Annotated in this window: 57 protein-coding genes, 3 pseudogenes and 1 riboswitch (1 of these 61 running past the window's edge); of the genes and pseudogenes, 6 read left to right on the top strand and 54 right to left on the bottom strand. The window is 41.1% G+C overall.

All coding sequences use genetic code 11. From position 1 onward, the window contains the following. Positions 1-150 carry the start of a zinc dependent phospholipase C family protein gene (locus WMO37_RS12865; RefSeq protein ID WP_022432543.1) on the bottom strand. 447 nt of this gene lie to the left of the window's left edge, so only the first 150 of its 597 coding nucleotides appear in the window; its start codon is at positions 148-150; the stop codon falls past the left edge of the window. A 147-nt stretch (positions 151-297) separates the two neighbouring features. On the opposite strand from WMO37_RS12865, the gene WMO37_RS12860 reads away from it, so the two are divergent. Beyond that, positions 298-1,140 (top strand): PHP domain-containing protein, encoded by an 843-nt coding sequence (locus tag WMO37_RS12860; RefSeq protein WP_022432544.1) that lies wholly within the window; start codon positions 298-300, stop codon positions 1,138-1,140. 94 nt (positions 1,141-1,234) lie between these two features. Here the strand turns inward: WMO37_RS12860 and WMO37_RS12855 are convergent, their stop codons facing one another. The 9 genes from WMO37_RS12855 to pheA all read right to left on the bottom strand — a co-directional run bounded on the left by WMO37_RS12855 (position 1,235) and on the right by pheA (position 9,031). Further along, positions 1,235-2,068, bottom strand: a complete 834-nt coding sequence (locus WMO37_RS12855) for a Cof-type HAD-IIB family hydrolase (RefSeq protein WP_349155206.1) — start codon at positions 2,066-2,068, stop codon at positions 1,235-1,237. Between the two features lie 43 nt (positions 2,069-2,111). Continuing rightward, positions 2,112-3,293, bottom strand: a complete 1,182-nt coding sequence (locus WMO37_RS12850) for a phosphoribosylaminoimidazolecarboxamide formyltransferase (protein WP_349155205.1) — start codon at positions 3,291-3,293, stop codon at positions 2,112-2,114. A 33-nt stretch (positions 3,294-3,326) separates the two neighbouring features. Beyond that, the gene (locus WMO37_RS12845; RefSeq protein ID WP_022432547.1) at positions 3,327-4,040 is read right to left on the bottom strand and encodes an IMP cyclohydrolase; all 714 of its coding nucleotides are present in this window, start codon (positions 4,038-4,040) and stop codon (positions 3,327-3,329) included. 118 nt (positions 4,041-4,158) lie between these two features. After that, positions 4,159-4,276: riboswitch (ZMP/ZTP riboswitch) on the bottom strand. 65 nt (positions 4,277-4,341) lie between these two features. Beyond that, positions 4,342-4,734 (bottom strand): hypothetical protein, encoded by a 393-nt coding sequence (locus WMO37_RS12840; protein ID WP_349155204.1) that lies wholly within the window; start codon positions 4,732-4,734, stop codon positions 4,342-4,344. 230 nt (positions 4,735-4,964) lie between these two features. Next, positions 4,965-5,408 (bottom strand): hypothetical protein, encoded by a 444-nt coding sequence (locus tag WMO37_RS12835; protein ID WP_227089173.1) that lies wholly within the window; start codon positions 5,406-5,408, stop codon positions 4,965-4,967. 103 nt (positions 5,409-5,511) lie between these two features. Further along, positions 5,512-5,760: a hypothetical protein gene (locus WMO37_RS12830; RefSeq protein WP_349155203.1), complete on the bottom strand. Its 249-nt coding sequence runs from the start codon at positions 5,758-5,760 to the stop codon at positions 5,512-5,514. Between the two features lie 127 nt (positions 5,761-5,887). Further along, complete coding sequence (locus WMO37_RS12825; protein ID WP_022432465.1) at positions 5,888-7,144, bottom strand: ATP-binding protein; 1,257 nt, start codon at positions 7,142-7,144, stop codon at positions 5,888-5,890. Then, positions 7,141-7,848 (bottom strand): LytR/AlgR family response regulator transcription factor, encoded by a 708-nt coding sequence (locus WMO37_RS12820; protein ID WP_227089170.1) that lies wholly within the window; start codon positions 7,846-7,848, stop codon positions 7,141-7,143. Before WMO37_RS12820 ends, WMO37_RS12825 begins: the two co-directional genes overlap by 4 nt. Positions 7,849-7,900: 52 nt before the next feature. Further along, positions 7,901-9,031 (bottom strand): prephenate dehydratase, encoded by a 1,131-nt coding sequence (gene pheA, locus WMO37_RS12815; protein WP_349155202.1) that lies wholly within the window; start codon positions 9,029-9,031, stop codon positions 7,901-7,903. 258 nt (positions 9,032-9,289) lie between these two features. Between pheA and WMO37_RS12810 the strand changes: the two genes are divergently transcribed. Then, entirely contained in the window at positions 9,290-10,324 is a 1,035-nt protein-coding gene (locus WMO37_RS12810; protein ID WP_349155201.1) for a DUF5050 domain-containing protein, read from the top strand. 137 nt (positions 10,325-10,461) lie between these two features. On the opposite strand, the gene WMO37_RS12805 is transcribed toward WMO37_RS12810, so the two are convergent. The 8 genes from WMO37_RS12805 to argC all read right to left on the bottom strand — a co-directional run bounded on the left by WMO37_RS12805 (position 10,462) and on the right by argC (position 18,727). Beyond that, the gene (locus WMO37_RS12805) at positions 10,462-10,782 is read right to left on the bottom strand and encodes a hypothetical protein (protein ID WP_349155200.1); all 321 of its coding nucleotides are present in this window, start codon (positions 10,780-10,782) and stop codon (positions 10,462-10,464) included. Between the two features lie 58 nt (positions 10,783-10,840). Beyond that, the gene (locus WMO37_RS12800) at positions 10,841-12,058 is read right to left on the bottom strand and encodes a class I SAM-dependent rRNA methyltransferase (protein ID WP_349155199.1); all 1,218 of its coding nucleotides are present in this window, start codon (positions 12,056-12,058) and stop codon (positions 10,841-10,843) included. A 94-nt stretch (positions 12,059-12,152) separates the two neighbouring features. Further along, the gene (locus tag WMO37_RS12795; protein WP_022431849.1) at positions 12,153-12,596 is read right to left on the bottom strand and encodes a DMT family transporter; all 444 of its coding nucleotides are present in this window, start codon (positions 12,594-12,596) and stop codon (positions 12,153-12,155) included. Positions 12,597-12,664: 68 nt separating this feature from the next. Continuing rightward, positions 12,665-13,882: a sugar ABC transporter substrate-binding protein gene (locus WMO37_RS12790; protein ID WP_349155198.1), complete on the bottom strand. Its 1,218-nt coding sequence runs from the start codon at positions 13,880-13,882 to the stop codon at positions 12,665-12,667. A 122-nt stretch (positions 13,883-14,004) separates the two neighbouring features. Further along, on the bottom strand, positions 14,005-15,198 hold the full coding sequence (locus WMO37_RS12785) for an aspartate aminotransferase family protein (RefSeq protein WP_349155197.1): 1,194 nt from the start codon (positions 15,196-15,198) through the stop codon (positions 14,005-14,007). A 20-nt stretch (positions 15,199-15,218) separates the two neighbouring features. Further along, a complete protein-coding gene (gene argB / locus WMO37_RS12780) occupies positions 15,219-16,115 on the bottom strand; it encodes an acetylglutamate kinase (protein ID WP_022431852.1) in 897 nt (298 codons plus the stop codon). Positions 16,116-16,210: 95 nt separating this feature from the next. Further along, positions 16,211-17,434, bottom strand: a complete 1,224-nt coding sequence (argJ, locus tag WMO37_RS12775; protein ID WP_349155196.1) for a bifunctional ornithine acetyltransferase/N-acetylglutamate synthase — start codon at positions 17,432-17,434, stop codon at positions 16,211-16,213. Positions 17,435-17,680: 246 nt separating this feature from the next. Further along, positions 17,681-18,727, bottom strand: coding sequence for an N-acetyl-gamma-glutamyl-phosphate reductase (argC, locus tag WMO37_RS12770; RefSeq protein WP_349155195.1), 1,047 nt, complete (start codon positions 18,725-18,727; stop codon positions 17,681-17,683). Between the two features lie 226 nt (positions 18,728-18,953). On the opposite strand from argC, the gene WMO37_RS12765 reads away from it, so the two are divergent. Continuing rightward, positions 18,954-20,180, top strand: a complete 1,227-nt coding sequence (locus WMO37_RS12765; protein WP_022431855.1) for an argininosuccinate synthase — start codon at positions 18,954-18,956, stop codon at positions 20,178-20,180. 67 nt (positions 20,181-20,247) lie between these two features. Here WMO37_RS12765 and WMO37_RS12760 read toward each other — a convergent pair whose 3' ends face one another. From WMO37_RS12760 to WMO37_RS12650, 23 genes are all read right to left on the bottom strand, one after another. Further along, positions 20,248-20,916 carry an ABC-2 transporter permease gene (locus WMO37_RS12760; protein ID WP_349155194.1) on the bottom strand — a complete coding sequence of 223 codons (669 nt, stop codon included), beginning with the start codon at positions 20,914-20,916 and terminating at the stop codon, positions 20,248-20,250. Continuing rightward, positions 20,910-21,764, bottom strand: a complete 855-nt coding sequence (locus WMO37_RS12755) for an ABC transporter ATP-binding protein (protein WP_349155193.1) — start codon at positions 21,762-21,764, stop codon at positions 20,910-20,912. The genes WMO37_RS12760 and WMO37_RS12755 overlap by 7 nt, the downstream gene beginning before the upstream one ends. A gap of 3 nt (positions 21,765-21,767) precedes the next feature. Beyond that, a complete protein-coding gene (locus WMO37_RS12750; protein ID WP_022431858.1) occupies positions 21,768-22,139 on the bottom strand; it encodes a GntR family transcriptional regulator in 372 nt (123 codons plus the stop codon). A 207-nt stretch (positions 22,140-22,346) separates the two neighbouring features. Next, positions 22,347-22,679: a type II toxin-antitoxin system RelE/ParE family toxin gene (locus WMO37_RS12745; protein WP_349155192.1), complete on the bottom strand. Its 333-nt coding sequence runs from the start codon at positions 22,677-22,679 to the stop codon at positions 22,347-22,349. 3 nt (positions 22,680-22,682) lie between these two features. Then, positions 22,683-22,982, bottom strand: coding sequence for a type II toxin-antitoxin system RelB/DinJ family antitoxin (locus WMO37_RS12740; RefSeq protein WP_349155191.1), 300 nt, complete (start codon positions 22,980-22,982; stop codon positions 22,683-22,685). A 207-nt stretch (positions 22,983-23,189) separates the two neighbouring features. Then, the gene (locus WMO37_RS12735; protein ID WP_349155190.1) at positions 23,190-24,071 is read right to left on the bottom strand and encodes an AAA family ATPase; all 882 of its coding nucleotides are present in this window, start codon (positions 24,069-24,071) and stop codon (positions 23,190-23,192) included. Between the two features lie 21 nt (positions 24,072-24,092). Continuing rightward, a complete protein-coding gene (locus WMO37_RS12730; RefSeq protein WP_022431862.1) occupies positions 24,093-24,221 on the bottom strand; it encodes a P-loop NTPase family protein in 129 nt (42 codons plus the stop codon). Between the two features lie 273 nt (positions 24,222-24,494). Beyond that, entirely contained in the window at positions 24,495-26,234 is a 1,740-nt protein-coding gene (locus WMO37_RS12725; RefSeq protein ID WP_349155189.1) for an acetyl-CoA carboxylase carboxyltransferase subunit alpha, read from the bottom strand. A 38-nt stretch (positions 26,235-26,272) separates the two neighbouring features. After that, complete coding sequence (locus tag WMO37_RS12720) at positions 26,273-27,622, bottom strand: acetyl-CoA carboxylase biotin carboxylase subunit (protein WP_349155188.1); 1,350 nt, start codon at positions 27,620-27,622, stop codon at positions 26,273-26,275. Between the two features lie 34 nt (positions 27,623-27,656). Next, positions 27,657-28,079 (bottom strand): 3-hydroxyacyl-ACP dehydratase FabZ, encoded by a 423-nt coding sequence (gene fabZ, locus WMO37_RS12715; RefSeq protein ID WP_022431865.1) that lies wholly within the window; start codon positions 28,077-28,079, stop codon positions 27,657-27,659. A 189-nt stretch (positions 28,080-28,268) separates the two neighbouring features. After that, entirely contained in the window at positions 28,269-28,826 is a 558-nt protein-coding gene (gene accB, locus WMO37_RS12710) for an acetyl-CoA carboxylase biotin carboxyl carrier protein (RefSeq protein WP_349155187.1), read from the bottom strand. A 16-nt stretch (positions 28,827-28,842) separates the two neighbouring features. Further along, entirely contained in the window at positions 28,843-30,102 is a 1,260-nt protein-coding gene (gene fabF / locus WMO37_RS12705) for a beta-ketoacyl-ACP synthase II (RefSeq protein WP_022431867.1), read from the bottom strand. Positions 30,103-30,146: 44 nt separating this feature from the next. After that, a complete protein-coding gene (gene fabG / locus WMO37_RS12700; protein WP_349155186.1) occupies positions 30,147-30,890 on the bottom strand; it encodes a 3-oxoacyl-[acyl-carrier-protein] reductase in 744 nt (247 codons plus the stop codon). A 13-nt stretch (positions 30,891-30,903) separates the two neighbouring features. Continuing rightward, positions 30,904-31,842: an ACP S-malonyltransferase gene (gene fabD / locus WMO37_RS12695; protein ID WP_349155185.1), complete on the bottom strand. Its 939-nt coding sequence runs from the start codon at positions 31,840-31,842 to the stop codon at positions 30,904-30,906. Next, complete coding sequence (gene fabK / locus WMO37_RS12690) at positions 31,835-32,806, bottom strand: enoyl-[acyl-carrier-protein] reductase FabK (RefSeq protein ID WP_349155184.1); 972 nt, start codon at positions 32,804-32,806, stop codon at positions 31,835-31,837. Before fabK ends, fabD begins: the two co-directional genes overlap by 8 nt. 58 nt (positions 32,807-32,864) lie before the next feature. Continuing rightward, positions 32,865-33,113, bottom strand: a complete 249-nt coding sequence (acpP, locus tag WMO37_RS12685) for an acyl carrier protein (RefSeq protein ID WP_264473889.1) — start codon at positions 33,111-33,113, stop codon at positions 32,865-32,867. Positions 33,114-33,166: 53 nt separating this feature from the next. Beyond that, positions 33,167-34,099: a beta-ketoacyl-ACP synthase III gene (locus WMO37_RS12680; protein ID WP_349155183.1), complete on the bottom strand. Its 933-nt coding sequence runs from the start codon at positions 34,097-34,099 to the stop codon at positions 33,167-33,169. Positions 34,100-34,353: 254 nt separating this feature from the next. Further along, positions 34,354-35,340: a coiled-coil domain-containing protein gene (locus tag WMO37_RS12675; protein WP_349155182.1), complete on the bottom strand. Its 987-nt coding sequence runs from the start codon at positions 35,338-35,340 to the stop codon at positions 34,354-34,356. A gap of 42 nt (positions 35,341-35,382) precedes the next feature. Then, complete coding sequence (locus WMO37_RS12670) at positions 35,383-36,243, bottom strand: hypothetical protein (protein WP_349155181.1); 861 nt, start codon at positions 36,241-36,243, stop codon at positions 35,383-35,385. A 9-nt stretch (positions 36,244-36,252) separates the two neighbouring features. Next, positions 36,253-37,038 (bottom strand): DUF6033 family protein, encoded by a 786-nt coding sequence (locus WMO37_RS12665; RefSeq protein WP_349155180.1) that lies wholly within the window; start codon positions 37,036-37,038, stop codon positions 36,253-36,255. 205 nt (positions 37,039-37,243) lie between these two features. Beyond that, entirely contained in the window at positions 37,244-38,497 is a 1,254-nt protein-coding gene (locus WMO37_RS12660; RefSeq protein ID WP_349155179.1) for a hypothetical protein, read from the bottom strand. Next, positions 38,490-38,921 (bottom strand): hypothetical protein, encoded by a 432-nt coding sequence (locus tag WMO37_RS12655; RefSeq protein ID WP_349155178.1) that lies wholly within the window; start codon positions 38,919-38,921, stop codon positions 38,490-38,492. The genes WMO37_RS12660 and WMO37_RS12655 overlap by 8 nt, the downstream gene beginning before the upstream one ends. Positions 38,922-39,004: 83 nt before the next feature. Then, positions 39,005-42,427: a carboxypeptidase regulatory-like domain-containing protein gene (locus WMO37_RS12650; RefSeq protein WP_349155177.1), complete on the bottom strand. Its 3,423-nt coding sequence runs from the start codon at positions 42,425-42,427 to the stop codon at positions 39,005-39,007. 186 nt (positions 42,428-42,613) lie between these two features. Here WMO37_RS12650 and WMO37_RS12645 point away from each other — a divergent pair, with 186 nt between their 5' ends. Both WMO37_RS12645 and WMO37_RS12640 read left to right on the top strand, forming a co-directional pair. Then, positions 42,614-42,799, top strand: coding sequence for a hypothetical protein (locus WMO37_RS12645; RefSeq protein ID WP_014080774.1), 186 nt, complete (start codon positions 42,614-42,616; stop codon positions 42,797-42,799). A gap of 105 nt (positions 42,800-42,904) precedes the next feature. Then, a pseudogene (locus tag WMO37_RS12640) lies at positions 42,905-43,144 on the top strand (tetratricopeptide repeat protein); the annotation flags it as partial. A gap of 23 nt (positions 43,145-43,167) precedes the next feature. Here the strand turns inward: WMO37_RS12640 and WMO37_RS12635 are convergent. The 5 genes and pseudogenes from WMO37_RS12635 to WMO37_RS12615 form a co-directional block, all read right to left on the bottom strand. Further along, positions 43,168-45,168 (bottom strand): annotated as a pseudogene (locus WMO37_RS12635) (ABC transporter permease); the annotation flags it as partial. Between the two features lie 167 nt (positions 45,169-45,335). Beyond that, on the bottom strand, positions 45,336-46,499 hold the full coding sequence (locus WMO37_RS12630; RefSeq protein WP_004844107.1) for a tyrosine-type recombinase/integrase: 1,164 nt from the start codon (positions 46,497-46,499) through the stop codon (positions 45,336-45,338). Positions 46,500-46,608: 109 nt separating this feature from the next. After that, complete coding sequence (locus WMO37_RS12625; RefSeq protein WP_154268922.1) at positions 46,609-46,842, bottom strand: helix-turn-helix domain-containing protein; 234 nt, start codon at positions 46,840-46,842, stop codon at positions 46,609-46,611. Further along, complete coding sequence (locus tag WMO37_RS12620; RefSeq protein ID WP_021865325.1) at positions 46,787-47,920, bottom strand: replication initiation factor domain-containing protein; 1,134 nt, start codon at positions 47,918-47,920, stop codon at positions 46,787-46,789. The genes WMO37_RS12625 and WMO37_RS12620 overlap by 56 nt, the downstream gene beginning before the upstream one ends. Before the next feature lie 117 nt (positions 47,921-48,037). Further along, positions 48,038-48,370 carry a hypothetical protein gene (locus tag WMO37_RS12615; protein WP_009244196.1) on the bottom strand — a complete coding sequence of 111 codons (333 nt, stop codon included), beginning with the start codon at positions 48,368-48,370 and terminating at the stop codon, positions 48,038-48,040. Between the two features lie 283 nt (positions 48,371-48,653). Here WMO37_RS12615 and WMO37_RS12610 point away from each other — a divergent pair, with 283 nt between their 5' ends. Then, positions 48,654-49,493, top strand: coding sequence for a helix-turn-helix domain-containing protein (locus WMO37_RS12610; protein WP_005333717.1), 840 nt, complete (start codon positions 48,654-48,656; stop codon positions 49,491-49,493). Between the two features lie 170 nt (positions 49,494-49,663). On the opposite strand, the gene WMO37_RS12605 is transcribed toward WMO37_RS12610, so the two are convergent. From WMO37_RS12605 to WMO37_RS12570, 8 genes and pseudogenes are all read right to left on the bottom strand, one after another. Then, a complete protein-coding gene (locus WMO37_RS12605) occupies positions 49,664-50,032 on the bottom strand; it encodes a hypothetical protein (protein ID WP_004844112.1) in 369 nt (122 codons plus the stop codon). After that, positions 50,025-51,158, bottom strand: coding sequence for a hypothetical protein (locus WMO37_RS12600; protein WP_004844113.1), 1,134 nt, complete (start codon positions 51,156-51,158; stop codon positions 50,025-50,027). Before WMO37_RS12600 ends, WMO37_RS12605 begins: the two co-directional genes overlap by 8 nt. 227 nt (positions 51,159-51,385) lie before the next feature. After that, positions 51,386-51,877 (bottom strand): annotated as a pseudogene (locus tag WMO37_RS12595) (ABC transporter permease); the annotation flags it as partial. Further along, complete coding sequence (locus WMO37_RS12590; RefSeq protein ID WP_015520995.1) at positions 51,874-52,548, bottom strand: ABC transporter ATP-binding protein; 675 nt, start codon at positions 52,546-52,548, stop codon at positions 51,874-51,876. The pseudogene WMO37_RS12595 and the gene WMO37_RS12590, both read right to left, overlap by 4 nt. Before the next feature lie 136 nt (positions 52,549-52,684). Next, positions 52,685-53,950: a sensor histidine kinase gene (locus tag WMO37_RS12585; RefSeq protein WP_349155176.1), complete on the bottom strand. Its 1,266-nt coding sequence runs from the start codon at positions 53,948-53,950 to the stop codon at positions 52,685-52,687. Continuing rightward, on the bottom strand, positions 53,926-54,615 hold the full coding sequence (locus tag WMO37_RS12580) for a response regulator transcription factor (RefSeq protein ID WP_008120506.1): 690 nt from the start codon (positions 54,613-54,615) through the stop codon (positions 53,926-53,928). The genes WMO37_RS12585 and WMO37_RS12580 overlap by 25 nt, the downstream gene beginning before the upstream one ends. A gap of 407 nt (positions 54,616-55,022) precedes the next feature. Continuing rightward, on the bottom strand, positions 55,023-55,718 hold the full coding sequence (locus tag WMO37_RS12575; protein ID WP_227089135.1) for an L-ribulose-5-phosphate 4-epimerase: 696 nt from the start codon (positions 55,716-55,718) through the stop codon (positions 55,023-55,025). Positions 55,719-55,818: 100 nt separating this feature from the next. Continuing rightward, entirely contained in the window at positions 55,819-57,408 is a 1,590-nt protein-coding gene (locus WMO37_RS12570) for a xylulokinase (protein ID WP_022431225.1), read from the bottom strand. Between the last annotated feature and the right edge of the window lie 263 nt (positions 57,409-57,671).

The following is a 57,671-nucleotide window of genomic DNA, read 5'->3' as shown; positions in this document are numbered from 1 at the left end:
TTCCATATTATGTTTCGTAGTTACAAACGAAGGCTTGCAGTCCGGAAGCACGCTTCCGACAATAAATGCCTTTCTGTGATTTTCAAGTAACTCGCTGTCAATATGATCTAATAAATATCTTGACAGTGAAACATGGGATTTCTTTCTCATTTTGCCTCGCATTCCGCTGGATAAAACAGCTTTTTAAATTACATTAAATTTTTTTCTGCAATTAATTTACATTTTAAACTAAAAATAATATAATTACAATGAAAAAATTATAAAATTGTGCAAAATTGCACTTAAGGGAGGACTTTTATGGACGCGATAGATTTACATGTACACTCAACCTTTTCGGACGGAACGCTGACACCTTCTGAGCTTATCAGCCGTGCAAAGCAGTTTCACCTTGCCGCCATGGCGCTGACCGACCACGATACCATTGAAGGGATTCCCGAAGCCGTACAGGCTGCCAGCGAACAAAACCTAGAGCTTGTTCCCGGTGTTGAATTAAGTACGTTCTGGGACGAAAAGGAAATCCACATTGTCGGCCTTTTTATTGATTATACGGACAAAACCTTCCAAAAAGAACTGGAAAGTCTGCGTGATGTCCGCCGTAACCGCAACATTGCCATGTGTGAAAAATTTACACAGCTTGGCATTCCGATTGATTACAGTGATATGGAAAAGGAATATGCCGATGCCGTCATTACGCGGGCGCATTTTGCGGATTACCTGCTTAAAAAAGGCTATATAAAAAGCCGTAACGAAGCCTTTGACCGTTATATCGGTTCAAACGGTCCGTGCTATGTGCCGCGTAAAAAAATGCCCTGCGCCGAAGCTATCCGCCTGATAAAAAATGCGGGCGGCGTTCCAATCCTTGCACATCCTGTTTTATACCACCTCGGAAAAGAACCGATGAATAAGCTTATGGACTACCTCTGCGATTCGGGCATTGTCGGACTGGAAGCCATCTATTCCACCTATACTGCCGGTGAGGAAATCCAGATGAAAAAACTTGCCGGTGAGCGCGGACTGATTCTTTCCGGTGGTTCGGACTATCACGGTGCCAACAAACCGCACATTGAACTGGGTATCGGCAGGGGACATTTATTCGTGCCATACTCTTTATTGGATGAAATCAAAAAGCACCGCAGATAACACTTTTTTAATTCAAAAACAGCACCGGAAACTCCTTAGCGCATATCTGCATCTGCCACTTTTCTCTCCGGTGCTGTTCTTTTATCCCTTATCTTTAATCTATACACTTCAAAATATTTTTCAAAGCATAGGCAACGCCGTCCCTGTCATGGTGCAGTGTCACCGCGTCTGCCACCGCAAGCAGTCCATTGGACGCATTTTCCATAGCAATGCCGCAGCCTGCATATTCCAGCATATCAATATCATTGTCTGCATCGCCGAATGCCGCAACCTGCTTTGGATTTAATCCCAGATATTCTGTGATAAATTTCACACCGGAACGTTTTCCTGCGTCCTTATATGAAATTTCCACAAGCTGGCTGATTGAACTGGTGATATAAATATCCTCCACCTCTGCCTTTAAAACTTCGATGACCTTTTGCTTCTGTGCTTCATCTTTTACCACAATGTCCATGCTGTCAAGTTCATCATCATGCTGCTTTAAAAATGAAACAATATCGTCCTGCAAATGTCTGGTAGACTGCACATATGCCACGGCATGCTCTGTTGCTCCGAATTTTACCGGGTCTTCAATATATTCTTTTGCCGCATATGCCGTGCCACGGATAAATCCCTCATACGTAACAGGAAAATCCTTTGTCAGTTCCAGAATCTTTTTTACAGACTGCTCCGTCAGCACATAGGAACGCAGACACTGCTTGTCCTGTATTCTATATACAGCAGCTCCGTTACTCGTTATCGCATATTCAATGCCCGGAATGGAAACAACGTCCTGCGGCAGTGTGTCAAATGCCCTTCCGCTGGCAATACACACATGAATTCCCTTTGCAACCGCCTTACGGATTGCTTCTTCATTTGCCTTTGAAAGTTTCCCTTGTGCATTTAACGTTGTCCTGTCGAGGTCTAATGCTATACATTTAATATCCATTTTCCGTTCATCTCCATTCCACTGCCCTTTCCGGGTGCTGTTCTTAGTGATGGAATAATCTCATGCCTGTAAAGCACATTGCAATGTTGTGCTTGTTGCAGGCTTCAATTACATTGTCATCACGGATTGAACCGCCCGGCTGTGCAATATATTTTACACCGCTCTTGTATGCTCTTTCAATGTTATCGCCAAATGGGAAGAATGCATCTGAGCCTAATGCCACATCTGTATTCTTATCAAGCCATGCACGCTTTTCTTCCTTTGTAAATACTTCCGGCTTTTCTGTAAATACTCTTTCCCATTCGCCATCTGCCAAAATATCCATGTAATCTTCGCCAATATATAAATCAATCGCATTATCTCTGTCGGCACGTCCTACATTTTCCTTAAACGGAAGGTTTAATACCTTTGGATTCTGACGTAAGAACCAGTTGTCTGCCTTAGAGCCTGCAAGACGTGTACAATGGATTCTGGACTGCTGTCCCGCACCGATACCGATTGCCTGTCCGCCTTTTGCATAGCATACAGAATTGGACTGTGTATACTTTAACGTGATAAGTGCAATCATCAGATCAATCTTTGCGGATTCAGGAATTTCCTTATTGTCTGTTACAATATTTTCAAGCAGTTCCTTGTTAATCTTAAATTCATTTCTGCCCTGTTCAAATGTAACACCGAATACCTGCTTTCTCTCGATTGGTTCCGGCTTGTAATCCGCATTAATCTTGATAATGTTATAGTTGCCCTTTTTCTTTGCCTTTAAAATCGCCAGTGCTTCTTCATCATAACCCGGTGCGATGATACCGTCTGAAACTTCGTGCTGAATCAGCTTCGCGGTTGTCACGTCACACACGTCTGAAAGAGAAATGAAATCGCCGAAAGAGGACATTCTGTCTGCACCTCTTGCTCTTGCATATGCGCATGCAAGCGGTGAAAGTTCTCCAATTGTTTCATCTACCCAGTAAATCTTCTTTTCAACTTCTGTTAAAGCAATGCCTACTGCCGCACCAGCCGGAGATACATGCTTAAAAGAGGTTGCCGCAGGCAGTCCTGTTGCTTCTTTTAATTCCTTTACAAGCTGCCAGCCGTTGAAAGCATCTAAGAAATTGATATATCCCGGTCTGCCGTTTAAGATTTCTACCGGAAGTTCACTGCCGTCTGCCATAAAGATTCTGGACGGCTTCTGATTTGGGTTACAGCCGTATTTTAACTGAAATTCGTTCATTTTTTCCTCCTTGCCGCTTCTGCGGAATCTGACTTATTTATTTTTATTGATAATTCTTGTTTCGTACTTTCCGGTTTCAATGTCGATGAAACGGACGAATAAAGATACCTTGTTGTCTTCATTTAAGTTGTTCCAGATCATATTTGTAAATGTGTCAATATCACCTGAAATCCGAACCCATGTCGGCTCGCCTTCAAAACTCGGAAGCGGATTGGCATCTTTCATATAAGTATGGATAAAACGTCCTTCACCCGCTACAGGATTTCTGTAATCAAATGTATAGCGGTTGCAGGCTGCCGGATTGCCGTTGTTGCTCTTTAAAATCGACATTGCATAGTCAAATGTGCCGTTTTCAATGTGCATAATGCCTGAAATTCTCGGTGTGTAGTTTGGTCCGTCCGGTTCAAATTCTCTTGTTCTTAAAGATTCTTCAAATGTCTTTCCCTGGCTCATTAAATCATAAACCGTATCTGTCTGGTCGCCGTTTGTTACAATCGTATCATTTCCTAAAACACGTACCGGCGCGTAGATAATCAGACTTGGGTCACTTAATTTTGACGGGTCAAATGCCTGTGTGCGGATTCCTTCACCGTCTTCTACAAATACACGGTTGCGGCTGTTTTCGCTTCTGCCCATGATAAAGTAAGCTGTTACCGCTTTCTTTCCGTCCTCTGACTTACCAATCACAATTCCTCTGCCCGGATAATCACAGCCTGACAGTTCCTTTTCCAACATCTGCATTTCCATACAATCCTCTCTTTCCACTGCCTATGCAGCACTGTAGTTTTTCGATTGAAGATTTGCACCTCTATGGCATAAATCTTCGTAAAAATAATATAAGCCGGCCCCTGAGTAACCAAGCTTTAATGGTCGCCCAGGCGGTCGGCTTATCTACAAAATCTGTACTCCCTGTGGGTAATCCCACATACAGGAGAATGGTTCTTTACATCTTCCTGCATTTTCCGCCAGTCGTACAGCAGCTACTATTAAGATACACTATTTTTTTCGGAAATGCAATGTTTTTTATTTTATACTTTGTCTTATATTTTTACAAACCTGCTATAAATTCATTCAAATCCGAATATTGCAGTGCATACTTTTCTTTGTCAATGCTGCTGTTCGTGCCTGCGAAAATAACCTTTACCGATGTACCGTCCGTTCCCGTGATTTCAAATGCATAACTCCAGCCGCTCGCAGATGCCGGTGAACTTTTCGTACACATCACATTCTGCATATACGCCGTAATCTTATCAATATCATCGGCTTCTTTATAACTTTTTATTTCACCGGTGTTCCCGCTGATAATATTCACAACTGCAATATCCTGCACTTTTTCACTGACAATATCCGAAAGTTTTCTCGTGCCTTCCGGCTTACTGCACCCGGCGACTGTACACAGAAGCAATATTACCGTAACGATGATGCAACTGATTTTTTTCATACTCCTCCTATTCCGAACAACTTGTTGCGATGAGGCGATGAGAAATTCGCGCAGGCGATTTCTCATCTGCCATCATAGATGTTTGCTTTCGCCCGGAAGCAAACATCTGTGTGAAAAATCAGCACATCAGTGTGATTTTTCACACTCCCCTTTTCCGTAGGCACTTTGCCGGAGGAATCGCGAGCCAAATGTCAGATTTGGCTCTGCGATAAAAAGTGGCTTTGTGACGCCTAAAACGGATTATAGTGCTGCATTTTACTGTTGATATAAAAATTGGCAAACTCCGAAATCGCTCTTAACTGCTCTTTTACTTCCTCTTTATTCTCAATGTCTTCGACAACTTCTACCTGCCAGCAGTGCCATGCATACCATGTTAATACTTTATATTTACTGCTAAATTGAGGTAAGCCCCTTACATTTTCCATATAATCCAGTCCCAAAGCATAATCCTTTTTGAACTGTTTCATGGCTTTTGACGGATTTTTGAATACCGGACGTCCATATGAATTTGCACCGATTTCATATGCGGTATTTTCTCCAAATTCGATTTTGCTTCCGTCTGTGTGAAATGCTTCGCTTTTTACCGGAACATATGCCCGAAACCACACCACAAACAATATGACTGCTGCCAAAATGAGTATGGTGAACGGAATGATTCGTTTCATCGTTTTCATAGTATTCCCTCCATTCTTTTCACTTTATAGACTTTGGTATCTACCTTAACCCGGTTGGTATCTATACAGGTAATGAATATTTGTTTATTTTCCCATTCAAATTTTATCCCGTAACTCCAGCCTGTTTTGAATCACTATAAAAATAATCCGGTTGTAATTTGCACTCCCCAAAATATTGTGCAAGCTTTTCTATATCCTCCGTATTTTTAACTACAACAATATCTCCCGTTCCGCCGGATACAATACTCACTTGCTCAATATCCGAAATATTTCCTGCATACAGCGAATCCAGTTTCCTAGATTTAAAATAAAACAGTATTATTACAATAATAACAACAATTACTATAACCATAATTTTTTCTTCATGTCTTGCTCCTATTATTAATCAAATACTTCTTGTCAATCATACATAATCTAAATATGTATTACAATCCCCTCTGTCGTAAACGGTCGTTATTTTGACGTAAACGGTCATTTTTTTACAATATAATCTCACAATAAAAAAAACTGTCTTTTTCATAAAAATCTAGTGTTCCATCCAGCTGCTGTACCGTTTCCTTTATAATTTTTATGCCATATCCGTGCCTACTGCTTTTTTTACTTGTGTATTCCAATCCCTGATGTTGCAGGACTGATTCTGCAATCGCATTTTTAATCACGATATCCAGTACATCTTCATCACTTTGAATGCTGATTCCAATAATCCTGTCATTTACAGGAAGTTTAAGCTGCGCTTCTATAGCGTTGTCCAGTGCATTTCCCAATATACTACACATATCTACTTCGGATATCTGTTTTAACTTCCGGCATACATATACCTCTGTCTGTATTCCTTTTTCCCTGCAAAACATCAATTTTGCATTTAGAATAGTATTGACAACAATACTATCTGTATAAACCATATCTCCCAATATAAGTGTTCTTTGCGTATATTCTGCTAAATAACGACGCATTCCCTCAATATCCGGTATTTCACTGTAAAGATACCCATTCAGGCTCTGCAAGTGCTTTTTTAAATCATGCCTTGTTTTTTTTATCTGCTCATCAATTTCATGAATACCGCGCATATATAATTCCTGCTGCTGCCGTTTTCGTTCCTGCTGCATATAGTATTGTTCTCTTTGTTGTTCTTCTTTTGTCCGCAAAAAAAGATAAATTAGTATACTATCAATTAATACAATGCCTACTACACTATACATTCTGCTTGCTGTCGTAAACAGCAGCAAATACACTATTCCTACTGATATAATGACAACAACTACAAGCAATACCTTCTCTGCTGTATTAGATAATCCGGATATTTTTTTTATTCCCCACATACTTAACAATGCTACAAAAAAATATATAACTGACAAATTCACCATATATATTTTTATTAATATCGTAGATACTATTCCATTTGTTAATATAACGGCAATACTAAAAAACGTTATTACAACTGTCGCTTTGCTAACTGCCACATACCCTTTTGCTTTTTCTCCAATAATTCCATATATACTTAACATAACCCATTGTGCCGGAATATTCCACCACACAGAATACTCATTTATCCATAAAAACTGCATAAATACCGTAATTCCTATCACAGCAACCCCCATTGCTATATATCTGTTTTCTCTGTCTTTTTGTGACGGAACTGCTAAAAGTGTATGCATCTGTTCTAACATTAACAAACTGATAAAAATACTTCCTAGTCCATTTACTAAAAATTTATCACTTCCATATCCCCATATCATACCTTCACCATCGTTCTTTTATATTCCTTATATTTTTTCAATACATTAGTCTTATTCCTTCTGCTAATTTCCAATTCTACTCCATTATCTAAAAGTATTTTTTCTTCCGCTATATGAATTCTTTTTATATACTTTAAGTTTACAATATATTTTTTATGTATTTTTACAAAATCATATGACAAAAGCTGTTTTTCCATTTGGGACAGCGTATTTCTGATTTCATAATCATATTTGTTTGTGTGGATTATAATATAGTGATTATCGCTTTGAATATATATGATACTGGAAACTGCTATACTTTCACTACTGCCATATATATCAAATTGTACGATTCCATTTTGTTTTAATTTTCCTTTTAATTTACTGATTACCTTCGGAAGTACCTGTTGATACTGTGCCTTCCTTAAAAAATAGAACGGCTGATATTCAAAGCTGTCATATACCATTAAATCATTTGAGGTAAGAAAAATAATATTCGTTTCCTTTCCACAATGAGCCAGCTTTTCTGCTGTTTCAAATCCCGTCATTCCACCCATATACAAATCCAGAAAAACGGCATCATAATTACATTTTTTACAGCCTGCAAGAAACATTTCCCCACTATAATAAATATCAATAATATCGTTATATTGAAGACAGTCTGTCAACTGTCGCTTTAATGTGGTGCAAAATTCTATATCATCATCACATATAGCTATATTCATAGACTTTCCCCCTCTTTAAAATCACATTCTATACGGATATCCCGCCGGGAAATTAGTAATTTCCCAGCAGCTTTATCTTTTTGGATTCTTCCTCAATGCCACGCAATGCGTTAATAACCCGCGGGTCATCAATATTGCCTTCAAAGTCTACGAAAAAGCGGAACTCCCACTCTCTGCCTTCAATCGGGCGTGATTCAATTTTGTTCATGTTAAGTCCGTTGTAAATGATGTGGCTTAACAGGTTGTAGAGTGTTCCGGCTTCGTTTGCCGTTTCAAATACAATGCTCATCTTCTTCGCATTTTTTACAAATTTTCTTGTATTCGTAACAATGACAAAACGGGTCGTATTGTTGTCCAAATCATTAATTTTATGCTTTAACACTTCCAGTCCGTATACCTGTGCCGCTTCTTCACTTGCAATGGCAACATGGGACGGATTCTTTTCCAAAAGCACCTTCTGGGCGCTCTGCGCTGTATTTGCCTGACTAATCTGATTCCAGTCCTTGTGCTGTTCCAAAAATCCTTCACACTGCATTAAGCCCTGCGGGTGGGAATAAACAGTTGTTACTTTGTCCAAATCCGTACCCGGAAGACCAAGCAGTGCATGTTCTACCTTGATATAAGTTTCTGCAATAATATAGTTATTATATTCCTGCAATAAATCATAAACACCTGCCACAATCCCGGCTGTTGAATTTTCAATCGGAAGCACCGCATAATCTGCCTTGCCCATTTTGACCGCTTCCATGGCATCCCGCCATGTCGGCACATGAAAATTTTCTACATTTTCGCCAAAGTAACGCTTCATGGCAATATAGCTGTATGCCCCCGGAACACCCTGATAAACGACCTTGCAGTTGGTCTTGTCCACTTCGTTCACAGCTTCATACGGCTCTCGTAATGTCTGACCATTTTCTTCCAATAAGCGGTACTGCATTTTTCTGGAATTTGCCATAATCTGTGAAAATAAGTCATTGATTGCATGGACATTTTCCGGGTTCTGAACCATTTTTGTAATTGCCGCCAGTTTTGCATTTTCTCTTTCCGTATCCAACACTTTCTTGCCGGTAGAAATTTTATATTCCGCTACTGAATGACAAAGTGCCATTCGTTCTTCAAATAATGATACAAGCTGTTTATCAATTCCGTCTATTTTTTCCCTGATTTCACCTAAATCTAACATTTTAATCCTCATTTCCGCTTCGCTCTGGCACTTTTCGCCGTGCATGTGAGTGAAAGCCGAAGGCTTTCACTCACTGTCGGGCATTCGCCCTATCAGCCGCAATCGTCTAAAAGAGCTTTGTGCTAGCACAGCTCTTTTTTCCTCTTTCGTCTGGCACGGCTCATTGCTTACGCACATTATACCATATTTTTTTTTGTATCGCACTATGATTTGTGATATAATTCTTTATAATTATGATTTTAGGAAATGAGGCTTTTTATGAAACTGAAACGTAGTGTAAAATTTATCATTCTGGCTGTTGTCGTTGTTTTGATTGTTGTGGCGGTGGTTGTTCATGCCCTGCCGAAGAAAAAGCAGACGAACAGCGCCGATGCCGCCGGAAATACTGCCGGAAATTTAATGAACGGCGGATTATTTTGCGAGTACAACAATAAAATTTATTTTGCCAATCCATACGACCACAATTATCTCTACGTTATGGATTCTGATTGCAGTAATGCCCGTATGCTCAACTCCGACAGCGTGGCATCGTTAAACATTTACAATGATAAAATTTATTATGTAAAGAACAATTTTTCCAAAGAAATGATTGGTACGATTCTGCGCGGTCAGTTATTCGGCATTTATCAGACGGATTTGGAAGGACAGAATTCGACAATGCTTTACAATCATCTGACCGGCTCTGTCAGTCTATGCGGCAATTATCTGTATTACCAGCACTATGAAAGCGATGTCGGCATTACTTTACACCGCATGGACATTGACGGTGAAAATGATAAGTTGGTTTCAAACACGCCTTACAATCCGTCCTGTGTCAGTGAGGGTAAAATTTATTTTTCCAATACGGATAAGAAAAATGTTATCAGCACACTCGACCCGAAGGACGATTCCATTTCCCTGTATTACGATGCGAATTCATATTTACCGGATTCCGAGGGGAATTATATTTATTATATTGATATTTCCAAGGGATATTCACTGGTGCGCGTCAATAAGAATACAAAGACGGTTGAACTGCTTTACGGAAAAGATAACTGCAAGGTGATTAATTACAATCTGTACGGCAGTAAAATTTTCTTCCAGCTGGAGGGCGATGATAATCCGGGTCTATACCGCATGAATGCCGACGGTACGCAGGTGGAATATATTGCGAACGGCGATTTGACCAATATCCACTGCACCTCACAGTATACGTTTTTCCAGTATTTTGACAATCAGGGAGTTTTATACCGCGTGCCGACCATGGGCGCGATTAGCTACCCGGAAGAAATCCGGATTCAGAAGGAAAGTTAATTTCAAAAAAGATTGACAAATATCTTTATTAATCGTATATGATTTGTAACAGAACCCGCCAAGCCTAGTCTTACTTTTGTAAGAATGCGCAACCCGGCGGGTCCTTTTGTCTTCTATCATTTTTATCTGCCGTATAATCAACCTTCTACAGTCTGTGCCAGTTCCGTAACCGTTTCTTCGGATAGTTCCGTTAGTTCTGCTACATCTGAAATACTTTTTCCCATTCGCAAAAGTTTCGCCGCACGCTGCATCCGGGCAATTCCTTCTGCTTCGCCCTCTGCACGTCCACGATTTAAAATATCTTTTGCTTCATAATTTAATACTTTTCCACCCATTTGTCTGCACACTTCCTTCGCAACATTTTCATATTTTACGGCAAGATTTTCTATGACTTTACGTGACATATCAAGAAATCCCGGCAGTCTGTTAAACTTTCCGGGATTTTTCTTTATGTTCAATTTTTACCAGCATAATTTTATTCATTTATATGCCGTGACATTTACATTAATACTATTCCTACAATTCATCACACACCTGAAAAATATAAAACTTCAGATACAGCGACTCCTCATCTCTCGACCATAAAATCGGGTGGTCCGGGGACTGGGTTTTATATTCAATCTGGCGCAGGCGCTTATGCACATTGGCGGCAGCTTCGCCAATCGTCTTTGAAAACAGCTCCGGATTCATAAAATGTGAGCAGGAGCATGTTGCAAGATAGCCGCCGTTTTTAACAAGCTTCATTGCACGCAGATTAATTTCTCTATATCCTTTTACTGCATTTTTAATAGAATTACGCGACTTCGTGAATGCCGGCGGGTCTAAGATGACCACATCAAACAATTCACCCTCTTTTTCCAGTCTTGGAAGCAGTTCAAATACATCTTCACAGATAAAGGATACGCGGTCTGACAGTCCGTTTAATGCGGCATTTTCCGTTGCCTGTGCAACGCCGAGTTCCGATGCGTCCACACCCAGCACGCTCTTTGCGCCCGCCATGCCCGCATTTAATGCAAATGAACCGGTATGCGTAAAACAGTCTAACACCTTTGCATCTTTACACATCGGACGGATTGCGGCACGGTTGTATTTCTGGTCTAAGAAAAATCCTGTCTTCTGACCGTCCTTTACATCAACCATATATTTCACGCCGTTTTCCACGATAGATACCTTGGTATCAAATTCTTCTCCGATAAAGCCCTTGAAACGCTCCATACCCTCCTGCAGACGCACCTTGGCATCGCTTCTTTCATAAACACCGCGGATTGGCATGCCTTCTTCTTTTAAAACCTGCTTTAACAGTTCTACAATCAGCGGCTTAAAACGGTCAATTCCGAGTGCCAGCGATTCGACAACCAGCACATCAGAAAATTTATCAATCACAATGCCCGGCAGGAAATCCGCTTCGCCGAATATCAGACGGCAGGAAGACATATCCACCGTATGTTTTCTATAATCCACACAGGCGCGCACGCGCTGTTCAATAAATGCCCTGTCAATCTCCCTCGTTCTGCGGCTCATCATTCTGACCGTAATTTTAGAGCGGCGGTTGATATATCCGATACCCATAAAATAGCCGTCAAAATCATGTACTTCTACGAGTCCGCCGTCAACGATTTCTCCCATAGTGCTTGCGATTTCATTGTCGTAAACCCACATTCCTCCGGCTTTTAACGTTCTTCCCTCGCCTTTTTTCAAATTTACAATTCCGTGTATTTTAAATAAATCTTCCACAAAGTACCTCCGTGCTTTCTCTCCTAATTTCTAAAAACCTGCGCCTATTATACCATTCCCGCACACAGATTTCCACTTGTTGTTTTTTACGGGGCTATTCCTGATTCCCACAGACATTAAACAGCACCACACCGCCGATTGCCAGTGCCAGCCCCAAAAGCTTTAACCACGAAAAATCTGCCCGCTTACTGCCAAACATGCCGAATAATTCAATGATATATGCCACGGCAATCTGCGAAATGACAATCGTAATCTCCGCCTTTGCCGTTCCGAGGCTTCCCATTGCCCGCACAACCGTATACGTAATAAATGCACCGATAACACCGCCAAGCAGTGCGTATTTCGGCTGTACCTGAAACAGCCCGCTAACCGGCGGACGTCCGTCATAAAACCACATCAGCACGCATGTTGCAAATGCCGTAATCTGCACAAAAGATGCCGCCACCCAGATACTGCTGCTCTTTGTCGCCGTTGTATTAAATACCCCCTGGACACTCATAAGCGCCCCCGAAATAATTGCAATCAAAAAACCTGCCATTTCTTCCTCCATATTGATAAAATTTCTCTATCTAATATGAGTAAATGACAGGTTTTCTATTCATCTTTTTAACGGCTGACTGCCTTTATAAAAGCATCTACCGACTCATTTAAATCTTCGCCTTTCCAGATATTGTGCAGTAAAATGGAATATCTGACATAAAATTCATCTGCCCCGATATACTTTGCATAGCTGTCGGACTGTGCATATACTTCATACAACGGCTGGTACAGCACCTTTTTATTCTTGTCCGCCACATCGGTTCTCGCGCTGATATAACCGGTATCCTTTTCAAGCAAATCCGCATAATCGTAACTGATTGCCTGCGCTACTGCCTTGGCAGTGTCCGTGTTTTCCGAATACGGATTGACCATGGCAAGTATCGTATCCGAAAGGCTCTGCGTACCAAATCCCGTCTTTGCCCCCGGCACGGCACAGATGCCGTAATCCACACCGCAAGCATTTAAGTCCGCTAACTGCGTTGAATCCAGTATCGTATAAATAAGCTGATTGTTCATAAACATCTGCTTATATTCTTCCTGTGTTTTATCAACAATTCCAAAAGTATTCTGAAGCGCCGCATACTCTGTCATCGCCGCCTTTAACGCTTCTGTCTGGACATCGCTTTCAGCCTCCTCACCCTGCGCGCCGCCGTTATCCACATAGCTTCCGCCAAATGCGTAATTTGTCCACAAATCCTGTGTATCCCAGCCCACAATCATGTTGACATCTTTATTTTCATCTGTGACCTGATATGAATTTAAAAATGCTTCAATCTGCTCAAAATTTTCCGGCGCTGTGGTATATTTTTTATTATACACCATGACTGCCGTATGAAATGTGACCGGATAGCCGTAAAGTTTTCCTTCATAGCACGCCGCATTAACTGCCGTCACCGGAAAATGCTTCTGTGAATAGTACTGTGTATACGCATCATTTTCCGCCGTCAGCCCCATTAAATATGCGCGTTGCATATCCGATGCTTCCATAAGATATACATCTGCCACATTATTCTGCGCAATGCTGCCGTTATAAACGGCATCCAGCAGGTTATTTTCCTCTACTTTCACCGGATTGACCGTAATAAATTCATTTGCCTTATGAAACTGCTGTGCGATATAGTCCAGATACGATGTATATGCATCGTCCTGATACCAGATATTAATCGAAACGGCTGTATCTATATTCAGCTTTTTTGCATGTTCACTGCGTCCGCCGCATGCCGTAAACGAAACGGCAACAACTGCTGTGAGCAAAACTGCTGTTACTCTTTTTAAAATCTTCATACCAATTAATTTACCTTTCCATGATTTCACGGGGTTTATAAGCAAATATTAAGACCTGCACCGCGGGTACAAGTCTTAATATAACAATTAATTATAGCATGTATTTTCTCTTTTAAAAAGTCTTATCTGCAAGAATCCAAAGATTTTTTCAGTCTGACAATCATCTCGTCCACATCTGCCTTTGTAATAACAAGCGGCGGTACAAAACGAATGACATTTGTTCCGGCTGAGAATAAAATCAGTCCGTTATCGAGTGCATTTGCAATCACGTCTTTTGGATTGACACTAAGCTGTAAGCCCTGAATCAGACCCATTCCCCTGCGCTCTGTCGCAATATCGTATTCAGCCACAATTTTATCCAGCTCGGAAGCTAAATATGCGCCGACTTCTTTTACATTGTCTAACACCTTTAAGCTGTCAAACAGTTCAAATACCTTGACTGCCGCCGCACAAGCCAGCGGATTTCCGCCGTAGGTAGTGCCGTGATCGCCGGGAACCAGGGCTTTTGCTACTTCATCCTTTGCCGCAAATGCTCCAACCGGCACACCACAGCCTAAAGCTTTGGCAACCGTTACAATATCCGGCTTCACACCGTACTGCTGATAAGCAAACATCGAACCGGTTCTGCCCATGCCGCACTGAATTTCATCTAAAATTAAAAGGATACCCTTTTCGTCACAAAGCTTTCTGACACCTTCGATAAATTCCTTCTTTGCCGGATAAACGCCGCCCTCTCCCTGAACGGTTTCAAAAATAATCGCGCAGGTCTTTTCATTTACAAGTTCCTTTACGCTTTCCAGATTGTTGTATTGTGCAAAACGGATTCCCGGAATCATCGGTCCAAAGGCTTCCTGATAGTGCTTGTTGCCTGTTACGGCAAGCGCACCCATGCTTCTGCCGTGGAAAGAATGTTCCATTGCAATAATTTCATGGTCGGTTGAGCCATCCTTTAAATACGCATATTTCTTTGCAAGCTTAATCGCACCTTCAACAGCTTCCGTACCGCTGTTGGTAAAAAATACTCTGTCCATTCCGGTCGCTTTGGTCAGCATTTTTGCCGCCTTTGCCGCCGGTTCGTTGTAAAAGTAGTTCGATGTATGTACCAGCTTGTCAATCTGTGTCTTTAAGGCATCATTATATTCTTTATTGTTATATCCTAATGCAAATACGGCAATACCGGCACCGAAATCCAGATATTCCTTGCCGTCTGTGTCGTATAAATGCACACCGTCCCCTTTATCCAGTACAATCTGGTAACGGTTGTAGGTATGAATCAAATGCTCCTCGGCTGTTTCAATAATTGTCTTTGTATCCATTTTTTCCTCCGAAATTTTCGTTAAATGTTTGTATCATAAAAACGTTCTGCTTCGTTGCTTAAAATCGCTGTACCGATACCTTTGTTTGTAAAGATTTCAAGTAACAGACAGTGCGGAATTCTGCCGTCTAAGATATGGACACGGGATACGCCGTGTTCAATCGCATCAATGCAGTTGTTCAGCTTCGGAAGCATTCCGCCGCCGATTGTACCGCCCGCAAGCAGTTCTCTGGCTTCATCTGTTGAAAGCTCTGAAATCAGGGAAGACTTGTCGTTGTAATCTCTGTAAACGCCCTCAATATCCGTAAGGAATGCCAGCTTTTCTGCGTTAACTGCTCTTGCAATGGCACATGCCGCATCATCGGCATTAATATTGTAAGCATGGAAATTATCATCATATCCAATCGGGCAGATAACCGGAAGGAAATCGTCCTTTAACAGTGTATGAAGCAGTGTTGTATCCACTTCCTTGACTTCACCTACATAGCCGATGTCTTCGCCGCCGGAAAGCTTTTTATCCACCTTTAACATGCCACCGTCTTTACCACTGATACCGCATGCCTTGACGCCGAGTTCTTCAATCATGGATACAAGGCTTTTATTGACCTTATTTAAAACCATTTCGGCGATTTCCATTGTCGGCTCATCGGTTACGCGCAGTCCGTTTAAGAAATGTGGTTCCATGCCGGATTTTTCAACCCATTTGCTGATTTCCTTGCCACCGCCGTGTACGATAATCGGCTTAAAGCCTACCAGCTTTAACAGTACAACGTCCTGAATGACTTTTCTTTTTAATTCTTCGTCAACCATTGCACTGCCGCCGTATTTGACAACGATAATCTTTCTGTTAAATTTCTGGATATATGGAAGCGCTTCCACCAGAACCTGCGCTTTTTTCAATTCTTCATTCATTTCCATGTCTGTTCTCTCCATTTTTAATATACACTTTTAACAGTATTTTTACCTGCCGCCGCAAAATATTTCCGTTGCCGTATCTTTAATACGAAACTTCATTATGAGCGGTAATCCGCGTTAATTTTTACATAGTCAAATGTCAAATCACAGCCCCATGCGGTTGCTTCTTCATTTCCCATTTTTACATCTGCAATAGCAATAACCGGATTCTTTGATAAGATTTCTGTTGCTTTTTCTTCACTGTAATCGGTTGCTTTTCCGTTTTCTACAATTTTTAACTTTCCGGCTTCACTTTCAAAGTAAATATCTACTTTTTCCGGTTCTAAGTCCGCACCGGAATAGCCCATTGCACAGAGGATTCTGCCCCAGTTCGCATCGTGACCGAAAATTGCCGCTTTTGTAAGACTTGAAGTAACAATCGACTTTGCAAGCACCTTTGCCTGTTCTTTTGCTGCCGCATTTTTTACCTGCACTTCAAACAGACAGGTACAGCCCTCACCGTCACCTGCAATCTTTTTAGAAAGCTCACGCAGTACATAAAACAGTGCATCATAAAATGTTTGATAATCCTTGCTGTCTTCGGTAATAATATCATTTTCCGCCATGCCGTTTGCAAGCACCAGAACGGTATCATTTGTTGAAGTATCGCCGTCCACGGAAATCATATTAAAAGTATCGCTGACAATCGCTTTTGTCATTTTCTGCAAAGCATCTTTTTTAATGCACGCATCGGTTGTCACAAAACACAGCATGGTTGCCATGTTCGGATGAATCATGCCGGCTCCCTTACACATACCGCCGACTGTAACCGTCTTTCCGCCAACCTCAATCTGTACGGCAACCTGCTTATCCACGGTATCTGTCGTCATAATGGCTTCTGCCGCCAGTGTGCCATGCTCTAATGAACTGCCAAGCTTCTTTGGAAGTTCTTTAATTCCTGCACAGATTTTATCCATTGGAAGCTGTGCGCCGATAACACCGGTAGAGGCAACCAATACCGCACTTTCCGGAACCTGTAATGCTTCGGATACAGCCTTTGCTTCTGCCGCACACGCATCATCGCCCTCTTTTCCGGTACAGGCATTAGCAACACCGCTGTTGACAACAACTGCCTGTGCAAATGGTGAATTTGCCACAATGTCCTTATCCCACTTTACCGGTGCTGCAAAAACCTTATTTGTTGTAAATGTTCCTGCTGTTACACATGGCTTTTCACTGTAAACCATCGCCATATCTTTTTTTTCGTTATTTTTTATTCCTGCGTTTAAACCTGCCGCACAAAATCCCTTTGCCGCAGTCACGCCGCCTTTAATGATTTCCATATTACACTCCATTCCGCAGGCATTCTAATGCCGGAGGAATCGCGAACTGAATTAATTCAGTTCTGCGATAAGAGCAGCTTTGTGACGCCTGCGGCACAAAGTGCTATGCGAAAATCTTCAATTTAAGGATTTTCGCATTTCTCCTCATTCTGCAAATATTGTAACCTGATTCCGTTACAGGGAAATAAGCCGAAGTTAAGTAACACGTTGAGGCGTTTTCCCTGTAATGGAATCTTGTTCACACTTCTACGGGAACATCGGTGCTGCCATAAGCCCTTCTGTTTCCGGTAATCCAAATAATAAGTTCATATTCTGTACAGCCTGACCTGCCGCACCCTTTACAAGGTTATCAAGTGCCCCCATCATAATCAGACGGTGGGTTCTCGGCTCAATCTTAAATCCGATGTCCACAAAGTTACTGCCTTCTACCCAGCGTGTTTCCGGGCAGACGTCCCTTTCCAGCACTCTGACAAATGTTTCTTCCTTATAATATTTATCATAAACTGCTTTTACTTCTTCGTATGTAACGTCCTTTGCCAGATTTGCATATGCCGTTACTAAAATACCGCGGTTCATCGGAACAAGGTGTGGTGTGAAAATGAGTTTCAAATCATTTCTGCCGCAGGCATAACCTAACTGTTCTTCAATCTCCGGTGTATGTCTGTGTGTGCCGACACCGTATGCTTTCATGCTTTCATTGACTTCGCAGAAAAGATTGGCAACCTTTGCGCCGCGTCCTGCGCCTGATGTACCGCTCTTTGCATCAATAATAATGGTATCCGGGTCAATCAGCCCTTCTTTTACCATTGGATATAAGGTAAGAATCGAGGTTGTTGTATAGCAGCCGGGATTTGCTACAATTCTTGTTTTTTTGGTAATCTGGTTTCTGTTGATTTCGCATAAGCCGTAAACCGCTTCATCAATGTACTGCGGTGCTTTATGCTCCAGCTTATACCACTGTTCATAAATACTCACATCTTTTAAACGGAAATCCGCACTCAGATCAACAATCTTTGTATTGGATAAAATTTCTTCATTTACTAAAGAAGCACATAAGCCCTGCGGTGTCGCTGTGAAAATGACATCAACCTGCTTTGCAAGTTCGTCCATGTTATCATCCATGCAGACCGCATCAACAAGCTGAAACATATTTCTGTATACATCTGCATATTTCTGGTCAATATAGCTTCTTGAACCATACCACACAATTTCTGCATCCTTATGTCCCAGTAACAGTCTTACCAGCTCATTTCCGGCATATCCTGTTGCACCAATAATTCCTACCTTAATCATATCTTTTACCTCGCTGTAAAATATTCGTTATGTTTCATTATAGCAATTTTTTTTGTCCTGTAAAGTGTTAATTTGAATTTTTTTATAAATATACATGATTTTTGTATATTTTTGCATATTATTCATTTTTACCTATTGCATTTTTACCTTATGTGGTTTATCATAAGACACAAGTTCGTTGCCAATTGCAACCATACAAATTCAATCAATTCGGAGGATATCAATTATGAAAGAAAAAGTAATTCTTGCCTACTCAGGCGGACTTGATACCACAGCTATTATCCCGTGGTTAAAGGAGAATTTTGACTATGAAGTAATCTGTGTATGCGCAGACTGCGGACAGGGCGAGGAGTTAGACGGTTTACAGGAAAGAGCGCTCTCATGCGGTGCTTCTAAATTATATATTGAAGATTTAACAGATGAATTCTGTGACGATTACATCGTACCTTGTGTACAGGCTCACGCCGTATATGAAAATAAGTATCTTTTAGGTACTTCCATGGCAAGACCTGTTATCGCAAAAAGACTGGTTGAAATTGCAAGAAAAGAAGGCGCTACAGCAATCTGCCACGGTGCTACCGGTAAAGGTAATGACCAGATTCGTTTTGAACTGGCAATCAAGGCTTTAGCTCCGGACATCAACATCATTGCTCCTTGGAGAAATGAAAAATGGACACTGGATTCAAGAGAAGCAGAAATCGAATACTGCAAACAGCACGGTATCCATCTTCCATTCTCTGCAGATACCAGCTACAGCCGTGACCGTAACTTATGGCACATCAGCCATGAAGGCCTTGAGCTGGAAGACCCTGCAAATGAACCGAACTACAAGCATCTGCTTGTTTTAGGAAACTCTCCGGAAGAAGCTCCTGAAGAAGGTGAATATGTAACTATGACATTTGAACATGGTGTACCAAAGTCTGTAAACGGTAAGGAAATGAAGGTTTCTGATATCATCCGCGAATTAAACAGATTAGGCGGCAAGCATGGTATCGGTATCGTTGATATCGTTGAAAACCGCGTTGTCGGCATGAAGTCCCGTGGTGTTTATGAAACTCCTGGCGGAACCATTCTCTACGAAGCACATCAGCAGTTAGAGGAACTGATTCTTGACCGTGATACAACAACAGTTAAAATGAATATGGCAAATAAGTTTGCCCAGATTATTTACGAAGGAAAATGGTTTACACCGCTTCGTGAAGCTGTTCAGGCATTTATTGAAAAGACACAGGAAAATGTAACAGGCGAAGTTAAGTTTAAGCTGTACAAAGGCAACATCATCAAAGCCGGTACAACTTCTCCATATTCACTCTACAACGAATCTATCGCTTCCTTTAAGACCGGCGACCTTTATGACCACCATGATGCAGACGGTTTCATTAATCTGTTTGGTCTTTCATTAAAGGTTCGTGCAATGAAGGAACAGGAATTAAGCAAGAAGAATAATAAGTAATTTATATAACATAAAAAAAGGGACAGCCGGTAAAACATTTAAACCGGACTGTCCCATTTTTATGCCATCAGTCAATTTCCTTTTTATTTAAAATCCGTACACTGGCAAAGTAAGATACCAGCATAACTGCCAGCGCTGCTACGACTGCCACTATCGTCCATGTACCCTGCGAATACCGCCCTATTTTCTGTCCAATCCACGACAAATCCACATTCCACTTTTCTGTGAAATTTTTAAGAATATACAATCCGCCAAATACTGCGCCATAAGCTCCCAGCAGCATCATTCTGCCCTTTTCTGCGCCAAACCGTAACTGAAACGGCACCATTAAAGAAAATAAAATAAGTGCCAGCGGCATCATAATGAGAATGATAAAAAGCTGCTCTGCCATAAGCTGACTGCCTCTTACAACACTTACAAGATAGACAAGTACCGTTACGACACATACTGCTGCTGCACTTCCTGCCACTGCCAGACCATATTTTTCCAAAACATATTCCTTTCTGCTGACCGGCAGTGTAAATAAGAATACCGTTCCATGGTCTGCTTCATCACAACCGATAGTGCTTGTTGCCGCCATTGTTACAACAAATACCATATATCCTGCCATAAATCCAATCATTTCTGTACCGTCCTGTATATTAAACAGTACAACTGCTGTCACTATACCAACAAGCATAAACATCTTCTTCTGTGCTTTTAACAGCTTTAAATCTTTAATAAAAAGTCCTAACATTGTTCATCACCTCCGCTAAGCATTGTCACAATCTCATCAATCGCAGCTTTTTCTATGATTATCTGCGGATAATTTTCTATATAAAACGCATTTTCATTTGTAAGACATGCATATCCGTAATTTTCTTTCTGCACTTTTAATATAAAACTTTTATCCAGCTTCTCATACTGTGCTTCATCTACTTTTAAAACAACATATTGGTCAAGCAGGACATCTGTTTCTTCATGAAAAATGATTTTTCCGTCCTTTAACATATAAAAATCATCACACAATGATTCTAAATCACTTGAAATATGAGAACTGATAAGTACAGCACGTTCTTCATCTTCTGTCATATAATCCCGTATTAAATCCAGTACCTCATTTCTTGCAACCACGTCCAGCCCGGCTGTCGGTTCGTCAAGCAGCAACAGTTTTGCCTGATGTGAAATTGCAATCAAAACCTTTAATTTCGCTTTCATGCCTGTTGAAAAATCCTTCAATTTCTTTTTATAAGGCAGACCGAAAATTTCCACCTGTTTCATAAAAAAATCCTTATTAAAATCATCATACAGTTTTTCCAGCACAGGAATAATATCCTGAATCGTCAGATTTCCACTAAAACCGGAATCGGATAATACAACCCCCAGTTTTTGTTTATCCTTCGCTGTTATTTCCTGACTGTCTTTTCCTAATAGAGTAATTTTCCCGCTATCCGGTCTAAGCAGTCCCAGTACTGCATGAAATGTTGTACTTTTACCTGCTCCGTTTTTCCCCACAAGCCCTGTAATCTGTCCCGGCAGAACTTCCAACGAACAATCAAGGGAAAATGTATTATAATTTTTCACTAGATGGTCAATTTTTAACATCGGCTATCCCTCCAATATTAATTCTAATAAATTCTTTAGTTCTTCATCACTGATGCCGCATCTTCTGGCTTTTAAAACTGCTTTTTCTAAATCCGCTTCAATTTCTTTTTTCTGTTCTTCAAGCAAAAGCTCTGTATTTGCAGCCGTGATGTATGTCCCTTTTCCATGTATTGTAATTGCAAATCCTTCTTCTTCCAGAGCATCATATGCTTTTTTTACCGTCAACGCACTGATTTTAAGGTCTTTTGCCAGCATACGCACAGAAGGAAGATTCTCATCTTCTTTAAGTTCTCCTTTGCGAATCTGTGTCTTAACCGCATCTACAATTTGCTCATAAATCGGCACCATAGATGAATGATTGATAATAATATTCAATCTCACTTCCTCCTTTCTGTATAAACAGTGTATAACAGTATACAACTGTTGTCAAGTGTTATATACTGTTTATTCCTATTTTTCTTTAAATGAATTGGCAATTTCCTATAACGCAAAAAAATCTCCTAAATGCCAAGACACATTTTGCCCTGCCTTTAGGAGATTTATTTTTATATTCAACGTTTTTTCTGACCAGACCCGCTGTCGCTACTCCATATCCATATTGGCAAGCTGCCGGATTTGATCACGCCTGCCATAGATAACCGCTGTCACCTGAACTCTGCTGTTATCATCATCTACCCAATAATAAATCAGGAATTTCTGAACTACCATCTTGCGTATTCCTTCAGTTCTCCAAGGTTCTTCCTCTATCCGCGCATACTTCTTCGGTAAACTTGACAGTTTCAAAATCTCTGCTTTAAACTTATCAAGCAGATTATCCGCTGCAGCCGGTGACATCAAATCATATGAAATATAATGCACAATCTCTTTCATTTGCTCTAACGCCTGTCTTGTTACCCTTACCTCATACTCGTCCATACCTTACATCTCCGCTTTTAATTGCTCGAAAGCCTCATCGACAGATACAGAATCATTTCTTTTTGCCTGCGAAAGTCCCGTCTGCATCATGATATCAAATTCAGCTTTTGTTATAGAATCTCTTGTAGCAAGCTTATCGGGAATATCTAATGAAAATGGTACACCGTCACGCATAATAACCTGTCTGTAAGTCATATCTATAAATACAGATACAGGAATTCCAAGTCTGTCAAGAATAGCTTCTGCCTGCTCTTTTATATTCGGTTGAATACGTGCTGTTACATTTGCTGTTTTTACTGCCATAATATGCACCTCCTTGTTTCTTATAGCGTACCACCATGTATAGCTTTTTGCAACACAAATATATTTCTATTCCAAAAAGCTATTAATAAGGTTAAGGGAAAAGTACCTAAAATTTATAAAAGCTCATTTTCAATATTGGTCAATTAATTTTTATTGTATGGGAATATTTTTCACTTTAAAATATTTCCATAACTTTCTTCAACTTCGCTATAACTCTTTACTCATCCTTGTTACAATTGTTTCAACATTATCAATACAATTCTGTCTATATTCTTCTCTTACCGTAACTCTCTTTCCCATTAATTCCAAACGTCCTGATTTCAATTTTCGTAAAGGACAACCTCTTGCAGCCGAAACAACTCCCGTTGTCTGAAAGTCTCTTACATCAATAATTCCCATATCTAATGTTTTAAATGCAAACATATCTGGATACGTCTTCAATAGAGATAAAACATCTTTATCAATTTCCTGTAACACTGTCGCATATGCAGAAGCCGCTCCCATATATTGAGTTAATCTATTCTTTAATATCATATAAACTTTTGGTAATGGCATATCTACTTCTTTTAATTTTTCCGCAAAAGCATATTTACTATATATTTCAGAAGGTAATTTTAATCCATAAACCAACGAAAAAGCATTTTGAATGGCTCTACGTGATGAATCATCAGCCATCACTGGTAACACCATTTTTGTTGAAGTCGCAATTGCTATTTGCGTATACATTGAAAAACTTGGATTTGCGTCTAAAAATACCATATCGTAATCTTTCTCGATTGGCTGTATGAAATCGTTTAACCAATTTATAATTGCAACCCATGTATTAGTTCCTGGTATTTGATTATTCGCTAATGTGGAAATAGCATTTGATTGTAATTCCAACATAGCATCTCCACAAAGCAAATCGATATTATCTTGTATATACTGATTATATTCATGCGGTTTTGTTAAATAATCTCTAGGATTAAACAAAGGCACACTATAAGGAGATGGCAAACGCAATTGAAAATATCCACCAATTGTTGCTCTTTGGATTGTACCTTGCCTCATTAATAAAACTTCACTACCTCCTTGATTTAACCCTCCCAATAAAAGTTCAGATAAATTTGCTTAAGGACAAACATCTATAGCTAATATTTTCTTTTCAGGATTTTGAAAAGCATATTCATTAATTATCTGAAATGTTAATGTAGTTTTGCCAGTTCCGCCTTTATTATTCCAAAATATAACTCTTTCCATTTTCAACCTCCAAATAGCATTTATAAATTTACTCAAATTATAAGTTACGTACTTTTATACTTTTGTCAAGTACTGTTTGTACTTTTATTATGTACTTTTTGTACTTATATCATATTTATTATTATTATAAAATAACCATATATCCATAATAATAGCCAATATGCATCTTAAATTAATTCTCACCTCATATATCTACTTTTGCAATAAAAAAGCTACCCTCCTCAAATCCACTTTAAGGAAGATAGCTAATACCTTTTATAAATTTCTTTCCTGTTACATTCCCCGGAAGCGCTGATACCGCTGTTGTGCCAGTTCTTCACCGCCCATCTGCTGATATTTCACCAGAAATCCTGCAATTTTACGTTTCATATATAAAGTAACACGATTCATATTGTCACTGCTGACAACCGGAAATTCCGGCAGAATCTGTTCGATAATGCCCAGTTCCTTTAAATCCTGTGCTGTCAGTTTCATTACCTGCGCCGCTTTTTCTGCTTTGGATGCGTCCTTCCACAAAATTGATGCAAAGCCCTCCGGTGAGAGAATTGAATACACCGAATTTTCCAGCATCCAGACTTCATTTCCCGCCGCAAGTGCCAGCGCACCGCCGCTTCCGCCTTCTCCAATGACAATCGAAAGCACAGGCACTTTTAAATCCGCCATTTCAAACAGATTTTTTGCAATCGCTTCTCCCTGTCCGCGTTCCTCTGCACCAATGCCGCAGTATGCCCCCGGTGTATCCACAAGGCACAATACCGGACGATGAAACTTTTCTGCCTGTTTCATCAGGCGCAGTGCTTTACGGTATCCTTCCGGGTACGGCATTCCGAAATTACGCACAATATTCTCTTTTGTCGTTGCACCTTTCTGCTGTCCGATTACAGTCACCGGCTGTTTCCCAAAAAATGCGATACCGCCCACGATTGCACCGTCATCACGGTACGCCCTGTCACCATGCAATTCATAAAAATCTTTGGTGAGATATCCGATATAGTCAAGCGCCGACGGACGTTTGCTGCTTCTTGCAATCTGCACCTTTTCCCATGCCGACAACTGCTTCTTTTCATTTTTTGCCGCCAACAGTGCTTCTTCTTTTTTAATATCAATTTTTTTTGCATATATGTCATCTAAATACTGCTGATAGCGGCTCATTGTTTCTGCCTGTGGCTTTTTATGCAGCCGCAGCAGTGTCGATAAGGTCTGCTTTAAAAATCTGCGTTCCACGATATTATCAATCAATCCATGTTCCAGTAAAAATTCCGTCCGCTGAAATCCTTCCGGCAGTTCTTCCCCTATGGTCTGTCTGATAACACGCGGTCCAGCAAATCCGACCAGCGCCTGCGGTTCTGCAAGAATAATATCACCCAGCATGGCAAAGCTTGCCGTCACGCCGCCGGTTGTCGGATTGGTAAGCACGGTAATATAAAGTCCGCCTGCCGCATCAAATTTTTTCAGCGCCGCCGCCGTCTTTTCCATTTGCATGAGTGATACAATGCCCTCCTGCATTCTCGCGCCCCCGGAACAGGTAAATATTATCAGCGGAAGCTTTTCTACCGTTGCCCGCTCAATCGCCCTTGTCAGCTTCTCACCCACGACATATCCCATGCTTCCCATAAGAAATCGTGTATCGCACACTCCGACTGCCGCTTCCATGCCGTCTATTTTTCCTTTTCCGGTAATCACTGCTTCATTTAAACCGGTGTCTCTCTGTAAATCCCCAAGTTTTTCTTCATATCCTTTAAAATGACAGGGATTGCCGCCGGTAAATTCTTCGTCCCATTCTTCAAATGTCTGTGCATCAAACACCATTTTTATCCGCTCATACGCGCCTATTTTCATATAATGTCCGCATTTCGGGCAGACATAAGCATTCTGCGTAAAATCTTCCGTCAGAATCATTTCATGACAGCTTTCGCATTTTGTATACAATCCGTCCGGGACATTCGGCGCTTCCGCCTGATTCTGATGCCGCACCGGCTGATTTTCCTTTTTAAATAATCCTTTTAAATGCACACTCTATCCCTGCCTTTTATTTTAAAATTAATCCCGTTTTAAGCGGTTTCTTCAAAATTTTTCTCAATAAAATCTGTATGAACCGCACCGCTTTCAAATTCCTTATTTTTTAAAATCTCATACTGAAAGTCCAGATTGGTCGTTACACCTTCAATAATAACTTCCCCTAAAGTACTTCTCATCTTTTTCAATGCTGATTCACGGTCTTTGTCATATACCATTACTTTCATAATCATTGAATCATAATATGGTGGTATTATATAGCCCGGATAAACTGCCGTATCAATCCGCACACCGTTTCCGCCGGGAATATGCAGTTCCTGAATCGTGCCCGGACACGGCGCAAAATTTTTATCCGGATTTTCGGCATTAATACGCACTTCCATCGCATGACCCGTCAGATGAATATCACTCTGGCGCAGTCCGAGTTTCTCTCCCGCAGCAATGCGAATCTGCTCTTTTACAAGATCAATGCCTGTGACAAGCTCTGTCACCCCATGCTCCACCTGAATTCGCGTGTTGATTTCCATAAAATAAAACTGTCTGTGGCTGTCTAAAAGAAATTCCACCGTCCCGGCATTGCGGTATCCGACTGCTTTTGCCGCCCGAACCGCCATTGCTCCCATTTGTTCCCGCAAATCCTCGTCCAGCGCTGTACACGGTGATTCCTCAATCATTTTCTGATGTCTGCGCTGTACCGAACAGTCGCGTTCACCCAAATGAATCGTATTGCCCTCATTATCCGCCAGTATCTGAAACTCGATATGTTTTGGATGTTCAATATATTTTTCAATATACATGGAATTGTCGCCAAAACCATTTTCGGCTTCACGCTGTGCATTTTGAAAATTTTTCTCAAAATCTGTACTGTTTTGCACCACACGCATACCTTTTCCACCACCGCCAAGTGCCGCTTTTATCATGACCGGATAACCGATTTCATCTGCAAATTTCCTGCCTGCTTCCGCCGTAAAAATGGGTTCTTTCGTACCCGGAATGACTGGAACACCCGCCCGCACCATTGCATTTCTGGCTTCCGATTTATTTCCGGTTTCTTCGATTGTCCTTGCAGACGGACCGATAAATGCAATGTTACATTTTTCACAAAGTGCAGCAAATTTGCTGTTTTCAGATAAAAACCCAAAACCCGGATGAATGGCATCAGCCCCCGATGCAATCGTTGCGCTTAAAATGCGTTCCATATTCAGATAACTGTCCTTTGCTTCTGCCTTTCCGATACAAATGCTTTCATCGGCAAGCTGGGTATGCAGTGCGTCGGCATCCGCCTGTGAATACACGGCAACCGTTTTGATGCCCATTTCACGGCATGCCCGGATAATGCGCACCGCAATCTCCCCTCTGTTTGCAATCAATAACTTCTGAAACATTTCTTCTTTCCTTTCCGCAGACATTTTTACATGTTTAGCCAATCATAAAGGTCAATTCCGCGGTAAGTGCAGTTTCTCCATCTACGCTTGCCGTCACTTTTCCGATTCCGACAGGACCTTTGCTTTTAATAATTTCACATTCCATTTTCAGCTTGTCGCCCGGCACAACCTTTCTTTTAAAACGTGCGTTATTTACTGCGCCAAAGTATGCTGTCTTTCCTTTATTCTTTTCCAGTGACAGAATTGCCACCGCTCCGACCTGTGCGCAGGCTTCTATCTGTAAGACACCGGGCATCACCGGTTCTCCCGGAAAATGTCCCGCAAAATACGGTTCATCGTATGTCACACACTTATATCCGACTGCCCGCTGTCCCGGCTCACACTCCGTCACCGTATCCACCAGCAGAAACGGATGTCTGTGTGGAATAATCTCCATAATTTCCTTTGTTGTAAGCATATTTTTCTCCATTCCACAGATGATTTCTCATCTACTATTCGGGTTGTTTGCTTTCACCCGGAAGCAAACAACCATGTGAAAATACTTTAATTTATGGCATTTTCACATTCCACAGATGATTTCTCAGGGCATCTTTGTGATGTCTGCATCACAAAGTGCCGTGTGAAAATGCTTTGATTTATGGCATTTTCACACTCCTACAATAAACAGCGGCTGTCCAAACTCGACCATTTCACCGTTTTCAACCAGCACTTCTTTGACAATTCCGTCACACTCGCTTTCAATTTCATTCATCAGCTTCATTGCTTCGATAACACCGAGTGTCTGTCCTTTTTTTACGGTATCGCCCACTGTAACAAATGGTTCGTCTTCCGGGGACGGCGCACTGTAGAAAATGCCGACCAGCGGCGAAGCAACAACTGTACCCTCTGCCTGCTTTTCATTTTTTTGCGTATCGGTCTGATATTCACCGCCCGCCGCCGTAAAGCTGTATCCGTCCATGGCTGCCGGATTTCCTGTCGTCATGCTCTGCGTTCTTTCCTCGGAAACACCGGACCGGTTTCCTGCCTGTGATGCCTGCATACAGCCGGACTGTATACCCGGCTCGCCTGTCTGCTGTACCTGATTGAATTCTTTTACGCGTTCTGCGGTAAGCGTAAGCTTCGTTTCTCCTTCTTCCAGTGAAAAACCTGTCAGCGCGCTTTTCGACACGGCATCTATCAGTTTTAAAATCTGCTCTAATTCCATAACTGCCTCATTTCTTTTATGAAAACTTTTTCACAAGAAGCGTTGCATTGTGTCCGCCAAATCCAAGGGAATTGGACAGCACCGTCTTCACCTCTGTTTCAATGCCTTTTCCTTTAATATACTGCAAATCCATTTCGTCTTCTGTTTCCGTAAGCCCCACGTTCGGATGCAGATACCCATCTGTTACCGACTTGATACAGGCAATCAGCTCTACCGCACCTGCCGCACCCAGAAGGTGTCCGACCATGGATTTGGTGGAGCTGACCGGTACATTTTCTGCCGCTTCGCCAAATGCCAGCTTAATTGCCCTCGTTTCAAACAAATCGTTGTGATGTGTACCGGTTCCGTGTGCATTGATATAATCCACTTCCTGCGGTAATACGCCTGCTTCCTGCATGGCATTTGTCATGGCACGTGCCGCGCCGCTTCCGTCTTCCGCCGGAGAGGTGATATGATACGCATCACTTGAACAGCCGTATCCGGCAATTTCCGCATATATATGCGCGCCGCGCTTCTTGGCATGTTCTAAGGATTCCAGTACCAGAACACCCGCACCTTCTCCCATAACAAATCCGTTTCTGTTCTTATCAAACGGCAGAGATGCCCTAAGCGGGTCTGTGCTTGTAGAAAGTGCCGTAAGTGCCGTAAATCCTCCGATTCCAATCGGTGTAATACTGCTTTCCGTACCACCGCAGACCATAACATCTGCATCACCGCACTGGATAGAGCGGTATGCCTCCCCGATAGAATTTGTTCCTGTCGCACAGGCCGTTACCACATTGATGTTTTTTCCTTTTAATCCGTATGCAATGGATACATTTCCTGCCGCCATATTGGTAATCATAAGCGGAACTAACAGTGGATTAATCCTTCCCGGTCCACGCTCCAGCAGCTTTTTATGCTCACGCTCCATGGCATCTAAGCTGCCGATTCCGGAACCGATAGACGTTCCAACGCGGTATGCGTCTTCTTTTTCCATATCCAGTCCGGCATCTTTAATTGCCTGTCCTGCCGCCGCTACCGCATACTGACTGAACAATTCCATACGTTTTGCCTGTTTAAAATCCATATATGCCTGTGCATCAAAGCCTTTTACTTCTGCTGCAAGCTTTACCTTAAAATCCGTTGTATCAAATTTTGTAATTGCACCGATACCGACTTTTTGTGCTTTTACGTTTTCCCAGAATTCCTCTACGGTCAAACCAATCGGTGTAATTGCACCCATTCCCGTCACAACTACTCTGCTTTTCTGCATTTCTTCCTCCAATCTGCTCATCTGCCCCTCAAAACTGCTTTGCTTTCGTTTAGAAATAATATCACCTATACCATGCCGCCGTTGACTGACAGCACCTGTCCGGTAATATACGATGCCTTATCCGAAGCCAGAAATACCGCTGCCTGTGCTATATCCTGCGCCGTTCCCATGCGTTTTAAAGGAATTGATGACTGTACGCTTTCCTTTACACTGTCAGAAAGCACAGCTGTCATATCTGTGTCAATATACCCCGGTGCAATCGCATTGACTGTAATCTGTCTGGATGCCAGTTCTTTTGCCGCAGATTTTGTAAGCCCGATAACACCGGCTTTGGATGCCGCGTAATTTGCCTGTCCTGCATTTCCTGTCAGACCGACAACCGATGCCAGATTGATAATCCTGCCGCTTCTTTGCTTTATCATATATTTTGCTGCGTGGCGGATACAGTGAAATGTTCCTCCAAGATTGACTGCAAGCACCTGTTTAAAATCCTGTTCTGACATTCTAAGAAGCAGTCCGTCCTTTGTTATTCCTGCATTATTTACTAAAATGTCGATTTTTTCATATTTTTGTACGACATATTTTATCATTTCCTCGACAGCCGCAAAGTCTGACACATCACACTGATATTTTTCTGCACTGCCGCCATCCTTTAAGATACTGTCTACCGTGTCCTGTGCCGCCTGTGCATTTCCTGCATAATTTACAATCACAGTTGCACCTTCTTTGGCAAGGCTTTTCGCAATCGCACTACCGATTCCCCTGCCTGCGCCTGTTACCAGCGCAATTTGTCCGTTCATTTCCTGCATGATGCCCTCCTGACTATTCTGTGATAAGCTGTGATAAATCTTCTTCCTTTTCAATATTGATACAGGTGATTCCTTCACACTGCATTTCCTTTGCCGTCTTTTTTACAAATCCGGTTAGTGTTCTTCCCGGTCCGATTTCTATAAATGTGTCAAAACCGTCCGTGATTAACTTACGTAACGTCTGTTCAAAGCGTACCGGTGAATAAACCTGCTTTCTTAACAGTTCCGGAATTTCTTTGCTGTCTGTTACATATTCCGCCGTCAGATTGGCAATATAAGGTATCCTGATTTTGTTAAATGAAATCTTTTCGAGTTCTTTTTGAAGCTGTTCTCCCGCGCCGTAAAGCAACGGGGAATGAAACGGTCCGCTGACCCTTAACGGCACCACTCTTTTTGCGCCTGCCTGCTTTAAAACTTCTGCCGCCCGTTCCACTTCGCCTTTTTCGCCGGAAATGACAATCTGCCCTGGACAATTATAATTGGCAATGCCGATTTTTGCAGTGTCCAGTGATGTTTTTAGTACTTCTTCCGTCTGTTTGGCACTAAGTCCCAACACTGCCGCCATACTGCCCTGACCTTCCGGTACTGCCTGTTCCATATAAATGCCGCGTCTGCGGATTACGTAACAGCCGTCCTTAAAAGGCAAAGCCCCTGCTGCTGTCAGTGCTGCATATTCTCCCAGTGAAAGTCCTGCCGCCGCTTCGTACGGAATCCCTTTTTCCTGTAAAACGTTCAGTATCGCACATTCTGTTGTATACATGGCAATCTGCGTGTATTCGGTCTGATTTAAAGCTTCATTTTCTTCAAAACAAAGTGACGCAACATCAATGCCTGTCACTTCCTGTGCCGTTTTAAAATATTGTCTGACAGCATCATATTTTTCATAAAAAGAACGTCCCATTCCGACATTCTGTGCGCCCTGTCCCGGAAAGAGAAATGCTGTTTTACGCATGTTCTGCCTCATTTCCGCACGAATCTTCCGCAAAGATACTGCATTTTTTTATCGTTTCTTTTGCTTCCTGCACAATTTCCTGAATAATTTCTGCACAGGTCTGTTCTTTTTTTATCATGCCTGCAATCTGACCAGCCATGACCGTTCCCATGGCAACATCACCGTCTACAACAGCTTTGCGCAGTGCACCCAGTGTCAGGTGTTCCAATTCTTCAAAGGATACATTGTTTTTTTCCATTTCAAGATACTGGCGTGTCATTGTATTTCTAAGGGAGCGCACCGGATGTCCCGTGCTTCTTCCCGTAACAACGGAATCAATATCCTTTGCGCCAATCACACGGTCTTTGTACGCCTGACTGACGGTGGATTCCTTTGCAACGATAAAACGCGTTCCTAGCTGTACCGCTTCCGCACCCAGCATCAATGCCGCTGCCATGCCTCTGCCGTCACCAATGCCGCCTGCACCGATAACCGGAACCGATACCGCATCGACAACCTGTGGGAGCAGGGACATTGTTGTCTGCTCACCGATATGACCGCCGGACTCCATGCCCTCTGCAACAATCGCATCTGCGCCCGCACGTTCCATCATTCTTGCCATTGCAACAGAAGCAACCACAGGAATCACACGAATTCCCGCTTCTTTCCACTGTTTCATGTATTTTGCAGGATTACCGGCTCCTGTCGTTACGGCTTTTACACCTTCTTCGGCTACAACCTGTGCCACTTCGTCTACATGCTCACTTAACAGCATAACATTCACGCCGATTGGCTTATCTGTAATCTCTTTTGCCCTGCGGATTTCACTCCGTACCCATTCTGCCGGTGCATTTGCCGCCCCGATAAATCCGATGCCGCCCACTTTTGAAACATTTGCCGCAAGCGCCGCATTTGCGACCCATGCCATACCACCCTGAATGACCGGGTATTCAATTTCAAGCAGTTTTGTAATTCTTGTCTGCATATTTTCTCATCTCCGAACATCTTTATAAACGTTGTCTGCCTTTTTACCTCACTGCTTTTTAAGCTTCTACACCGTGATTTTTTAAATAATCACAGACATCCTGTACCGTTAATAACTTTTCAAGTTCTTCTGACGGAATTTCTACGGAATATTCGTCTTCCAGTGCCATTACCAGTTCAAATAAATCCAGTGAATCTGCATTTAAGTCTTCCTTGAAGCGTGATTCCGGCTTTACATCCTCTGCGTTTACATTTAACTGTCCTGCGATAATTTCTTTCATTTTTTCTAACATCTTTTTAATCTCCATTCTACTACAATATATTTTTGATATTCTCTTGTAATCTACGCATATTCTGCCTGTCATTTGTGCCATTCCAGCAATGCACTGCCCCAGCTTAATCCGCCGCCAAAGCCGGACAGGATCAACACATCGCCCGGTATCAGGCGGTTTTGTCTGTTTAATTCGTCTAAAAGAACCGGTATGCTTGCCGCTGAAGTATTTCCGTGGGTTTCCAGATTCATCGGAAATTTTTCAACCGGTACATCCAGCCGCTTTGCAATACTTTCAATCATTCTTGCATTTGCCTGATGTAAAATAAAATATTTTACCTGTTCCTTTGCCGTTTCCGATTCTTCTAGCACTTCTTTAACAGACTCCGGTACTTTCCGAACTGCAAAAGAGAAAATTTCCCGTCCGTTCATATGCACCGCATTTTCTTTTCCCAGTGTCAAAGCCTGTGCACTACCGCTGTCGCTGTGCAGTCTGAAAATGCTTTTTCCGCTGCTGTCTTCACCTAAAACAACCGCACCTGCGCCGTCACCAAACAGCACACAGACACTTCTGTCTTTCCAGTCCACCACCTGCGACATCACTTCCGCACCGATAACCAGTACCTTTTTGTACATGCCCACTTTAATATAGGCATCTGCCACACTCATTGCATACAAAAATCCTGTACAGGCGGCGCTTAAATCAAAACATGCCGCGCGCTCTGCCCCAATCTCCTGTTGGACAAGATTTGCCGTACTCGGAAATATGTAATCAGGCGTTGAAGTCGCAACGATAATGGCTTCTATCTGCTCTGCCGCTATCCCGGCATCTGCTATCGCCTTTTTCGCGGCTTGTGCCGCAAGCGCTGATGCAGTCTGACCTTCCTGTGCGATATGACGGCTTCGGATTCCGGTTCTGGTGCGAATCCACTCATCACTGGTATCCAAAAATGTTGAAAGTTCTGCATTGTCAAGCACCCTTGACGGAACAGCACTTCCCGTTCCTATTATTTTCGTATTCATATCTGCCTCTGTGCCGCGTTTTCTTTTTCCCGGAAAATGTCCCGCAGCTTTGACATTTTCCTTCTTTAAAATTCTGTTTCGTTTCTTCAGATTTTCGTTTTGAATGTCTTACTTTTTGATAATCAAAATATTAATCTAAAAATTTAAGAGTCAAACGAAATCCGTAAAAGCTTTTTGTTTGACTCTCAAACTAGTTGTTACTATACAGGAAAACTTTTCCTTTGTCAATAGTATTTTGATATTCAAATTATTTTTTAGAAATTAAAATCAATTTTAATTCCCTTTAAGTCTTCTGCCAGCAGATTATTATCCTCAAGAATATTGCGGATATTCTGTTGTGCAGCTTCGACATTGTTTGTTGTCTTGCGCTGGAGGGATAAATCCTGCTCGGCACTGTCTGCCTCCGCCTGACCCTTGATGAGTTCTTCCTGCTCTTTCCTCTCCTGCTTTGCCTCATCAATGCGCTCCTGCTGTTCGTCACGCTTCTCTTTCTGCTCCTCGGCTTTCTTCTGCGCTTCTTCCTGCTCTTTGTCGATATGCTCTTTTCCGTCCTGAATGAGCAGCCCCATGATTTCTTTGTTGGAAGCTTCCAAAATATCATCTGCTGCACTGCCTGCTTTTAACATATCCTGTGACTTTGCCTGATCGGTCTTTGCCTTTGCGATTGTATCTGTCAGCTCAATCAGCTTATCCTTCGCATTGGAAGCAGTTACTTTCATTGAACCGGCAATCTGGTTTAACCGGAGTGCCTTTTCCTGATATTCTGTGCGCGGAAGATTCTGCAATTCCTTTAACCGGTCAACGTCTTCCTTTGTAAAGCTTTCATCATGTGAGCCGTTCTTATAATTCTGGAATTTTTCGAGTAATTCCAAATCCTTCTGCTCCTGTGAATCATCAGCTACACCGTATTGCTCCTGAAGCTCCTTTTTGCCCTTTTCAAAGGTTTTCTCATGCTCTTTGGCTTCCTGCATCTGCTCTACATAGTCTGCTTTCTGCTGTTCCATATCTTTTATGCTCTGGGAAGCCAATTCATCCCTGCCCCACGCATCTGTAATCAGTTTCATTGCCTGACGTCTTGCGGTCTGCTTTTTCTGCTCAATCTGATTTCCCTGTCCGAGCATTAAATCGCCAGCAAATACAGTGCTTCTCGTCTTGGTATCCTGTGTTTTGTTTCGTCCCGCTGTTGTACCGCTCATCTGGATTCCGGTATTGTCCTGATTCATCTTAATCGTTATAGACATTTTTCAACTCCTTTTACTTTCCCCTTAGCTTTTGTTTAAATGTTAAATACTGATATCGACACTCACACCTGCAAAAACCGCTGTTTTTCCTGCCGTCTTTACCGTGCCTGTATGACCGCTGTTACCGCTGTCTGCAATCACCGTGACTGTTCCGGCTTTTGTTTTTTCCGGCTGTGCTTCTGCCGTGCTTTCGGTATCCGTACTGTCTGCCGCGTTCTGCTTTGGTGCTTCAAGTACGGTTCCGTTTGCCGCGATTGCCTGACGGATTGTTTCTAACGGGTCTTCATCGTCTGTCGTTACCTCTCCCTTTGTCCTGCTGTTATCCTCTGAGGATATGGTATCGGTGCTGTTATCGGTCTTTTTGGACTTTGTATCTTCATCTTCATCCGGCAGAATTGCATACTGGGCTGATTCCACAAATTCCTGATGTTCTTCCTGTATGCCCATTACTTCCCGCAGCAGCTTTTTTAACATTGCACATTTCTGGTCTTTTGGAATATAAGGACTGGAGGCAATGCTTTTGCAAGAAGACAAAAACTCGCCCATTTTGGCTGTCTTAACACGTTCCACTTCTTCCTTTGAGCGGCAGTTTCTAAGCTGCCTTTTATAGTTTTCGCGCTCTCTTTGTTCTTCCTCGTAATCCTTTAAAGCCTGCGGATTATGCTTTTTTAAATATTCGATTTCCTCAGCGTTTAATCTGCTGCCCGAAGCCAGCTTAATGTCGATTGCCGCCGGTTTCTGACCTTCACGGATATCGTCTGCCTGCGACTGATACATCTGCAATTCACGCTGTTCAGAGGTCAGCTCGCTTGTCTTTCCGGCATTGATATCATTTTTCTTTTTCTGCCACTGGTTCTGCATTGCCGACAGCGCCACCATGCTTTGAATTGTCCCTGTTCCCATATGCCGCTCCTAACCGCAGAAGTCGATATTCTGTCCAACCTTCTTTTCGGCTTCCGTAAGAACCGTATCGCTTTTTGCCAGCTGCATATAATCCTGTATCTTTTGCAGCAATTCTTCCACAGAAGATGCCGTAATCGTCACTGTACCGCTGTCAGTATCCGTCTTATCTGACACATCTGTTTTTTCCGTCTTTTCGCTTCTTGCTTCTTCAAGCTTTTCTTTCTGGTGCTTTTTTTCAGCTTTCTTTTCGGCAGCTTTTTTCTCTGCCTTTTTCTTTGCTGCTTTCTTTTCTATGCGTTCCCGCTGTGCCGCAGAGGATTCTTCCAATACCGCAAAATAAGTTGCCGTTCCGCCGTCATTGACCTGCATACCGAAGCCTTTGACGTTGGCACCGCTGGATTCCAGACTGCTCTTTAACCGTGAAATACCGCTTGCCGCATTTGCAATAATGGCTTCATACTGCTTGCGGTAATTCTCATCTTCTGCCATCCGCTCTACTTTGTCTTCGTCAATTAAGACAACCATTTTGCTGGCATTGGCATAACTGGAAGCCTGCGCCTTTGCCTGCTCCTTCTTGTCTTCACTGACAAGAATAAAATCCATGTTGGAATATTTTTTCTTTAAAGATTCATAATAATCCGCCGCTTTTTTACTGAGCTTCGGACTGCCTATGGTTTTTCCTGAAACACTGCCGCTCTTTTCATTTTGTGTCTGCTCTGTCTTCTTTTTTGCTTCCACTGCGGCAGCACTTGTAGATGCTGCGTTTTCTACTACGCCGGTATAACTTGATATCATATTCATTTCCTCCCTGACTACTGCTAAATACACCGGTCAAAATCCGTTTCGACCGTTTTTCCCTTTGTTTAATAGATATATCGGAAGAAATTGTAAATGATTTAATTTTTTAGTTCTCTTTTCTGTCTTCTGTCACGACTGCTCCTTATTCCCTTTATCCCATTTTTACATCTGCCCTATCTGACTTTTTAACTTAGCAATAACTTTAATCAAATAAATATGTGATCTCATTACCATATTTATTAATGACTGCCTTTTTTTCTGCATCTGAAAATGCAGAGAGTATATTCACCCCCAGCTCCTGATGCAAAAGGGAAAAGAAATTTATAAACCGTTCTGAAGCCGTACTGCTTTCTGTTTCATTGAAAGAATCGTGTGCATTTGAAAAAACAGCCTGTAAACTGTTCCAGTAATCCGGCTGTACCTCCCGCAGCCTGCATATCAAAAGGTATAAGAAACCGTCTGAACTGTAAATTCCGTTTTTTAAGGTATTGCCGGCCGAATATTTTAAATATGCATCTGCTCCTTTTTCACTGCTGTCCTGAAAGGATAATCCGTTGTTCTCCATTACATAAAGCATTTTTAAATTTGCAAAAAGCTCGGAATCAAAATTCCATGTATTCCCGATGTATGAACCTTCAATCCCGTCAAATGTATGGCTCATTTCATGGATATATTTCCATATACATACACTTTTATCTGTAGACAAATCTTTTGTAAGATTGCTGCTGTTCATAAAAATCGGATTGCCTGCCAGACCATAATAGTCTATTTGTTCTGTAAAATCAAAAATTGTCTTTCCGTCATACGGCTGCCGCTCACCGGTTAATTGATACAGCTGCTGTCTGTAAAGCTGTAAGTCCTCTGACCACGTAGAAAGTTTGTCTGTTTCTTCTTTAGAAAAATCATCTGCTTTTATAATAAATTCAACCGTTTTATCCGGGCTTGTCACAAGCTTATATTCTTTTGACTTACTGACCGGGATGACTTTTATGGAAGAATATCCGATAAAACCGCTGACATTTTCTTTATACTGCGTTGTTACCAAAAAATGAAGCTGCCGGTTCTGCGGATACACGACCCTTTTCATTACAGAATCGTCCGCGTTATATTTTGCCGCCGTCTGCGCTGTATTCATTGCCACATTCTCATCTTTAATTTCCCTGTATTCCGGCAGCTGTGAATCACGGACTGTCAATTCTATGATATAGGGTTCATCTGTAGACACCTCTGCGGTAAACGCTGTATCTATGACCGCCGTATCTGTAAATGAAACACTACATTTCTTCTTATCCTGTTCAACCGTATACGTATCCACAGAATGATTTCTGCTGTCTGCTGCTGAAACACTGGTTATTTTACATTCATTTGATGTACCATGAAAAAGGACCGGTAAAGCCATACATAAAACCGCAATTACTGCAATACCGCATACAATGAGTTTTGACCGCTTATTCATTTTCGCCCGCCTTTTTCATAAATACCAGCATCATAATTCCAAAAAAAGCAAAGAAAACAGCACCCGCTTTTGCAGTTTGTATTTTAAATTCATCTCTGACTTGGTTGGGATTTAAAGAAGAATAATAGATGGTTTTATGGCTTCCGATTTTAGGTTGAAATAAGACGTACGTTCTATATTGACATGTGTATTCCTGCTGATTGACCTGATATTGATACACTTTATATCTGATTATATCTGTCTTAGAATTATTTTGTAAACCCAAATCTATACTCCTGTCAATTGATACCAGGGTTCCATCTGCCTTGGAATAATCTGCTGTGGCACGAATTTCCGATACGCAGTCTGCGATACAGATTGCAACCGCCAGCACACAGATTGAAAATATTATTTTAAGTGTTTTTTTATCTACCGATACTGTCATGCATACTCCCTCCAATTATATTTTAAAAAACAATCAGGAAAAATGAGCCGTTGCAGCCCATTTTTCCCATAAGTAACTACGAACTAGTTTGAATAGCTCATTGCATTAACCGGTGTTAATGCATCCGTTGCCGGATCATAGTCAAATACATGCCACCATGTACCACCTTCATTTGGTACATTAAATGTAAAGTAACATACATTTCCCGCATACACCTGAACCTTTGCACCGGATGCAGCCATTGCCGTACTGCTTGATGAATATCCGTTGGTGAAATCATGAACATAATAACTATACTTCATGTCATCATTTAATTCATAAATCGTTGTTGTTTCCGGACCATAGCTTGTTGTATCATCAACATCCAGTTTTGCAATTGCTGTTGAACCTTGATAATAATTCTTTGCCCAGTAACAGGTATGGAATACATCGGAATCTGTCAGCTTATCTTTTCCGTACAAGTGTGAATCCAGATCCCATGGGTATTCGCCCCATGTTAATACAATTCTTAAATTGTCGGCATCAATTGAACTGTTCTCCGGTGACAATGTCACATTATATGTCTTTGTTTCATCTAAAACAACCGCAATATTAATGTGGTTTGTGATGTAGTTTTCCTTGATAATCTCTAATGTATAGTTACCAGGGTTTAACGACAGTTCGTAAGTTGAAGCATCAAATGTACCTGTTTCAAGAACTGTTCCGGTTGTATTATTCCAGTCCTCGCGGATATTGTATGTCATATCCTGAATCGGTAAACCGGTAAGCGCATCTTTTAATTCACCGGTAACTGTTCCGACACCGTCTTCACCGTTTCTGCCGATCATTAACAGGGTTTCATTGTATACCGTTGCATTTTCAGTGATTTCTACCTGCATATCATACTTCTTATAACCTGTTGCAGCAATTTCAATACTGTATGTTCCTGCTGTTAAATTATCAACTGAATAATTACCTGTTTCATCCGTATAAATCGTTCTGACTAAATTCTCACCAAGTGTCTCACCGCTGTATATACGGATTCTGGCACCTGCTATCGGTTCATTTTCATCAGCTGATGCGATAAGACCTTTCAGTTCTCCTGTTCCAAATGTACATTCCGGTACAACGCTGCCGTTTTCCACATGGAATTTTTTCTTGCGTCGGTTCTTTGCATTATTTCCTAAATGTTCAATTTCCAATGTATAATGGCATACATCTTTTAAAAATTTACCAACGACTGTTTCCTGATCAATTCCCGATTTTGCATATGCATATAAGGTCAGATCTCCACAGTATAAAGTATCTGTTGCAAGAATGTGCGGTGTAAATGAACCGTTAAAACCGATACCGGCTTCTCCTGCATATCCTGCTAAATCAATCAGGTTGAATGCACAAAGAACACCTGACAAACCAAGACCGGCTGTTCCGCTAGCCTTAATTTCCATGAAATCTAATGAATCATAAAAATCAAAGATTGCGCGGGAAGCCCCGTTCTTATACTGGTATCCCTGTGTGCTGTTAATGGTGTATGTAATGCTTGCTGTACCCTTTGCTGATACATTGCAGAAGAATACAATATCAAATGAAAGTCCTGTCGCACCGATACGGATTGGCAGACGTCCGATTTCGATTCTACCTGATTCAAAACGGGTTGCACCGTTGCTGTTGGTTAATTCATAACCGGATTCTGCAAGTGTCAGTTCTAACTGACTCGCAATCTTAATCTTTTCTGATATTGATAATGTAAATTCATCAACATCAACACCTCTCCAGCCGACATTTGCCTTTGCGATACAGGTTATGTCCGGAATTTCAACTTCAACAGAACCGGAAACCTTCAGATTATCTGTAATTTCCTTTTCTGCAATTGTAAATTCCAGTGTTCCCGGTATCTCTGTACTTCCGCCTGCATTGATAGAAAGCGGATACAAGCCGGAATCATCTGCTGTAATTGAACCATTGCTGTTATATTCGCAGGTTACGCCTTCTGCTGCCACAAAACTGTCAACTGACGGCAAACCAAGCTCTGCAAGGTCTAATTTTGAATAAATCTCTGCCAGTTCAGGAACTGTGCAGACTAATTTTACCGAATCGCCGGACTGGCTGATTTGTGCGACTTTTAACATTAAACCGGTTGCATATTCAGTACTCTCCGGTAAACGGATGACATCATCGACTTTGATGCCGTCTGTTGTCTTCTTGTTTGGCAGTGTTACTTCGTAAACATCACCATTTTTTACAACGGAATAATCCGCTGCCTGATCTGCTGCCACATTTACAACAGAATCCAGAATTTCTGAATGGTCATAAGTCTGGTCTTTGCTCAGCTTAATGGAATCATTCAAATCATCAATTGCATAGAAAATACTCTTTACATCCGCCCCGGTAATGGTTTTCTGCGGATAGAATGTGTTATCTGTTAAGTATAAGAAGTTATTTACAAGTGCAATTTTAATTTCATCTTTATACTTCACCTGATTTGCATCAGACCAGTCATCCATTGCAATTGTATTCTCGCCGTTAAAGCCCATTGCATGAACCGCCGTGTAAGCTGCAAATTCTCTTGTACACGGTTCATCCGGGTAAAACAGAGGAATATCCTGCTCTAAATCTTCAACATCAGGAACCGGTAAAAATCCGTATGCATTCGCTGTTTCTACTGCTGTTCCTGTTGCTGAGTTTAAGCTGTCTAAATAGTAATAATCAATCTGATCTGCTGACATCAGCGGAGCATTTAATTTATCCAGAAGAAGTGTAACCCATTCACCTCTTGTATAGGTCTTGCTTTCATCAAATACAGTATTTGTGTCCTCATTAACTGCATTAAAACGAATCTGTGCATTTAATTCCAGTTCATTGCCATCAACTGTAATCGTCCGGTTAAGATTCATCGTGGATTCTGCAACGGTGTCTGCTTTGGCGTTTACCGCTGATAAATCCAGCATTGAGAATACCATGAAAAAGCAGAAGAAAACAGATAATACTTTTCTGAGCTTTTTATTCTTTACAGCACCAGCTGCCAGGACAGAACCGCTCAGTATAAATAACACCATAAATAATACATACATATGGCTGTCAAATGTATTAGCTGCTGTACCGTTATCCTGTGTCACATCTACATTTTCAACTGTTTCCGTATTCTCAGCCGGCTGGGAATTGTCCGGAGCCGGAGTCACTGTTACAACATTTGACTTCTTAATCTGACCGGTTAATTTCACCGTATCACCGCGTGCAACAGATTCAAATGTATCTTCATTTTTCGAACCATTTGCCAGTTCATATTTTTCCGGAATATCGTATTGAATATGAACATTTTTCAAAACATTTGTTCCATTATTTGTTACTGTAACTGTTGTTGTAATGGTTTCGTCTGCTTCATAGCTGGTTTTATCCGTCACTAAATTCGCAACAACACCCTGCTGGTTCTGGCTGACCGCAAAGACAGGCATTGCAAAAAAAGAAACCAGGAATACAGACAATAACAAAAGCCGTAATGCTTTCGTCTCTTTTAGTACCTTTTTCATCTTTCCTCCTAATAGTTTATCAATTTTATTACTATTTTATAGTATCATAATAAATTATTAATATCAATTTAATATCTGTACAAAATTTTATACATTGTGAAAAGTAAGCTTTTTTAACAGTTCAACAATCATCAGCAGCGTTAGAATATATACACTCATAACAGAATTTATTAACAATGTGTTAGTATGGCTACTTCAAGTATTACTCATAATTTTGTCGTATCCAATCCAAATAGCGTAAAGCGTTTTGTCGCAGCAATTGACGAAGCTGACCGTGACCGCACACCAAAGCAGACACTTCCCGGACGTCAGTTAACGAACCCACAGGAAATCTTAGCTTTAATGTCAAAAAGGAAGAAAAAACATGTCTGATAAATATTTTACCGTTAATATTCGGGCATATTGGGATAAAGACGAACCGACATATATCGGAGAGGAAAGTCTTTACGACTTACTCTCCGATTTTTCTTGTCCCGGATGACTGGTCAGGCTAAAATCAGTCCTAAAATATCCGCTTACTATTCCAAGCCATCCAATCAGGAAAAATTAGCCCATACCATCCACCAGAATCTTCTTCCACTGATGTCTGACTGTAATATGGCTATACAAGATATTTACACTTTATTCATTCAGGATGACAGCATCTCAGATGCAAAAAAGAAAAATCTGACTCCCTTATATAAACCAGCCAGTTCAAGACTGCTGTTTCTTGCAAGACCTAGTTCATTACATATTACTTGCTATCCCTGATACCTTATTCTTTCTACCAGCGTTTCCTTTTTCAGATTACTGCTTAAAACGCAGGAAAGTACAATCTGCAACAGACCGACCAAAAAAATCATAATAAAAATTGGTACGATTGGAACATGATAGATATTCATTCCAAATATTCCATTATGTTTTGCATAGGAAAAAAGTGCATAGCCGAGCGGCAGACCAATGATCAAAGCTACGCATATGGTACCAACCGTAAAAATCAGTCCCTGTAACTGCAGGCATAAATTTAATTGTTTATTTGTCATACCCACAGCCTGTAATATACCATATTCCTGCTTTTTTGTCGTAATATTCATGATCATAGTATTCGCCATATTCATAAACCCGATGAGTCCTACAATAGCCATAAACAGATAACAGCCAAGCTTCATCATGCTGCTTGCAAATTCGGCAGATTGTAACTGCGCATGATAAGTATCCATTTTTATATGCGAAGTATTAGAAATCAAAGTATTCAGACTTTGTTCTACAGATGCCACATCTTTTTTATCACAGTCCACCCACAGATAGCCATAGGCTGTTCCTCTCGGATTCATGGAACGATATACACCTTCCGGAATGACAAGATAAGTGTCCGCACTTACAAAAGATCCTGCAATCTTTCCCTGATAGGTATAGGTTCCACTTCCATTCTCAAAGTCAAATGCAATGGATTCACCCGGAGCATATCCATCTTGTTCCATCCACGTTGACCAGCCAAAGAAAATATCACCATTCTTTACCGCCTGATCATAGTCCATAGAGCCAATATCCCCTTCTTGGCGCATAAAATCAAAATCCTTTTTACTCACAATATCAGCCGGAAATCTTGTTCCGTTCAGATTTACAGAGACAATCTCTCTCGTCATGACATCTGTTACTCCCGGAATCCTTTTGATTTCTTCAATCAGCGAATCATTCAATGGATCATCCGTCAGAATCATATCCAGATTATTCTCCGGATATCTTTCATCATACTCAGCAGAATAGTCAAGCTGCAGTTCAAATTGTCCATGATTAACGGAAAGACGTGCTTCATGCTCCGTGTCAATATTTCCCACATAATTAGAGATAATCACAAACAATACGCAAGAAAAACCCATTGTGAGGATCGTACCAATAGTTCTTTTGGGATTACCCGTTACATTTGCCATTGCCATAGAAAACACGGTGACATTTTTTCTGCCATTTCGTTTTCCTTTTTTTTGTGTTTCTGCATTTTCTAAATACCGTGTTGCTTCGATAGGTGAAATCCGTGAAACAATTTTCATTGGTTTACGCAGTGCCAAAGCAACGGTAAGAAATGATACGAAAATACAGAGAAGCATAACAGGCAGGGAAAACAGAGGCACCTGCTGATTTTGAACTCCCATAGAGCCAGTTCCGGTTGATACAAGGTTCCCCTGTTCTACCAGCCAGTTAAAACCGCATTTTGCAATCAGAAAGCCAAAAAGCAATCCAACCGGTATTGAAAAAAATGTCAAAAAAATGCCCTCTCTGAAGATCAGTTGTTTCATCTGCTTTTTTGTCGCTCCCAGAGCCTTGATTTTTCCATACTCCTGTATCTTGTTGGCAATACCTACCTGAAAAATATTATAAATGACCACAACAGAGAAAAGTACAATTGCAAGAATCAAAACCCCGCATACCGCAATCGTTTCATAACTCGGCTGCAAGACCCATTGCAAATAGAGATCATTGACTATAACGTTTTTTTCTTCTATCCCACAAGCTGCTGCAATCTGCTTTATAACCGAATCAATATTATTCATAGATACATTTGCAGAATCATTTAAAGTAAAATAAATATTATACTGTCTGTCATTCTCTGCGACGTGCTCATCATAAAACTCCTGTGACCCGAAAGCAACATAAGATGCCTCGATGGTATACTCATCCCGATCATATAGGATTCCGCTGACAACAAATTCTTCCGGCTTATATTCTGACTGCATCCCTGCGCGGTAATCCAGTGTAACCGTATCTCATTCCTTTAGATAACTATAAAACAACGAAGCCCGTTAGCCCTTGTGGTTAGCGGGTTTTCGCTGTTCTGTACTTGTTGCAAAATCCGCTTCGGTCAAATCTCGGTCAAATAATTTTCTAAAGAAATGTTGCACCTTTTCTATTCTCTTTCTTATTCTTGTTCTGATTATATGATTTCCTTATACAAATTCTGTAATTTATCCATTTCCGATTTTGCTTTATCATCTGTGACGTGCGTATACAAATCCAGTGTGATTGCTATGGAATAATGTCCGAGGAATCCTTGTACTACCTTTGCGTCAATCCCGGCTTCAAAACAACGCGTTGCAAAAGTATGACGAAGTGCATGTGGATAAAAATGCGGAATCGGTATAAACACTGTCTTGTTTTTCTCTGCCTGCTTTTTTCGTTCCTTATTGATAGATTTTTCTATCCAGTCTAACGTCACTTGAAAGGTGTGTTCTGTAATCGGTTTTCCGTTCTTTCCAACAAACACAAGATTTTCAAATCCCTCTAATGGTTGCCATTCACTAGCTGACAACTGCATTTCTTTCAACTGAATCCACTGACGTTTTAAAGCCTTATACACACTGTCCTGCATGGGAATCGTCCGTATACTGTTCTTTGTCTTTGGTGTCTGGTACTTGAATACATACTTCTTTGTTTCCTTATCTTTGATATACACCAACGTTTTATTTACAGAAATTTCCCGTTTCCGAAAATCTACATCATCCCATGTAAGCCCAAGCAGTTCTCCGCCACGCATTCCCGTTCCGAGTGCTACCTGTATGAGATTCTCGTGTATTCTCTCCTTTGCGTGTTCCAATACTTCCCGTTGTTCTTTCACAGTCAGTACCCGTATCTGTTTTGTCTTTGTTTTGGGAACTTCCACTCCTGCACATGGGTTGAATGTAAGAATCCTGTTATGCACTGCATATTTGAACATAGCATTGAGAATATTATACACATCCCGTATAGTCTTTGTGCTGTAATCATCATCTGCCATATTCTGAAGCAGACGTTCCAAAATAATCGGATTAAAATCTGCCACACGTTGTTTTCCTATCTGCTTCTTTATGTAACGTCTGTAAAAATCATCATAACGTACTTGTGTACTCTCCTTGATAGTCCGCTTCTTATGGGTATTCAGCCAGATATCAAACCATGTATCCAGAGTGATATTATCGCCCTTTCCTTTCAACCCATGCTTGACTTCATAGCGTAAATCTTCCATTTCTTGAACTAACTTTTTTAAGTCCGCATTATCTTTTGTATACGTTTCTCCTTTGTAATAAAACCGCCCTCTGTAAATTCCGCTTTTTCTCTGCATAATTCCCGGCGGTAATGGATTTCCTTTTAAGTCCTTGCCCAATCTGCACGCTCCTTTCCGTGCAAGGACTATCAGAACTGGTCTGACAGTATTATATGCTTATTTGTGTTTATACTGCAATTACTTCATATTTATTTTTCAGATTATGCCCTTCGTTTTTCTTCAAAAACTGGTCTAAAACCTCAGAGAGTATAAGAATCTTATTTCCAATCCTTATGACCGGAATCTTCTGCCATGTAATCAGCTTTCGCAGATTATTTCTTCCAATTCCCGTATACTCTGACGCTTCATTCACTGTAAGGGCTTTCTTTGTCTGTATCGTGTTCTGTGTATGTTCTGTCAAAGATTCTCCTTTCTTCTTCCCTCAAAAGGAAAGATTTTTTATAGTCCTCATATATGCGTTGTTGTTCTTCGTTCATCTGCCCCCGTTCTATTAGCTGGCGGATATAATCTCTGTTATCCAGTTTTCCGATTTTATCCATTAGCTTTAAAGAGGGCGAAACTGCTACGTTCAGCCACTGCCATGTTCGTTCCAGTGTCTTTTTCTCTGGATTCATGGTCAACTTTATCTTCCCTACATCCTGCATGAGTTCTTCCCACGGGGGATAAGTAGGATAAAGCCGTTTTCTTGTAACCGTGCTGTTTTCCGGCTTCTGTAAAAACCGCACTTTCTCGTTTAATACAGACAACGCAATCCGTGCCACATCCCTGTCTTTCAGAAGTTCTTCTACTAATCTGACCGCTTTTTTGTGCCGGAATCGAAGTTCATATCTGTTCCAGTCCGGGTTGAGTTCTTTTCCGAACTTTTCTGCCTGTTCATATCCCTTTTCATAGAATGTAATCCGAAAATCACTGTGTTTACTGCCGAGATATAGTGTTTTTCCCTGCGCTTCTATTTCATCCTCTTTCAGTCTATCAGAACGATTCTCTGCTGTATCACGCAACTGACTAGATATCAGCCCCTCGTTTTTCAGACGAATCAATTCCGGGATAGACAGATAAGGCTTTGTATCGTCGATTGCCAAGTCTATCCTCGGAAAATTCACCGGGTATCTGCAAACTCTTTCCAGAAAATCAAACCATGTTTCCTTATTCATCATAAGGAAATTTTCATAATTCCTGCACCCCGAACCACTCATAAGAATCTGAAATCCCTCATACTGTGCATTTCCTGTCGGTTTCAGAATCTTGATATTGTCAAATCTTGCTATCAGTTCGTGTCCAGCAATTCCTTTTTCCTTACCATGCAGTTCCATAAAACTCAGTGGAATCCGCAAGATATCTTCTATGATTATGAACACGTCTACACCTTTGACAGTAATCTGACACCAGTCAATCAGTGCTGTCAAATCTTCTTTCTGACGAGTTACCCCCCTGTTAGTATAGGGGGGTTCTGAAATTTTCATTACCTCTGTTATCATCATCCCTGCCTTTCGTAGTATGCCGTGGCTTTCGCCACGTTCCCGGAACTTCCTCTACTCCCTTTGCTCCTTTCACGCTGTACGGAGCAGTCCGCAGAGAATTTCCGGGAACAGTCTCTACACGTTTCCTTTTCCGGTAACAACACGGATACCCTTGCAGGAGATTCTGTCCACCAATACCGGGAAGTTTCCTCTCTGCACATAAGGGGCATATACCGCTTCTTCTAGTTCTACCACTGTGTAAGGCTCTACCTTTGGAAGTTCTGTTGCTTCCAGACGGATATCTACGCTGTTTCCAAGTTTCATGCTTCCGAGGTGAAGTTTCAATGCTTCCACTTCCTCGGTTTTCTTCCGGGTTTCCTTATCATACTTGTAGCAGTAGTCTGCTCCCATGTAACGGAGTTCCCCGAACGCTTCTCTGACCTGTTCTTTTGTCAATGTAATCTGCATGCTACATTTCTCCTTTTTTGAAATCATGGTGAATGAGTGTCTGGTAAGTGTGACAAGTCCTTTTCATATCCACGTCTATATTTATTTCATTACTTTTCTCCTTACCTCTTAACCTCATCATAGACCTGTTTTTTCTTCTTGTCAACAATTATTTTACTTTTTCCCTTACTTTTTATTTTTGTATTTCAAACGCTTAACTATATCTTTTTATAACTTATTATAATTTTACCCTTACATTTATCCTTATCTTGTGTTATGATGAAAACAGAAACGAGGTGTGCATATGTTTGTGAATAAAGAAGCAGTAGGAAAACGAATTTTACAGATACGCAAGAAATACGGTTACAGTATGCAGAAGTTTGGGGAAATCATAGATAATGCCCCGAAAGGCTCTGTAAACAGTTGGGAAAAGGGTGTGAATCTTCCCAATGAGAAACGCTTGAAGCAGATTGCCACGTTGGGCAATATGACGCTGAATGAACTTCTGTATGGTTCATTTAAAGAATATGTAGATATGCTTATCACAGAAAAACTGGGGATTGAACTGCCGGAAGAATTTACCAGAACTTTCTATTCTCTTTTAGAGCAGAACGGATTTACCTACGGGGATGATATCGAGATTGTCCGGCTTGTAAACGGCTTTCTGACTTATCATAACCTTACAACAAAAGAAACCGCCATTTTCTATCAGCCAACTGCATACTCCGGCGATTATTTTGACGGTATCATACAAAAAGCGGATTCTTCCGTTCTGGTCTGCCGGGCATATGCAGATAAGGCAAACAACACCTTACATATCATTCCGGCTTTTGAGAATGGACAGACTGAGGAAGTAGCAGACTTCTTTCATGCACTGAAAAGCATAACCGCTCCACACAACAACAATTATTTCACTTCCGGCTTTCTGACACTCGGACTGGCATTGAGAGATTCCAAAGTAATTATCTATGGAATTGATGAAAAACAGGGAACAACACAGGTAATCCCTTACGAATATGATTGCGAATCAGACGCTTATATCCAGAATGAACATCTGGCATATACCAGACAGGATAGCTTTTTCCGAGAAGCCACGAAAGAAGCGGTCTATCGGAAAATGCAATCCGACAGAAGTAACCCATAAGATAAACAAGAGGACTTGCAAGGTTTGTGACCTTTCAAGTCCTCTTATGTATCATGATGGTATTGGCTGTGTCCGTTCCGTAAAGGACTGCCCTACGGCGTCTCGGCTTCGCCTTGTTCCTTTACCTCACTAATAATAATGTTCTGATAGCAGAACTCTTACTTATACTTTTATCTTACTATTCTTTCAATTTTTACCGTTTCACCATCAATATTATACTTAAAAAAATAAAATTTAATAACATTTCCTTCTGATACTTGTTCTAGATCACCTTTACACTTAGTACAATCTAAACTAACTTTTGTCGTATCAAAAAATAGACTACTTTCTTCCTTCTCATTTAGTTCTATTAAAAGTGTATCAAAAGTTTTCTCTACAACAACCCCACTCAAATGAAACCAATGAGAATTATCATCTCCACTAGAACGCAACTCCATATTTTGACGATTCTCCTTAAAAACATTTCCTTTTACGCCAAGCACAATTAATACTATTGCAAGCAAAAGTATGATTAACAAAATCAATCGTTTCTTATCCATTAAATGTAGTCCCCGATATGTCTGTCCAACTATCAAAATCAAAATTCAAATAACGTACTGTATCCCCCCATCCATCAAATACCATCAATGTATGTACTGTATTTCCAGAATTATATGCTCGCAAAGTTGCATATCCCTCTGCTGCCATTGAATGCCCCGCACGTTCTCCAGTATCACTGCTAATTATACCACAATGGACAACTGCTATATCTCCTCTATCAATGCAATTAGTGAAAAAATTATAATTGGGACTATAGTCAGTATTTTGTGTTACAGAAACATTCTTTCCAGCACAAAAGTCCACAAATCCAGGTCCAATATTGCCAATAGTTGTTGAACCATATGTTATTCCTCCACTCTCCGATGAAACTGTCGTTCCTGTTGAATCCCAAATATCCATATAATCACCTGCAATATCTGTATAATCAACAGCATTATAATATGCACCACATGCTAATAATGCACTAACTGCACATGCATAATGTCCTGTTACACTTTCTATATACGGCTCATTAAAGGAAATAAATTCTTGAAGATGATTTGTTGAAACAAGCGTGTAGTTTTCATAAACTTCATCAATATCTAGCAAAACCTCATCCCAAGTAGCTGGGTCTTTTCCCCTACTCTCATTCAAGGACAGTACTGTTTTTTCTAATGTTTCACCATAATTCGTTCTAATCTTTCCCAAATTATCAACAATACCATATTCAAACGGAGCTATTTTATATATTTCAGAGGTATTTGCTTTTTCACTAAATACATTTGCTTCACTTTGATAAATCACCTCATATGGATTTGCTGAATTATTACCAAATGAGTATTCTGATATCAAAGATTCACACGTAGTATCAAAAACTACATATCCATATGGTTTGTTTTCTAAATTGTAATTTACAATATATCCAATAGCTTGACCTGTTGTATCATAAAATTTTCTCGGATTATTAGCAACAATATTGCTATTTTCTCCTATTCCCTTTGCAAAACGTTCTGCCATCTGTATCGCCAAATCATCCGTAACATTTACAACAGAAGTATTCTCCGATGCATGGACAGGAACTATTGACATAATAGTCAATATAAAGATTGTCAAAAGTGAAGCAAATCGTTTAAAAATTTTTCTCATAAATATCCTTCCTCCTTAGATTATATATTTACTTTAATATTATATCTTATTCCCTATTTTGTCTATATTTTTTTATGTTTATTTCAAATATTTCATTCTATTTTATTTTTATCAAACTATTTTCAAACAAATCCAAACAAAGAATCTCGGGGCAAATTTCGGTCAAATCAGGATAAATAAATATAACACTTTATATGTAAGTCAATTTTAAAAAAGCCTGTAATTCCGGGCTTTACAACACTTTGTAACACAATATAAACCAGTTCGATAATCCCTCCGACCTTTACATCATCATATCCCATTTCACTAAAAAATGCTCTTCCTGCGGCAATTTCCTGCGTTCCCCCCGGATACTTTCCTTCCTTTAACTCATATTCCTTATTATAGGGAAGCATTTTTCTTGCAGTCTCATCCATGCAGACAAAACCACCGTTTTCGTTGCCTTTTATGATACCTTCGGTGCACATAGTGCCTGTAGCATCTATTTCCGCACGGCGGTTTACTTCTTTTAACTGCGATCCGTCTGCTGCGACAAACAAACCATAATTGCTTCCATATGAGCCTGCCGCCTGACTTTTCTGTAAACGGATCATTCCATTTCCCACAGTACTGATAATCACAAGCAGCATCGTAGTCAGACATATGGACATCATAATCAGTATACTTCTTGTCTTGTTCTTTTTGTCATTGCTATATGCAATCCTGCTTATTGTCTTCATCTGAAATCCACCACCTGTCCGTCCTCAATCACCAGAATACGGTCAGCGACCTGTGCAATTTCGTCATCATGGGTAATCATTACAATTGTCTGTCCATATTTTTTTGCTGTCATCTTAAGCAGGGCGATTACCTCATCACTGGTCTTAGAATCAAGATTTCCTGTCGGCTCATCTGCAAATATAATTTCCGGACGATTCACCAGTGCTCTTGCAATTGCTACTCTCTGCTGCTGTCCTCCGGACAACTGATTTGGCAGATTGTAAATCCTCTTTTCAATCCCCAAAGTTGCAATAATATCATTTACATACGCTTCATCCACTTTTCTTCCATCCAGCCCCAGTGGCAGTACAATATTTTCCCAGACATTAACAGATGAAACCAGATTAAATGCCTGAAAAACAAATCCGATTTTTCTTCTGCGGAAAACAGCAAGGGCATCTTCTTTCATCCTGTATAAATCTTTCCCGGCTAAAGTAACACTGCCTTTTGTAGGGGTGTCAAGCCCTCCAAGCATATGAAGTAATGTACTTTTACCGGAACCTGACTTTCCGACAATTGCGACAAATTCTCCCTGCTCAATCTGAATGTCCACCTGATTGACCGCTTTGACCTGATTCTCACCCGCGCCATAAAATTTACAAAGCTGCTTGGTTTCTAATATCACACTCATGTGTTGCCTCCTTTTTCATTCTGTAAAGTGTACCTTTTCAACCTACATCCAAATTGTATCAGGATAATCTTTCATTTCACTTTCAAAAAACGAGCAGAAGTCTTACAGAATTGTAAGATTTCTGCTCACTTAAAATTTAACCAACATATGGTAATTGAATCACAAACATGCTTCCTTTTTTCTTTTTGCCGGAGGTTACCGTAATCGTACCTGCGTGTTTTTCGATAATTTCTCTCGATAGAAAAAGTCCGATTCCTGTACCACTCTTTTCCATGACCTTCCTGGAACTTCCTCTGTAAAATCGTTGAAAAATTTTGTGATACTCATTCTGTGGAATCCCAATTCCCTGATCCTCAATTTCCATTCTTACAAGATCGTTTCTTTTTTGTAACCGGATAAATATTTTTGAACCACACGGACTGTACTTGACCGCATTATCCAGAACGTTGATCACAGCTTCACCAAGCCACCTTTTATCCTGCATAATCGTGCATGTTTCCAGCTCTTTTTCATAGTCAAAAACGAATTCAATTTCTTTCTCATCCGCTTTAGGATAAGTGCGGTTCACAGCAGATATGACAGTATCCATAAGCGGAAGTTTTTTCTTATTAATCTGAATCAGTCCAGTTTCCATCTTGGATATTTCAAGAAGCGACTGCAATAATGTCTCCAGTCCATCCAGAGCACTCCGACAACGGATACGAAACTCCTCCTGTTCTGTGGCACTTAAGTCATTCTGCATCAGCACACTAAAACATGTATCCAAAGCTGCAACCGGTGTCTTTAACTGGTGAGAAATATCAGAAACCATTTCTTTCGTGTTCTCCTTTTCTGCCCTTGCTTCTTCCTTTATCAACTGAATATGATGTCCGATTGCTTCAAGCTGGTCATTCAATTTTTCCAGTTCTGCATGATTTTCCGTTTTCAGTAAATCATCAAATTTATTTTCACGGAATCTGATCAGAATTTCTTCCAACTGGTCTAAAGTTTTCTGATGACACGCATCTTCTTTTTTCTTCCAATAAAGTAAAAAAGTCAAAAGAAGCACGCATATCACAGTGCTTACAGCACCGGTCACCATAACCTGATGCCGGAATTGCGAATAAAATGCATTCCCTTTATTCCCCCAGTATCCATATTGCTCCAATAATCGCCTTCCCTGTTCGTTCGTTTCAATATCCTTATCCTTAAGCAATTCCGAAACAGCATCCAGCCCGGAAAATTCTTCCTTTGCAGCAATCTTTGTCATAAGATTCATTTTATATTTATAATCTTCATAAAACACATACGTGGTAAAGCAATTTAATATTGCAAACAATAATATGACAGGTAATACCAAGGAGAGCACTACTGTAATCTTCTTGCGATATCTCTTTGTCACTGCCTTACCTCCTGATTCCATATATACCCAAGACCTCTGATATTCTTTATATAGACCGGTGCAGCCGGATTGTCTTCGATTTTCTCACGGAGTCTTCTGATATTGACAGCGATTGTATTTTCATCCACAAAATCCCCTTCCAGATCAAACACATTTTCCAATATTTGTGTTTTTGAAAGAATCTGTTTCGGATTCTGCAGAAAAAAAGTCAGCATTTTCAACTCCGTTTTTGTCAGACTGATTTCACGACTCTTTATCAGGACTTTCATTTCTCCTGCGATAAATACGATATCTCCCGAAATCATCTTTCCGGCTTCCGTTTTCTCCTGTCTGCGGCGGAAATGTGCTTCTATTTTCAAAAGAAGTACCGAAAGACTAAACGGCTTTGTAATATAATCATCTGCCCCTGCTTCATATCCCATGACCTGATCCATCTCCTGATCTAGTGCTGTAAGACAAATAATGTATGTATTATAATTGCATCTCATCCACCTTACAAATTCCAGTCCATTCCCATCCGGAAGATTCACATCACAAATGGTAACATCCACATTATTATCACTTGCAATTCTTTTCGCTTTTTTCACTGATTCTGCCGAAAAAACCTCATATCCGGATTTTTTCAGTGAGAATGTAATTCCACGATTTAAATTTTCATCATCTTCAACCACGAGTATACCTGGCATAGCATCTGCACCTCTCTTTATTAACTATTCATCTTAAAATGCTTCAATGCCTCCACAATTGCGCTCTCTTTATCTTCTGGACACTGCGGCTGCCTGCTATCTTCATTTTTAGGTAAATTAGGACTTGGAACAAGTTCCAAGTCTGTCGCGGCAGTCGTCGAATTGCCTTGCAAGCAGTCCATTCTCCTCGTTGCAACGCGCAAATTCTTTCCAACCTCAATTCCACATTTTCTCTTTACCTGTGAGATATACAGATTGGAAACCGTACTCCTTCAGATGCTCAGCCATAAATTCAGCGTTCCGTCGTACGATATCTTCTGTAACAGCCGCTCCATAACAATCCCAGCTGTTCTACCCCATAGGTGCTGTTTTCATCTTCATCTGTTTTATACCCTCTCGATATCCTGTTAATTCTGTCCGTAATATGCATTTGCACCATGCTTACGGAAATAATGCTTATCCTGTAATTCCTGCGGGGCAGGTGCTACCTGCGGATGAATCAGCTCGGTTCGATATGCCATCTTAGCAACCTCTTCAAGAACCACCGCATTGTGGACGGCCTCCTTTGCATCCTTGCCCCAGGAAAAAGGACCATGATTCTTGCACAACACTGCAGGAACTGCCATTACATCCTTCTTCATGCGTTTAAATTCCGAAACAATCAGGTGTCCGGTATTTTCTTCGTAAGCAGAGTTAATCTCTTCCTTCGTCAGACATCTCACACAGGGGATTTCTCCGTAGAAATAATCCGCATGAGTCGTACCATAACAGGGAATACTTCTTCCGGTCTGTGCCCAGCTCGTTGCATAGGAAGAATGGGTATGTACAATTCCACCTATTTCCGGAAACGCCTTATACAGCTCCAGATGGGTCGGTGTATCGGAGGATGGCTTATACCTTCCTTCCACACGGTTTCCTTCAAGATCCATAACCACCATATCTTCCGGCTTCATAATTTCATAATCCACACCACTTGGCTTAATCACAAAATATCCGGTTTCACGGTCAATAGCACTCACATTACCCCAGGTAAATGTTACCAGACCATATTTCGGAAGAAGCATATTTGCTTCGTATACCTTCTTTTTTAATTCTTCTAACATGACAGAACCTTCCTTCCAAATATTTATCTCTTACTTTAAGATGTTTATCTTATAGTTATTCTTAAATCTTTATCAACATTTACATGTTTTTAAAATATGTCTACAGTGCCTCAACAGCAGCCTTCTCAGCCGGGAGATTCTTCATATACTTCTCCATGAACTTCTCAAAGCCCTCGACATCCTCTGCCATAGGATCCATCTTAACACCCTTGTTTCCGGCAAAAATCTCCTCATTCAAGAACTCGCCAAGGCTCTGGCCGTCCTTCTTCTTAGCAAGGAATGCAGCCAGAACAGCAATACCCCAGGCACCGCCCTCACCGGCTGTTTCCATAACCGATACCGGTGCATTCATAGCTGCTGCCGCAATTCTCTGTCCGACACCTTTTGTTTTGAAATAGCCGCCATGTCCAAATAACTGGTCTACCTGGACACCCTCTTCCTTCAGCATCAGATCCATACCGGATTTTAAAGCTGCAAGTGCAGAATACAGATGCATTCTCATGGTATTCGCCAGTGTAAACTTACTCTCGGCATCACGTACAAACAACGGTGCACCGGCATCAAAACCGGTAACCGGCTCTCCGGAAAAGTAATTATAGGAAATCATTCCGCCACAGTCCGGATCACCCTTTAATGCAACACTGTAAAGCTTTGTAAACAGATCATTCATATCAAAGGTTAAACCATACATTTCACCGAATTCCCTGAACAGATTCACCCACGCATTGATATCTGAAGTACAATTATTACAGTGTACCATACCAACCAGCGCGCCATCCGGCGTAGTTACAAGGTCGATCTGCGGATATACCTTGGAAAGCTCCTTTTCCAGAACTACCATGGCAAATATGGAGGTTCCTGCAGAGATATTACCGGTTCGTTTCGCAACGCTGTTCGTTGCGACCATACCGGTTCCTGCATCACCCTCCGGGGGACAGAGCGGAATGCCTGCCTGCAGATCCCCACTCGGATCAAGAAGGGAAGCTCCTTCTTCGGTCAGCACACCTGCTTCCTCTCCTGCTGCTAACACCCTCGGAAGAATATCACGGAGATTCCAACGATAATTCTGATCCGCAACCAGCTTATCAAACTTCTGAATCATCGCCTGATCATAATCCCCGGTGTGAATGTCAATCGGGAACATTCCCGATGCATCACCGACTCCAAGTACCTTTCTTCCGGTCAGTCTCCAATGAACATAGCCTGCCAGTGTTGTAAAGAAATCCACATAGGGAACATGCTCTTCCCCGTTCAGGATTGCCTGATAAAGATGTGCAATGCTCCATCTCTGCGGAATGTTATAGTTAAATTCTGCAGTAAGCTTTGAAGCTGCTTCCTCTGTAATCGTATTTCTCCAGGTACGGAACGGAACCAGAATGGTATCATTCTCATCAAACGCCAGATAACCATGCATCATCGCAGAGAATCCGATGGCATCTAAGTGCTTTAAGGTAACACCGTACTCCTTCTTCACATTCTCCTTAAGATCCTTGTAACAATCCTGTAAGCCATCCCAAATATCGTTCAGAGAATAGGTCCAGACACCATCTTCATAACGGTTTTCCCAGCTGTGTCCACCGGATGCCAATACATTTCCTGACTTATCCACCAGAACGGCTTTAATTCTGGTAGACCCAAACTCAATACCTAAGTAACCCTTTCCCTCAATAATTAATTGTGCTGCGTCCATTGTAATACCTCCTTGTAATTTTGACACAAATGCCTGCTTCGCAGTCGCTTGTTTTTCTTAGCGCTTACTTATAGAATACCTCGCCATGGTTCTATGTCAAGATTTAGTACAAGTTAAAATGAGAAATTTTTCCCCATTTTAACCCGCCAGAAGCTCAGCCTCAGTGTGTGTTCTTTCATATACTCGTTTGTTAGTGTGCTGTATCCGATGCCAAGATTTTCAGCACATCCACGTACACCGAGATCTTTATGATCTTGATAATA

It is taken from the genome of Lachnospira intestinalis (genome assembly GCF_040095895.1).
In the GTDB taxonomy this organism is placed as follows: domain Bacteria; phylum Bacillota; class Clostridia; order Lachnospirales; family Lachnospiraceae; genus Lachnospira; species Lachnospira intestinalis.
The sequence above is the reverse complement of the archived record's forward strand: the minus strand, read 5'-3'. Positions and strand labels throughout refer to the sequence as shown.

Coding starts and splice junctions, on each gene's coding strand:
- WMO37_RS12860 (WP_022432544.1), top strand. CDS start 298: ATGGACGCGATAGATTTACATGTACACTCAACCTTTTCGGACGGAACG.
- WMO37_RS12855 (WP_349155206.1), bottom strand. CDS start 2,068: ATGGATATTAAATGTATAGCATTAGACCTCGACAGGACAACGTTAAAT.
- WMO37_RS12850 (WP_349155205.1), bottom strand. CDS start 3,293: ATGAACGAATTTCAGTTAAAATACGGCTGTAACCCAAATCAGAAGCCG.
- WMO37_RS12845 (WP_022432547.1), bottom strand. CDS start 4,040: ATGGAAATGCAGATGTTGGAAAAGGAACTGTCAGGCTGTGATTATCCG.
- WMO37_RS12840 (WP_349155204.1), bottom strand. CDS start 4,734: ATGAAAAAAATCAGTTGCATCATCGTTACGGTAATATTGCTTCTGTGT.
- WMO37_RS12835 (WP_227089173.1), bottom strand. CDS start 5,408: ATGAAAACGATGAAACGAATCATTCCGTTCACCATACTCATTTTGGCA.
- WMO37_RS12830 (WP_349155203.1), bottom strand. CDS start 5,760: ATGGTTATAGTAATTGTTGTTATTATTGTAATAATACTGTTTTATTTT.
- WMO37_RS12825 (WP_022432465.1), bottom strand. CDS start 7,144: ATGATATGGGGATATGGAAGTGATAAATTTTTAGTAAATGGACTAGGA.
- WMO37_RS12820 (WP_227089170.1), bottom strand. CDS start 7,848: ATGAATATAGCTATATGTGATGATGATATAGAATTTTGCACCACATTA.
- pheA (WP_349155202.1), bottom strand. CDS start 9,031: ATGTTAGATTTAGGTGAAATCAGGGAAAAAATAGACGGAATTGATAAA.
- WMO37_RS12810 (WP_349155201.1), top strand. CDS start 9,290: ATGAAACTGAAACGTAGTGTAAAATTTATCATTCTGGCTGTTGTCGTT.
- WMO37_RS12795 (WP_022431849.1), bottom strand. CDS start 12,596: ATGGCAGGTTTTTTGATTGCAATTATTTCGGGGGCGCTTATGAGTGTC.
- WMO37_RS12790 (WP_349155198.1), bottom strand. CDS start 13,882: ATGAAGATTTTAAAAAGAGTAACAGCAGTTTTGCTCACAGCAGTTGTT.
- WMO37_RS12785 (WP_349155197.1), bottom strand. CDS start 15,198: ATGGATACAAAGACAATTATTGAAACAGCCGAGGAGCATTTGATTCAT.
- argB (WP_022431852.1), bottom strand. CDS start 16,115: ATGGAAATGAATGAAGAATTGAAAAAAGCGCAGGTTCTGGTGGAAGCG.
- argJ (WP_349155196.1), bottom strand. CDS start 17,434: ATGGAAATCATTAAAGGCGGCGTGACTGCGGCAAAGGGATTTTGTGCG.
- argC (WP_349155195.1), bottom strand. CDS start 18,727: ATGATTAAGGTAGGAATTATTGGTGCAACAGGATATGCCGGAAATGAG.
- WMO37_RS12765 (WP_022431855.1), top strand. CDS start 18,954: ATGAAAGAAAAAGTAATTCTTGCCTACTCAGGCGGACTTGATACCACA.
- WMO37_RS12760 (WP_349155194.1), bottom strand. CDS start 20,916: ATGTTAGGACTTTTTATTAAAGATTTAAAGCTGTTAAAAGCACAGAAG.
- WMO37_RS12755 (WP_349155193.1), bottom strand. CDS start 21,764: ATGTTAAAAATTGACCATCTAGTGAAAAATTATAATACATTTTCCCTT.
- WMO37_RS12745 (WP_349155192.1), bottom strand. CDS start 22,679: ATGGACGAGTATGAGGTAAGGGTAACAAGACAGGCGTTAGAGCAAATG.
- WMO37_RS12740 (WP_349155191.1), bottom strand. CDS start 22,982: ATGGCAGTAAAAACAGCAAATGTAACAGCACGTATTCAACCGAATATA.
- WMO37_RS12730 (WP_022431862.1), bottom strand. CDS start 24,221: ATGGAAAGAGTTATATTTTGGAATAATAAAGGCGGAACTGGCAAAACT.
- WMO37_RS12720 (WP_349155188.1), bottom strand. CDS start 27,622: ATGTTTCAGAAGTTATTGATTGCAAACAGAGGGGAGATTGCGGTGCGC.
- fabZ (WP_022431865.1), bottom strand. CDS start 28,079: ATGCTTACAACAAAGGAAATTATGGAGATTATTCCACACAGACATCCG.
- accB (WP_349155187.1), bottom strand. CDS start 28,826: ATGGAATTAGAGCAGATTTTAAAACTGATAGATGCCGTGTCGAAAAGC.
- fabF (WP_022431867.1), bottom strand. CDS start 30,102: ATGAGCAGATTGGAGGAAGAAATGCAGAAAAGCAGAGTAGTTGTGACG.
- fabG (WP_349155186.1), bottom strand. CDS start 30,890: ATGCAGGAAATGAACGGACAAATTGCGCTGGTAACAGGCGCAGGCAGG.
- fabD (WP_349155185.1), bottom strand. CDS start 31,842: ATGCGTAAAACAGCATTTCTCTTTCCGGGACAGGGCGCACAGAATGTC.
- fabK (WP_349155184.1), bottom strand. CDS start 32,806: ATGCAGACAAGAATTACAAAACTGCTTGAAATTGAATACCCGGTCATT.
- acpP (WP_264473889.1), bottom strand. CDS start 33,113: ATGGAGATTAAAAAGATGTTAGAAAAAATGAAAGAAATTATCGCAGGA.
- WMO37_RS12680 (WP_349155183.1), bottom strand. CDS start 34,099: ATGAATACGAAAATAATAGGAACGGGAAGTGCTGTTCCGTCAAGGGTG.
- WMO37_RS12675 (WP_349155182.1), bottom strand. CDS start 35,340: ATGTCTATAACGATTAAGATGAATCAGGACAATACCGGAATCCAGATG.
- WMO37_RS12670 (WP_349155181.1), bottom strand. CDS start 36,243: ATGGGAACAGGGACAATTCAAAGCATGGTGGCGCTGTCGGCAATGCAG.
- WMO37_RS12665 (WP_349155180.1), bottom strand. CDS start 37,038: ATGATATCAAGTTATACCGGCGTAGTAGAAAACGCAGCATCTACAAGT.
- WMO37_RS12660 (WP_349155179.1), bottom strand. CDS start 38,497: ATGAATAAGCGGTCAAAACTCATTGTATGCGGTATTGCAGTAATTGCG.
- WMO37_RS12655 (WP_349155178.1), bottom strand. CDS start 38,921: ATGACAGTATCGGTAGATAAAAAAACACTTAAAATAATATTTTCAATC.
- WMO37_RS12650 (WP_349155177.1), bottom strand. CDS start 42,427: ATGAAAAAGGTACTAAAAGAGACGAAAGCATTACGGCTTTTGTTATTG.
- WMO37_RS12645 (WP_014080774.1), top strand. CDS start 42,614: ATGGCTACTTCAAGTATTACTCATAATTTTGTCGTATCCAATCCAAAT.
- WMO37_RS12630 (WP_004844107.1), bottom strand. CDS start 46,499: ATGCAGAGAAAAAGCGGAATTTACAGAGGGCGGTTTTATTACAAAGGA.
- WMO37_RS12620 (WP_021865325.1), bottom strand. CDS start 47,920: ATGATAACAGAGGTAATGAAAATTTCAGAACCCCCCTATACTAACAGG.
- WMO37_RS12615 (WP_009244196.1), bottom strand. CDS start 48,370: ATGCAGATTACATTGACAAAAGAACAGGTCAGAGAAGCGTTCGGGGAA.
- WMO37_RS12610 (WP_005333717.1), top strand. CDS start 48,654: ATGTTTGTGAATAAAGAAGCAGTAGGAAAACGAATTTTACAGATACGC.
- WMO37_RS12605 (WP_004844112.1), bottom strand. CDS start 50,032: ATGGATAAGAAACGATTGATTTTGTTAATCATACTTTTGCTTGCAATA.
- WMO37_RS12600 (WP_004844113.1), bottom strand. CDS start 51,158: ATGAGAAAAATTTTTAAACGATTTGCTTCACTTTTGACAATCTTTATA.
- WMO37_RS12590 (WP_015520995.1), bottom strand. CDS start 52,548: ATGAGTGTGATATTAGAAACCAAGCAGCTTTGTAAATTTTATGGCGCG.
- WMO37_RS12585 (WP_349155176.1), bottom strand. CDS start 53,950: ATGGAATCAGGAGGTAAGGCAGTGACAAAGAGATATCGCAAGAAGATT.
- WMO37_RS12580 (WP_008120506.1), bottom strand. CDS start 54,615: ATGCCAGGTATACTCGTGGTTGAAGATGATGAAAATTTAAATCGTGGA.
- WMO37_RS12575 (WP_227089135.1), bottom strand. CDS start 55,718: ATGTTAGAAGAATTAAAAAAGAAGGTATACGAAGCAAATATGCTTCTT.
- WMO37_RS12570 (WP_022431225.1), bottom strand. CDS start 57,408: ATGGACGCAGCACAATTAATTATTGAGGGAAAGGGTTACTTAGGTATT.